Origin of the sequence: Microbulbifer magnicolonia (genome assembly GCF_035117725.1) — a bacterium.
In the GTDB taxonomy this organism is placed as follows: Bacteria; Pseudomonadota; Gammaproteobacteria; order Pseudomonadales; family Cellvibrionaceae; genus Microbulbifer; species Microbulbifer magnicolonia.
This window is the reverse complement of sequence record NZ_JAYEFD010000003.1, coordinates 230,687-288,357: the sequence shown is the minus strand read 5'-3', so window position 1 is coordinate 288,357 and position 57,671 is coordinate 230,687. Positions and strand designations below refer to the sequence as shown.

49 protein-coding genes (1 of these 49 cut by a window edge) are annotated in these 57,671 nt (G+C 61.2%); 20 read left to right on the top strand and 29 right to left on the bottom strand.

What is annotated here, in order from left to right:
* Positions 1-149 precede the first annotated feature (149 nt).
* The 4 genes from RRF64_RS16125 to RRF64_RS16110 all read left to right on the top strand — a co-directional run bounded on the left by RRF64_RS16125 (position 150) and on the right by RRF64_RS16110 (position 6,668).
* Positions 150-860, top strand: coding sequence for a cyclic nucleotide-binding domain-containing protein (locus RRF64_RS16125; protein WP_323846940.1), 711 nt, complete (start codon positions 150-152; stop codon positions 858-860).
* A 352-nt stretch (positions 861-1,212) separates the two neighbouring features.
* On the top strand, positions 1,213-2,415 hold the full coding sequence (locus RRF64_RS16120) for an efflux RND transporter periplasmic adaptor subunit (RefSeq protein ID WP_323846939.1): 1,203 nt from the start codon (positions 1,213-1,215) through the stop codon (positions 2,413-2,415).
* Positions 2,415-5,582 (top strand): efflux RND transporter permease subunit, encoded by a 3,168-nt coding sequence (locus RRF64_RS16115; RefSeq protein WP_323846938.1) that lies wholly within the window; start codon positions 2,415-2,417, stop codon positions 5,580-5,582. The genes RRF64_RS16120 and RRF64_RS16115 overlap by 1 nt, the downstream gene beginning before the upstream one ends.
* Positions 5,583-5,729: 147 nt before the next feature.
* The gene (locus tag RRF64_RS16110) at positions 5,730-6,668 is read left to right on the top strand and encodes a phosphoribulokinase (protein ID WP_323846937.1); all 939 of its coding nucleotides are present in this window, start codon (positions 5,730-5,732) and stop codon (positions 6,666-6,668) included.
* A gap of 247 nt (positions 6,669-6,915) precedes the next feature.
* Here the strand turns inward: RRF64_RS16110 and RRF64_RS16105 are convergent, their stop codons facing one another.
* Entirely contained in the window at positions 6,916-7,812 is an 897-nt protein-coding gene (locus RRF64_RS16105) for a hypothetical protein (RefSeq protein WP_323846936.1), read from the bottom strand.
* 205 nt (positions 7,813-8,017) lie between these two features.
* Between RRF64_RS16105 and RRF64_RS16100 the strand changes: the two genes are divergently transcribed.
* Entirely contained in the window at positions 8,018-8,845 is an 828-nt protein-coding gene (locus RRF64_RS16100) for a hypothetical protein (protein WP_323846935.1), read from the top strand.
* A 114-nt stretch (positions 8,846-8,959) separates the two neighbouring features.
* On the opposite strand, the gene RRF64_RS16095 is transcribed toward RRF64_RS16100, so the two are convergent.
* Positions 8,960-9,364: a hypothetical protein gene (locus tag RRF64_RS16095; protein ID WP_323846934.1), complete on the bottom strand. Its 405-nt coding sequence runs from the start codon at positions 9,362-9,364 to the stop codon at positions 8,960-8,962.
* A 215-nt stretch (positions 9,365-9,579) separates the two neighbouring features.
* Here RRF64_RS16095 and RRF64_RS16090 point away from each other — a divergent pair, with 215 nt between their 5' ends.
* Together RRF64_RS16090 and RRF64_RS16085 are read left to right on the top strand one after the other, a co-directional pair.
* Entirely contained in the window at positions 9,580-10,032 is a 453-nt protein-coding gene (locus tag RRF64_RS16090; protein ID WP_323846933.1) for a methylglyoxal synthase, read from the top strand.
* A 185-nt stretch (positions 10,033-10,217) separates the two neighbouring features.
* Entirely contained in the window at positions 10,218-10,640 is a 423-nt protein-coding gene (locus tag RRF64_RS16085) for an ExbD/TolR family protein (protein ID WP_323846932.1), read from the top strand.
* 142 nt (positions 10,641-10,782) lie between these two features.
* On the opposite strand, the gene RRF64_RS16080 is transcribed toward RRF64_RS16085, so the two are convergent.
* Positions 10,783-11,565 carry a tryptophan 2,3-dioxygenase gene (locus tag RRF64_RS16080; RefSeq protein ID WP_323846931.1) on the bottom strand — a complete coding sequence of 261 codons (783 nt, stop codon included), beginning with the start codon at positions 11,563-11,565 and terminating at the stop codon, positions 10,783-10,785.
* Between the two features lie 129 nt (positions 11,566-11,694).
* On the opposite strand from RRF64_RS16080, the gene RRF64_RS16075 reads away from it, so the two are divergent.
* The 4 genes from RRF64_RS16075 (at position 11,695) to RRF64_RS16060 (ending at position 16,990) form a co-directional block, all read left to right on the top strand.
* Complete coding sequence (locus RRF64_RS16075) at positions 11,695-12,942, top strand: Zn-dependent hydrolase (RefSeq protein WP_323846930.1); 1,248 nt, start codon at positions 11,695-11,697, stop codon at positions 12,940-12,942.
* Positions 12,943-13,020: 78 nt separating this feature from the next.
* On the top strand, positions 13,021-13,941 hold the full coding sequence (locus RRF64_RS16070) for a dimethylarginine dimethylaminohydrolase family protein (protein ID WP_323846929.1): 921 nt from the start codon (positions 13,021-13,023) through the stop codon (positions 13,939-13,941).
* Positions 13,942-14,101: 160 nt separating this feature from the next.
* Positions 14,102-14,881: an enoyl-CoA hydratase gene (locus RRF64_RS16065; RefSeq protein WP_323846928.1), complete on the top strand. Its 780-nt coding sequence runs from the start codon at positions 14,102-14,104 to the stop codon at positions 14,879-14,881.
* A gap of 252 nt (positions 14,882-15,133) precedes the next feature.
* The gene (locus RRF64_RS16060; RefSeq protein ID WP_323846927.1) at positions 15,134-16,990 is read left to right on the top strand and encodes a sensor domain-containing diguanylate cyclase; all 1,857 of its coding nucleotides are present in this window, start codon (positions 15,134-15,136) and stop codon (positions 16,988-16,990) included.
* 40 nt (positions 16,991-17,030) lie between these two features.
* On the opposite strand, the gene glpQ is transcribed toward RRF64_RS16060, so the two are convergent.
* The 14 genes from glpQ to RRF64_RS15990 all read right to left on the bottom strand — a co-directional run bounded on the left by glpQ (position 17,031) and on the right by RRF64_RS15990 (position 33,710).
* Positions 17,031-18,143, bottom strand: a complete 1,113-nt coding sequence (gene glpQ / locus RRF64_RS16055; RefSeq protein ID WP_323846926.1) for a glycerophosphodiester phosphodiesterase — start codon at positions 18,141-18,143, stop codon at positions 17,031-17,033.
* Between the two features lie 168 nt (positions 18,144-18,311).
* Complete coding sequence (locus RRF64_RS16050) at positions 18,312-19,943, bottom strand: long-chain-fatty-acid--CoA ligase (RefSeq protein WP_323846925.1); 1,632 nt, start codon at positions 19,941-19,943, stop codon at positions 18,312-18,314.
* A gap of 164 nt (positions 19,944-20,107) precedes the next feature.
* Positions 20,108-21,562 carry a M48 family metalloprotease gene (locus tag RRF64_RS16045; protein ID WP_323846924.1) on the bottom strand — a complete coding sequence of 485 codons (1,455 nt, stop codon included), beginning with the start codon at positions 21,560-21,562 and terminating at the stop codon, positions 20,108-20,110.
* Positions 21,563-21,601: 39 nt separating this feature from the next.
* A complete protein-coding gene (locus tag RRF64_RS16040) occupies positions 21,602-22,264 on the bottom strand; it encodes a hypothetical protein (RefSeq protein ID WP_323846923.1) in 663 nt (220 codons plus the stop codon).
* A gap of 12 nt (positions 22,265-22,276) precedes the next feature.
* A complete protein-coding gene (locus RRF64_RS16035; RefSeq protein WP_323846922.1) occupies positions 22,277-22,948 on the bottom strand; it encodes a hypothetical protein in 672 nt (223 codons plus the stop codon).
* Between the two features lie 39 nt (positions 22,949-22,987).
* The gene (locus RRF64_RS16030) at positions 22,988-23,992 is read right to left on the bottom strand and encodes a vWA domain-containing protein (RefSeq protein ID WP_422732636.1); all 1,005 of its coding nucleotides are present in this window, start codon (positions 23,990-23,992) and stop codon (positions 22,988-22,990) included.
* A 142-nt stretch (positions 23,993-24,134) separates the two neighbouring features.
* Positions 24,135-25,217 carry a vWA domain-containing protein gene (locus tag RRF64_RS16025; protein ID WP_323846920.1) on the bottom strand — a complete coding sequence of 361 codons (1,083 nt, stop codon included), beginning with the start codon at positions 25,215-25,217 and terminating at the stop codon, positions 24,135-24,137.
* Complete coding sequence (locus tag RRF64_RS16020; protein ID WP_323846919.1) at positions 25,207-26,511, bottom strand: hypothetical protein; 1,305 nt, start codon at positions 26,509-26,511, stop codon at positions 25,207-25,209. Before RRF64_RS16020 ends, RRF64_RS16025 begins: the two co-directional genes overlap by 11 nt.
* 69 nt (positions 26,512-26,580) lie before the next feature.
* Positions 26,581-27,375, bottom strand: coding sequence for a MotA/TolQ/ExbB proton channel family protein (locus tag RRF64_RS16015; RefSeq protein WP_323846918.1), 795 nt, complete (start codon positions 27,373-27,375; stop codon positions 26,581-26,583).
* Positions 27,376-27,402: 27 nt separating this feature from the next.
* A complete protein-coding gene (locus tag RRF64_RS16010) occupies positions 27,403-27,618 on the bottom strand; it encodes a hypothetical protein (protein WP_323846917.1) in 216 nt (71 codons plus the stop codon).
* Between the two features lie 10 nt (positions 27,619-27,628).
* Positions 27,629-29,719 (bottom strand): PEGA domain-containing protein, encoded by a 2,091-nt coding sequence (locus RRF64_RS16005; RefSeq protein ID WP_323846916.1) that lies wholly within the window; start codon positions 29,717-29,719, stop codon positions 27,629-27,631.
* A 285-nt stretch (positions 29,720-30,004) separates the two neighbouring features.
* Positions 30,005-31,561 (bottom strand): hypothetical protein, encoded by a 1,557-nt coding sequence (locus RRF64_RS16000; protein WP_323846915.1) that lies wholly within the window; start codon positions 31,559-31,561, stop codon positions 30,005-30,007.
* Between the two features lie 122 nt (positions 31,562-31,683).
* Positions 31,684-32,910: a hypothetical protein gene (locus RRF64_RS15995; RefSeq protein ID WP_323846914.1), complete on the bottom strand. Its 1,227-nt coding sequence runs from the start codon at positions 32,908-32,910 to the stop codon at positions 31,684-31,686.
* A 17-nt stretch (positions 32,911-32,927) separates the two neighbouring features.
* Positions 32,928-33,710, bottom strand: a complete 783-nt coding sequence (locus RRF64_RS15990; protein ID WP_323846913.1) for a hypothetical protein — start codon at positions 33,708-33,710, stop codon at positions 32,928-32,930.
* Between RRF64_RS15990 and RRF64_RS15985 the strand changes: the two genes are divergently transcribed.
* The gene (locus RRF64_RS15985) at positions 33,709-34,017 is read left to right on the top strand and encodes a hypothetical protein (RefSeq protein WP_323846912.1); all 309 of its coding nucleotides are present in this window, start codon (positions 33,709-33,711) and stop codon (positions 34,015-34,017) included. The genes RRF64_RS15990 and RRF64_RS15985 overlap by 2 nt on opposite strands.
* A 309-nt stretch (positions 34,018-34,326) precedes the next feature.
* On the opposite strand, the gene RRF64_RS15980 is transcribed toward RRF64_RS15985, so the two are convergent.
* Positions 34,327-35,628: an energy transducer TonB gene (locus RRF64_RS15980; RefSeq protein WP_323846911.1), complete on the bottom strand. Its 1,302-nt coding sequence runs from the start codon at positions 35,626-35,628 to the stop codon at positions 34,327-34,329.
* Between the two features lie 692 nt (positions 35,629-36,320).
* On the opposite strand from RRF64_RS15980, the gene RRF64_RS15975 reads away from it, so the two are divergent.
* Together RRF64_RS15975 and RRF64_RS15970 are read left to right on the top strand one after the other, a co-directional pair.
* Positions 36,321-37,391: a branched-chain amino acid aminotransferase gene (locus RRF64_RS15975; protein WP_323846910.1), complete on the top strand. Its 1,071-nt coding sequence runs from the start codon at positions 36,321-36,323 to the stop codon at positions 37,389-37,391.
* A gap of 523 nt (positions 37,392-37,914) precedes the next feature.
* Positions 37,915-38,511, top strand: a complete 597-nt coding sequence (locus RRF64_RS15970; RefSeq protein WP_323846909.1) for a Yip1 family protein — start codon at positions 37,915-37,917, stop codon at positions 38,509-38,511.
* Positions 38,512-38,582: 71 nt separating this feature from the next.
* Here RRF64_RS15970 and RRF64_RS15965 read toward each other — a convergent pair whose 3' ends face one another.
* Positions 38,583-39,065, bottom strand: a complete 483-nt coding sequence (locus RRF64_RS15965) for a hypothetical protein (RefSeq protein WP_323846908.1) — start codon at positions 39,063-39,065, stop codon at positions 38,583-38,585.
* 225 nt (positions 39,066-39,290) lie between these two features.
* Between RRF64_RS15965 and RRF64_RS15960 the strand changes: the two genes are divergently transcribed.
* Together RRF64_RS15960 and RRF64_RS15955 are read left to right on the top strand one after the other, a co-directional pair.
* Entirely contained in the window at positions 39,291-40,616 is a 1,326-nt protein-coding gene (locus tag RRF64_RS15960) for a parallel beta-helix domain-containing protein (protein WP_323846907.1), read from the top strand.
* Positions 40,609-41,751, top strand: coding sequence for an SO2930 family diheme c-type cytochrome (locus RRF64_RS15955; protein ID WP_323846906.1), 1,143 nt, complete (start codon positions 40,609-40,611; stop codon positions 41,749-41,751). Before RRF64_RS15960 ends, RRF64_RS15955 begins: the two co-directional genes overlap by 8 nt.
* Positions 41,752-41,798: 47 nt before the next feature.
* Here RRF64_RS15955 and RRF64_RS15950 read toward each other — a convergent pair whose 3' ends face one another.
* From RRF64_RS15950 to rsxA, 10 genes are all read right to left on the bottom strand, one after another.
* Positions 41,799-42,050 (bottom strand): hypothetical protein, encoded by a 252-nt coding sequence (locus RRF64_RS15950; protein ID WP_323846905.1) that lies wholly within the window; start codon positions 42,048-42,050, stop codon positions 41,799-41,801.
* An 8-nt stretch (positions 42,051-42,058) separates the two neighbouring features.
* Positions 42,059-42,319: a transglycosylase SLT domain-containing protein gene (locus RRF64_RS15945; RefSeq protein WP_323846904.1), complete on the bottom strand. Its 261-nt coding sequence runs from the start codon at positions 42,317-42,319 to the stop codon at positions 42,059-42,061.
* 51 nt (positions 42,320-42,370) lie between these two features.
* Positions 42,371-44,584 carry an MltF family protein gene (locus RRF64_RS15940; protein ID WP_323846903.1) on the bottom strand — a complete coding sequence of 738 codons (2,214 nt, stop codon included), beginning with the start codon at positions 44,582-44,584 and terminating at the stop codon, positions 42,371-42,373.
* A gap of 127 nt (positions 44,585-44,711) precedes the next feature.
* Complete coding sequence (locus RRF64_RS15935; RefSeq protein ID WP_323846902.1) at positions 44,712-45,419, bottom strand: TetR/AcrR family transcriptional regulator; 708 nt, start codon at positions 45,417-45,419, stop codon at positions 44,712-44,714.
* Between the two features lie 179 nt (positions 45,420-45,598).
* Positions 45,599-46,309, bottom strand: coding sequence for an electron transport complex subunit E (locus RRF64_RS15930; protein WP_323846901.1), 711 nt, complete (start codon positions 46,307-46,309; stop codon positions 45,599-45,601).
* Positions 46,309-47,079 (bottom strand): electron transport complex subunit RsxG, encoded by a 771-nt coding sequence (gene rsxG, locus RRF64_RS15925; protein WP_323846900.1) that lies wholly within the window; start codon positions 47,077-47,079, stop codon positions 46,309-46,311. The genes RRF64_RS15930 and rsxG overlap by 1 nt, the downstream gene beginning before the upstream one ends.
* Positions 47,079-48,137, bottom strand: coding sequence for an electron transport complex subunit RsxD (gene rsxD / locus RRF64_RS15920; RefSeq protein WP_323846899.1), 1,059 nt, complete (start codon positions 48,135-48,137; stop codon positions 47,079-47,081). Before rsxD ends, rsxG begins: the two co-directional genes overlap by 1 nt.
* A gap of 220 nt (positions 48,138-48,357) precedes the next feature.
* A complete protein-coding gene (gene rsxC / locus RRF64_RS15915; protein WP_479691301.1) occupies positions 48,358-50,418 on the bottom strand; it encodes an electron transport complex subunit RsxC in 2,061 nt (686 codons plus the stop codon).
* An 89-nt stretch (positions 50,419-50,507) separates the two neighbouring features.
* Positions 50,508-51,149: an electron transport complex subunit RsxB gene (gene rsxB, locus RRF64_RS15910; protein WP_323846977.1), complete on the bottom strand. Its 642-nt coding sequence runs from the start codon at positions 51,147-51,149 to the stop codon at positions 50,508-50,510.
* 9 nt (positions 51,150-51,158) lie between these two features.
* Entirely contained in the window at positions 51,159-51,734 is a 576-nt protein-coding gene (gene rsxA, locus RRF64_RS15905; protein ID WP_323846898.1) for an electron transport complex subunit RsxA, read from the bottom strand.
* A 403-nt stretch (positions 51,735-52,137) separates the two neighbouring features.
* Between rsxA and RRF64_RS15900 the strand changes: the two genes are divergently transcribed.
* From RRF64_RS15900 to cas8c, 4 genes are all read left to right on the top strand, one after another.
* A complete protein-coding gene (locus tag RRF64_RS15900; protein WP_323846897.1) occupies positions 52,138-52,974 on the top strand; it encodes a BrxR family helix-turn-helix transcriptional regulator in 837 nt (278 codons plus the stop codon).
* A gap of 125 nt (positions 52,975-53,099) precedes the next feature.
* Positions 53,100-55,337, top strand: coding sequence for a CRISPR-associated helicase Cas3' (gene cas3, locus RRF64_RS15895; protein WP_323846896.1), 2,238 nt, complete (start codon positions 53,100-53,102; stop codon positions 55,335-55,337).
* A gap of 46 nt (positions 55,338-55,383) precedes the next feature.
* Positions 55,384-56,058, top strand: a complete 675-nt coding sequence (cas5c, locus tag RRF64_RS15890; protein ID WP_323846895.1) for a type I-C CRISPR-associated protein Cas5c — start codon at positions 55,384-55,386, stop codon at positions 56,056-56,058.
* Positions 56,055-57,671: the 5' portion of a type I-C CRISPR-associated protein Cas8c/Csd1 gene (gene cas8c, locus RRF64_RS15885; protein WP_323846894.1), read on the top strand. It continues 171 nt past the right edge of the window; only the first 1,617 of its 1,788 coding nucleotides appear in the window; its start codon is at positions 56,055-56,057; the stop codon falls past the right edge of the window. The genes cas5c and cas8c overlap by 4 nt, the downstream gene beginning before the upstream one ends.

Here is a 57,671-nt window from a genome sequence, read left to right as displayed (position 1 = left end):
TCCAATTTCGCACTATCTCGGAGAAGACAGCGGTCACCCCGTCGATAGAATGCGGTAGATTGGTGTTGTTTAAATACCTTCTTTTTAAAATTGCTTCGGCAGCGGTTCCGCCCGAGGCAGAATAAATTTCACTAATTTTTAAGTAGCGAATGGATATCAAGCCACTCAGTGACTATCCGCGGGATGCCGTGGATCGCCTGCTCAACGTCATTCATCTGTTTCGTGACATTCGTGCCACCAGCGAGTGGCAGTACGATGTTTTGCTGAAGCGCTCCCGGCTGGTCGGCCTGCAGGCGGGTGAACAATTATTGCGCGCCGGGGATGTGGATCAGTGGGTCTATTTTCTGTTGCGCGGTGAATTGCATGTGCATGTCGGCGGCGTTGCCGGCGGAGGGTTGGCTGCCGATGAGCGGCCGCTGGCGGTGATCCGCCCGGGTGAGGTCTTTGGCGATCTCTCCATGCTGCTCGCCGAGCCGCGCAGCGCCACTATTGTAGCGGCGCCCACCAGTCGCGATACGCAGGTGCTGGGGCTGGACTGCACGTTGTTTGGCGACCTGGACGATTGCTCTCTGTTGCATTTGCCCACCAAGCTGGTCTTCTACCGCAACATGGTGCACTCGCTGCGCTGGAAACTGGAGGTTTACCGCTCCAAATATCCGGAGCACCAACTGGCCGACAGCCACCGTAAATTGAAGCTATATACGGGCCCGAAAAACTGCCGCGAGGAATTGCTGGCACTGGCGGACCAGGCCAGGGCACTGGCTCGCATCCTGCTCGACTGGAACGCGGAATTCGGCTCCGGTGAACTGATGGACGACGAGTCGGATATGTCCAGTTTTCTCGAGTCGATGCTCTCCTGACCTTTGTTCGGGACTCGCTGATAGCCGGCCGGGCAAACAGAAAGCGTTGCCCCGGTCCGGCGACATCCGCCCGGCACCCCGCCCCCTTGATCCTGCCCCCTTGATCCTGCCCCCGGGGCGGGTCGCAAGCTGTCAGTACGGCCCGACACGGGCTTTGCGGTTTTGTCGCCCGGTGGCGCTACGGCAGCGGACTGGCCAATCTTCGCTTGTGAATTTCAGATTCCGGTAGAAATCGCCACTGCGCGAGAATTGCACTGCGGCTACAATTTGCCCTCTGTCGGGATACGGAGGTTCCGGCAGTCGTTCGGCAATTTCCCCCTGGTTTAATCCCCTCCGCACAGGTTTTTCGGGTATGAATTTTCTCGCTTCCTTCTGGCACCAGCGCAACTACCGCGTGGCCACTGTCGTCGCTGTGCTGGCGCTGCTTTGGCTGCTGAGCGGGCTGCTTTCTTCCGGGGAATCGCAGCATCCGGGGCAGGGGGCGGCGGCGTCGACCGCGGCACACGCCGAGGCGCTGCGCGTGCAGGCGCGGCGTATCGAAGCGCAACCCTACGCCACCCGGGTGCAGGTCAACGGCCGCACAGAGGCAAACCGCAGTGTACGCCTGCGCGCCGAGCTGGACGGCGCTATCGTCGCATTGCCGGTAGCCGAGGGACGGGCGGTCAAAAAGGGCGAAGTGATCTGCGAAATAGCGCCGGAGGACCGCCTCGAACAGCTGGCTCGCGCCAGTGCCGCGCTGCGCAAGGCGCAACTGGATTTCGCCGGCGCCGAACGGCTGCAGAAAAAGGGGCTGCAGTCCGATACCGCCATGGCACAACAGCAGGTGTCGCTGGCCGAGGCCCGCGCCGAGTACCGGCGCGCGGAAGTGGCTGTGGACAACCTGCAGATCCGCGCACCTTTTGACGGGGTGGTCAACAGTCGCGCAGTGGAGCTGGGGGACTTTATCCGCCGCGGCGAGGAGTGCGCGACGCTGCTGGACCTGGACCCGATCCTGGTGGTCGGCGAGGTCTCGGAGTCCCAGGTCGGCAACCTGATCCCCGGTGGCCCCGCCAGTGCGCAATTGCAACAGGGGCAGCTGGTGCGGGGCAGCCTGCGCTATATCAGTCAGCAGGCCCACGAATTGACCCGTGCCTACCGGGTGGAAGTGGCGGTCGACAACGCGGGCGGTGCGCTGCGCGGTGGGCTGAGCGGTCGCCTGGCGCTGCCCACCGGCGAAATCATGGCGCACCGGATCAATTCTTCGCTGTTGACCCTCGACGATCGCGGTGACCTGGGAGTGCGCATTCTCGACGAGGAGAACCGCGTGCACTTTGCCGGCGTGACGCTGGTCGGCGACGGCGATGAGGGCATCTGGGTCAGCGGCCTGCCGCAGCGGGTAACGCTGATCACCGTCGGCCAGGAATATGTCACTGCCGGAGAAATTGTGCAGGTGGAATTCGAGCAACTAGAGAGCGACCTGCCCGCGCCCGGCGCGAACACCGGGGCGGCCGCTGTCGGGGCAGGGGTTGTACCGGTCGCGGACAAGCAAACCTCGCCGCGTGAGGGTGAGCAGTAATGAAGTTATTGAACAGCGCCATAGACCGCTACCGCAGTACCATCAGTCTGATGCTGCTGATCGTGTTGGTAGGTCTGGCGGCGCGGGCGGCGATGACGGTGGAGTCCAGCCCCGAGGTCAATCCGCCATTTGTGATAGTGCAGGTGACCCACGAGGGCATCTCCCCCGAGGACGGCGTGCGCCTGCTGGTGCGGCCGCTGGAGCAGGAGGTGCGCGCGCTCGAGGGTGTGAAAGAGGTCATCTCCACCGCACGCGAATCACTGGTCTACCTGGTCATTGAGTTCGATTCGGCCATCGAAGTGGACGAGGCCGTGGATGAGGTGCGCAATGCAGTGGACCGCGCCAAGGCGGAATTGCCGCGGGAAGCCGAGGAGCCGGTTGTCGAGGAGGCGTCGGCGCAGCCGTTCCCGGCCATCGTTGTCACGCTTGCCGGCGAGCAGGTGGGCGAGCGGGTACTGCTGCAGAGTGCCCAGCACCTGAAACGCAAGATCGAGAATATCGCCGAGGTGCTGAGTGCCGATCTGCGCGGCAACCGCGAGGAAGTGGTTGAGGCAACCATCGATCCGGTGCGGCTCGAACACTACCAGATTACCAGTGGCCAGTTGATCAACGCCGTGCTCGGCAACAACCTGCTGATTCCCGCGGGCGAGCTGGAGACCAACCGCGGGCGCTTTTCCGTGAAGGTGCCGGGGCTGATCGAGACGGCACAGGATGTCTACCAGATACCGCTGAAAAGTTCTGCCGACGGTGTGGTTACCCTGGGTGATGTGACCGATATCCGTCGGACTTTCAAGGACGCGTCCAGCTACACCAGTGTCAACGGCCGGCCGGGCCTCGCCATCAATGTGGAAAAGCGCAGCGCGGCGAGTTCGGTGGAAGTGGCGGACGCGGTGCGCGCGGTGGTGCGGGAGGAGCTGCAGTATCTGCCGCGCGGTGTCGAGGTCAATTTTGTCTTCGACCAGTCCCAGTTTGCGCGGGATATGGTCAGCGAGATGCAGGGCAATATTCTCACCGCGATGCTGCTGGTGATGATCATCGTCGTGGCCGCGCTGGGCTTCCGCTCCGGCATGCTGGTGGGGCTCGGCATTCCCTTCTCGCTGTTGTTCGGCTCCATCATTACCTGGTACCTGGGCTATTCGTTCAACTTTATGGTGATGTTCGGCATGCTGCTGGCGCTGGGTATGCTGATCGACGGCTCCATCGTGATCACCGAATATGCCGACCGCAAGATGGCCGAGGGCATGTCCGCGCGGGTTGCCTATGTACTGTCGGTCAGGCGCATGTTCTGGCCGGTGGTGGCGTCCACCGGCACCACACTGGCGGCCTTCCTGCCGATCATGTTCTGGCCCGGCGTGGTCGGCGAGTTCATGCGCTACCTGCCGGTGACCGTGTTTGCGGTGCTCGCCGGCTCGCTGGTCTACGCGCTGTTTTTCGCCCCGGTGATCGGCTCTCTGTTCGGCAAGAGCAACCTGGATCTGGACACGCAGCAGTATCTGAAGCAGCTGGAAGTGGGGCGTCCGACCGGCCTCGCGGGTATTACCGGCGTCTATGCGCGCCTGCTTGAGGCAGTAGTACGCCGGCCGCTGACTGCTTTCGCCACCACCATCGTGGTCCTGTGCGGAATCTTTGTGGCTTTCGGTCGCTTTGGCGCCGGAGTGGAATTCTTCACCGATACCGAGGAGCAGTACGGCAACGTGGAGATCCGCGCGCAGGGCAACCTTTCGGTAGAAGAGAAGAAAGTCCTGGTGGCGCAGGTGGAAAATGCCGTGCTGGCCGTGCCGGAGGTGCGCGTGGGCTACACGGCAATCGGCGACGGCGGGCTGTCTGGCAACAGCGATCGCGCCCCGGACCAGATCGCCAACATGCTGGTGGAATTGCTGCCGGCAGAGCAGCGCGAGCGCCGCAGTCGCGATGTGTTCGCCGATATACGCACGCGCACGGCCAACTTCCCCGGCATCAAGGTGACCGCCAATGTGTTCGAGGGCGGCCCGCCGGTCGGCAAGGATATCGTGCTGGAGCTGCGCGCCCAGGATTACGACACCCTGCTGGCGGAAACCTGGCGCCTGCACCGCGCACTGGAACATGAGTTCGAAGGACTGCGCGATATCGTCAACACCGCGCCGCTGCCGGGCATCCAGTGGGAGGTACAGGTGGACCGCGCCAAGGCGGCGCTTTACGGTGCCGATCTCACCGAAGTGGGCCGTGCGGTGCAGCTGGTGACCAACGGCGTGCGCATGGCGGAGTACCGCCCGGACGACAGCGACGAGGAGGTGGATATCCGCATCCGCTATCCGGAGAGCGCGCGCGGTATCGCCGCCCTGGATCAGCTCAAGGTCAACACCGCCCGCGGCACTGTGCCGGTCAGCAGCTTCGTGCACACGGAGGCCAGGCCCAAGGTGGACAAGATTGAGCGCATCGACGGTATTACGCGCATGCAGGTGAAAGCGGACGCGGAGGAGGGCGTGCTGCCGGATGACAAGGTGCGGGAAATCCGCGCGTGGCTGGAGGACAATCCCATTGCGCCGGGTGTGGAACTGCTGTTCCGCGGCGCGGACGAGGAGCAGAACGAATCGCTGACCTTCCTCGGCGTGGCTTTCCTGCTGTCGCTGTTCCTGATGTTTATCCTGCTGGTGACCCAGTTCAACAGCTTTTACCAGTCGCTGCTGATTCTGTCCTCGGTGGTGATGTCGACTCTCGGTGTTATGCTCGGGCTGCTGCTGACGCAGAGCACCTTCAGTGTGATCATGACCGGCGTCGGCATAGTGGCACTGGCCGGTATCGTCGTGAACAACAATATCGTACTGATCGACACCTACAATTACGTGCGCAACAGCGAGCCGGAACTGTCCCCTGCCGCGGCGGCCGTCAAGGCTTCCGCCCAGCGCCTGCGGCCGGTGTTCCTGACCACTGCGACCACCATTCTCGGCCTGTTGCCACTGGCGCTGGGGGTGAGCGTGGATATGGTGGGGCGCAATGTGGTGGTGGCCGGTGTCATCGCCTCTTTCTGGGTCAAGCTCGCCAGTGCCATTGTCTACGGTCTGACTTTTTCCACGCTGCTGACGCTGATCGTCACGCCGGTGATGCTGGTATTGCCCGGCCGCCTGCGCGAGCTGCTGCGCGGCCTGCTGCCGCCGCAGATTCGCGGTAACCAGTGGGGCGAGGGGTAGGGAGTAGGGATAAATACGGAATGCGGAATGCGGAATCATGACAAATTTGACTGGGCCGAAGGCGCCGGGAAAAACTGGAGCGGCTGGAGCCAAATTTGCACAGCCGCAGGCTGCCCGCGAAGCGGGTGAGGCACAGGGATGTGCCGCATGAATGCTGAGTATGGGGCTGCGGGTTGGCCGGAGGCGATAGCTGATCGGGCGGAGGCGTTGCGCGAGCAGCTGCGCCCGCAGGTCGACCAGTTTGTCCGTGACCAGCAGCTGCCCGACGCATTTCATCGGGTAATCGATCAATACTATTTGCCGCTGGCTGTGTGGCTGGCGGGGAAGCGGCGGCAGGACTGCACGCTGGTTGTGGGCATCTGCGGCGGCCAGGGATCTGGCAAGTCCACGCTGACAGATTTTTTGCAGCTTGTATGGCGGCAGATGGGGCTCGCCAGCTGTGGTTTCTCTCTGGACGATATCTATCTCACCAAGGCCGAACGCCGGCGGCTGGCGCGGGTCGTGCACCCATTGTTGCAGACCCGCGGCGTGCCCGGGACTCACGATGTGCAGTTAGGGCTGGATACCATAGATTCACTCTGTGCTGCGGATGCCTGCAGCGAAATACCGCTCCCGCTGTTCGACAAATCCGTTGACGACCGCGCGCCCCGCGCCGACTGGCCGATCCACCGGGGTTCAGCGGATATCGTGCTGTTCGAGGGCTGGTGCGTCGGCGCCAGGCCCTGGCAGGGTCCGGACGACCCCATCAACACATTGGAGCAGCGCGAGGACCCGCACGGAATCTGGCGCAATTATGTCAACGAGCAACTGACCGGGCCCTACCGGGCACTGTTTGCGCGGCTGGACCTGCTGCTGATGCTGAAGGTGCCGGACATGGAATGCGTGCTGGAGTGGCGCCGGTTGCAGGAGCGGAAGTTGCGCGCGCGCAGCGGCGGCGGCATGAGTGATGACGAGCTGGAGCGCTTCGTGCAGCACTATGAGCGGATTACCCGCAACCTGCTGTCGGAAATGCCGGCGCGCGCGGATTGCGTGTTCGAGCTCGGGCGCGACCACCAGATTGAGCGGCTGCGCCTGAATCGCACCTAACAGGTGGTCAGGCGGTCAGACGGTGGAAAGGCGCTCGATGGCCTTTGTCAGTCCGGGTTTGCCGCGCAAATCTGCAAACCCTCCAGACAGATCTAGCATTTAGGTCGATCTGCGGCCCGAACCTCCGTTTTGGGAGCAGCGCGCTGTCGAAAAGTACTCTTTTGATAGCCTGCTAAAAAACAAACCCCGGCAATTGCCGGGGTTTGTGTCTGGGCGAGGTAGATCTCCCAGAAATGAAGCGGCCGTGTTACTTGGCCTTCGGCGGACGACCGCGGCGGCCCGGGGTCTTCGCAGTGGCAGCCTTCTTCGGGCGACCCGGAGACTTCTTGGCAGCAGTCTTCTTGGGGCGGCCCGCAGCCTTCTTGGCCGCGGCTTTCTTCGGGCGACCCGGGGCTTTCTTGGTAGTGGCCTTTTTCGGGCGACCGGCCTTTTTCTTGGCGGCAGTCTTGGCTTTGGTAGCGGCTTTCTTCGCAGCAGTCTTGGCCTTGGCAGCGGCCTTCTTCGCTGCAGCAGCGGCTTTCTTCTTCGCGGCGGCGGCTTTTTTCTTCTCAGCAGCGGCTTTCTTTTTCGCGGCGGCAGCGGCTTTCTTCTTCGCGGCGGCAGCTTTTTTCTTGTCGGCAGCGGCTTTCTTCTTCGCTGCAGCAGCGGCCTTCTTCTTCTCGGCAGCCGCTTTTTTCTTGGCGGCGGCCGCGGCCTTCTTGGCCTCAGCAGCAGCTTGCTTCTTGGCAGCAGCGGTCAGTTTCTTGGCTACGGCAGCTTCTTCCTTGGCTACGGCCTTGGCGATCTGGTCGGCGAGCTTGTTTGCCGCAGCCAGAGAGGCCAGCTGTGCCTTGGCTTCGGAGGCGGCGGCCTTGGCGTTGTCTGCGGCTTTCTTGGCGGTGGCTGCCGCGGCCTGGGCGGCCTTCAGTTGCTTCTGCTGAGCGGCAGACTTCTTCTTCGCACGGGCAGCTTTTACCTTGTCCTGGGCTGTCTTGGCCTTGGCGGCAGCCTTGGCGGCGTCCTTGGACAGTTTGTCCGCGGTGGAAGCCGCGTCTTTTTCCTGCTTGGCGCGGGCCTCTGCCAGTTTGGACTTCAGAGAGCTCAGCTCCGCCTCCATTTTGGCGACAGCGCTTACCGTTGTCTGACTTTTTTTACGTGCAGCCATAAAATATCCCTGTAGTAAGTATTGTTGTAGATGAAGGGGCACCTCTATCAATTATTCTCAGTTTTCACCGCGCCGATTCGCACTGCGCTTTATGAAGTTATTTTGCTGAAAACAATTGACAGAGAGGCCCCTCGAAATCATCGCGCTAATTGCAGCTTATTTGTATGCTTGAATGCAAGTGTTTTAAGGGCATTTTTACTCTGTAATGAATAAATTTAAGGTTTTTTTTACCGCAATCGCTTTTTTCTGGCTCTGGGGCTGCGGCTTCTGGGCCGCCTTCCACTATTTTTCGACCGGTGATATCGCCTGGTTGGGGCTGCTAATAAACGCCTGGGCGCTGCCGGTGTGGATGCTGTTGCGTTATCGATGGCCGTTAAAATATCGCGGTGATCTGCGCGAACCCGTTGCCTTTGCGGCAGTATTGGCAGGGTTGGCCATTGCGCTGCTCAGCGACAGTGAAAAGGGGCAGCCGGTTTACCTGGCAATCTACAACCTGTTTATCCTGCTGATTTACCTGTTCCATCTCAGTGCATTTCGTCATCCGGATATGCCGGCGGTCGATGCGAGCTTTCCGGCTCTGGTAACCGCGGCTGGGAATAGCTGGAATGCGGCGGAATATGCACGTCTGAGTGATTTCGCGGGTCTGGTCCTTGTTTTCCTGCGCGGTAGCTTCTGCGCGGATAGTCGCGCGCAGCTGGCGCAGCTGCCCGAACTGCTACCGGCACTTAAAAAGAGAGGCGTCGGGCTGGTAATTATCACTGGCGAGGATCCCGCCCGCTGTTCGAGCCGTTTGCCGAAGCCACCTGAGTTTGAATTGCTGCAACTCAGTGCCGAGGCACCGGCGAACCAGCCTTTTATTGCCAGCGGTGGGGTGCCGATGCGTTTGTCTTCGCGGTTGTCAGCGGCCATTCGTCCCAGCCAGTGGTTGCTGGATAGCGAGGGGTTTGTGCTTTGGCGACACCTGCCCGCTAATTACCGCATCCCCGGCGATGTCGAGCAGTTGCGGGGGCAGCTGTTTCGGCTGGAGGATTGAGTGGTTGCTGGTTGCTGGTTGCTGGTTGCTGGTTGCTGGTTGCTGGTCGGTGGTCGGTGATCAGAGGGGACTGAGTTTCCCGCCATTAACCACTGACCACCCATCATTAACCCATCAAAGCGGTCCGTAGGGGAGGAAGCGGTTGTCGGAGTTCTGCTTGATCCACAGCAGTTGCTCCCGGTTGAGCGATGCCTGGCGCCGTCGCAGGGCTTTCGCCAGTGGTATTACCGGTGAGTCCGGGCCCGCGTCCCAGCCGGGCAGCTGCATTTCCGCCAGGGTGAAGAAGCGAATCAGTTGCCACAGCTGCTCGCTGTCCCAGTGTTGACTCTCTTCCAGCCAGCGCTCAGCCGGCAGCCGCATCAGACTGGACGCCAGTCGATCCTCCTCCTGCAGCGATTGCTGCAGCGGCGATGGCGACCGGGCGGCGGCGATAAACCGCTGTAACAGTTCCCGATTGAACTCCTCACTGTCACCATCTGATTGCGGGTTCTCTTTCGGTTCCCAGGCTCCGACACTCATTGTTTGATGTCCTTAATACGTATAGGTGCGAATAGCCGCGCATTATACCGGCCAGCACTTTTCTCTGTCCCGGGGGATCTCTATTCCAGGGGGGAGGCGAGGGGTTGCGGGCGCGGGTAGAATAGCTGTCACCCTCATATCGGGGCTCGGGAGGCCGGTTTGACTCCCTGCGCCGTGGGGATAATAAAGAAGCAAGACACAGCATCGAGGATCGGATGGAATTCATTACTCAGCCGCTGCCGGCGACCAAACGTGTGGCGCTGGTCGCCCACGACAACCGCAAGGGCGCCCTGATCGAGTGGTGCAGTCGCCACCGGGAACTGCTACAGCGGCACCAATTGCTGGGCACCGGCACTACCGGCAGCAAGATAGAGGCGGCCACCGGTTTGCAGGTGGAGAAGCTGTTCAGCGGCCCCATGGGCGGTGACCAGCAGCTGGGAGCGAAGATATGCCAGGGGGAGATAGACGTGTTGATCTTTTTCTGGGACCCCTTCGAGCCGATGCCCCACGACCCGGATGTCAAGGCCCTGTTGCGCATCGCCGCCGTGTGGAATATCCCCGTGGCCTGCAACTCCAGCAGTGCGGATATGATGGTGCAATCGGCGCTGATGGAGAGGGCATTCGAGCGCGAAGTGCCGGACTATCAGGGCTATCTGGCCGGAAGGTAGTCGGTCGGCCTGCTCAAAAAACGATCTTCGCTGGCGGGGATGGTTTGCAACTAATTGATTTTTAAGGATTTTATTCGCGTGGCGCAGGTTGGGCTTGCAATGCTGGCAATTTCGCGGCAATCTTGCCCACCTGATTAGACCGGTCAATCCGGCGCCATTCGCAATAGATAACTGTACGGTGTTTTATGAGTAGACGACGCGGTAAGGCCGTAGAAGAAGACAAAGCCGATATTGACCTGACGCCCATGCTGGACGTTGTGTTCATCATGCTGATCTTCTTCATCGTGACGGCGTCCTTTGTGAAAGAAAAAGCGTTGGACGTGAACGTGCCTGATCCGGATCAGCAGGTTGAGACTCCGCCGGATCCCGACAAGCAGAACATTCTGCTGACCGTGAATGCCAACGACGAGATCTGGATGGGTACCAGTCGCATCGACACTCGCGCTGTCCGCGCCCGCATCGCCCAGCTCTACGCGGAAAACCCGCAGGCGATCGTGATCGTGCGCGCGCACAACAAGTCCAGTGCCGACACCTATGTGCAGATCGCCGATGCGGCCAAGGAAGTGAGCCCGGGTATCCAGGTGTCTCTGGTGCCCTACGAGAAGTAAGACACTTCGTCGCTTCCCCAACAAAAAAGCCAGCAAATGCTGGCTTTTTTTGTGTCTCCAAAATGGCGCCTGTTGGCTATAGGGGGTTGGGCGCAGGGCCTCCCCCCGGAAAGCCCGTCAGCGGACCGGGGCCCGTCTCGGCTCAAAACTCCGAGCGGATCGCCCACAGGTCCGGAAACACCGGCCGGAACAGCGTGCTCTGCAGGTAGCCCACACCGCTGGAGCCACCGGTACCCATCTTGCTGCCGATGGTGCGCTCCACCATCTTCACGTGCCGGTAGCGCCACTGCTGCAGCGAGGTGTCGATATCCACCAGCGCTTCACATATTTCGCTGACCAGCGGATCGTTGCGGTAAACGTCGATCAGAATTTTCTGCACGGCGGCCGACGGCTCGGCCACCCGGCTGAAGTCCCGCTGTAGCTCGCTCTTGGGAATCTGGTGCCCTTCGTGGGCCAGGAACTTCAGGAAGGCATCCCACAGGGTCGGTGCCTGCAGGCGCTTCTGCAGCCGCAGGTAGTGATCTGAGCCAGGCTCATAGTTTTCCAGTTTCTTCGCGTCCTTGGCGCCATAGAGGAACTCCAGTTCGCGGAACTGGAACGACTGGAAGCCGCTGGCGGTGGAGAGGCGATCGCGGAAAGACATGAATTCCAGCGGCGTCAGTGTCTCCAGTATGTCGACCTGCTGGATCAGGGTGCGATAGATGGCATCCACGCGCTTCAGGGTATGCAGCGACCGGTTGCGGTCGCCGGCGTTGAACAGGCGCACCAGGTAATCCAGTTCGTGCAGCAGTTGCTTGAACCACAGCTCGTAGCTCTGGTGGATGACAATGAACAACAGCTCGTCGTGTTCCGGCCCGTCGGACAGCGGTCTCTGGCACTGCAGCAGGTCGTCTACTTTTAGGTAGGAGCTATAGGTAACGGTCATAGAAAGCTAACACCTGATTGCGTTTTGATCAGTTGCGAAATAAAGCTCTCTTTATGCGCCGACGATCAAAACTAAAATTGCGGAAAAGACATTAATATTGGTGCCATTATAAGGTCCGGAGCCCCCCGAATGGAAAATACTGCGCATGATCTGCGAATAGACGGCGCCCGCCTGTGGGACAGCCTGATGGAGATGGCCAGGATAGGCGCCACCCCCGCCGGCGGCTGCAATCGCCAGGCACTGACCGACGAGGACAGGCAGGGCCGCGATCTCTTCCTGCGCTGGTGCCGGGATCTCGGTTGCGAAATCCGCATCGACCGCATGGGCAATATCTTCGCCCGCCGCGCCGGCGCCGACCCGGATATGCCCCCGGTGATCACCGGTTCCCACCTGGATACCCAGCCCACCGGCGGCAAGTTCGACGGCGTCTACGGCGTGCTCGCAGGCCTGGAAGTGCTGCGCACGCTGCAGGACAAGGGGATTGAGACCAGGGCGCCACTGGAAGTGGTGGTCTGGACCAACGAGGAGGGCGCGCGCTTTTCCCCGGCGATGATCGGCTCCGGTGTCTGGGCCGGGGAGTTCAGTCTCGAATACGGTCACAGCCGTGCCGACAAGTCCGGGGCTACCATTGGCGCAGAACTCGAGCGCATCGGCTATCTGGGCGATGCGCCGGTGGAGCCCATGCCGATCACCGCCGCCTTCGAAACCCATATCGAACAGGGCCCGATCCTGGAAAAGCAGGACCAGGTCATCGGTGTGGTCACCGGTGTGCAGGGCATCCGCTGGTACGACGTCACCTTTTACGGCACCCCGTGCCACGCGGGTCCCACGCCCATGGCCGACCGGCGCGACCCGGTACAGGCCCTGGCATGGTTGTGCGAGCGACTCTACAGCGAAGTGAAGGCTTACTCAGACGATGCCCGCATGACCTGCGGTGACCTGCGCGCGGAACCCGGCAGCCGCAACACGGTGCCGGAGAAGGTCGTGCTGGCGCTCGACCTGCGCCACCCGAAACCCGAGGGGCTGGAGCATCTGCACCGCACTCTCTACCGGCTGGCGGAGCAGGTCGAGGAGGCGACCGGGGCCACTATCGATGTGCGCGAGGAGTGGCACTCGCCGCCGGTGGCGTTCGACGAGGCCTGTATCGAGGCGGTCACCGAGGCGGTGGAAGGCCTGGGCTACAGCCACCGCGAGATGGTCTCCGGTGCCGGCCACGACTCGGTGTACGTCTCCCGTGTGGCACCCGTGTCGATGATTTTTGTGCCCTGTGCCGGCGGCCTGTCCCACAACGAGGCCGAAGCGGCCGAGCCCGCGCACCTGGAAGCGGGCTGCAATGTGCTGCTGCACGCAATGCTCTCGAGGGCCGGCGTAGCCTGATGGCAGCCGAATGTTTTCCACAGTGAGCGCTCACCGAGGGCGCGCACGGACGTTAATTGAGAATCTGGAACGGAACTGATGACTGAATTCACCCTGAAACACCGCCGGGATAATGGCGGTACCCAGCCCCTGGAAAGCTGGGGCATGGACTCCGAGTACGGCCTGCTGCGCGACGTGCTTATCGGGCCGGTGGACAATTTCAGCTGGCGCACCGGCAACGCCAGCGCGCGCCGCGCCGAGCGCCTCGGCATGAAGTTCGATCACAAGGTGGCAGCCGCCCAGCATGCGGAGATGCTCGATGCCTACCGCCACGCGGGTGTGAATACCCACATCATCCCGCCCGACAGCAGCATGCCGTACCAGATTTACGGCCGCGACTCGTCGGTGATGACGCCCTGGGGGCCGATCGTCACCCAGATGTACAGCCCCTGGCGGCGCGGCGAGTGGGTGCCCATCGTGAAGAAATACACGGAACTGGATATCCCCATTTACGACGTGATCACCGCCGGTTCCCTCGAAGGCGGCGACTTTATGGTGCTGGAGCCCGGCGTCATCCTGTGTGGCTATTCCGGGGAGCGCACCAGCAAGGAAGGCTTCGAGCAGATGAAGGGCTGGGTGGAAAAGGAGGGCTGGGAAGTAAAGGGCTATCCGTTCGACCCCTTCTTCCTGCATATCGATGTGCTGGTGGCGATGCTTGCGGAAAAGCTCGCCGCCATCTGCGTGGATGCGGTGGAGCCGGAACTGGTGCAGTGGTTCAAGAGCCGCAATATCGAAATTATCGATATCCCCTTTCCGCAGGTGCTGGAGCTGGGAGTCAATGTGGTCGCGCTCGGCAACGACCGTGTCATGCTGCCGCAGGCCAACAAGGGACTCGCGGAAAAGTGCCGCGCCCACGGTCTCGAGGTTATCGACCCGGATATCTCCATGATCACGCCCGGAGGTGGCGGTGTGCACTGCATGTGCCAGCCGCTGCGCCGGGATTCCGTGGCCAGGAAATAGCGCCGCCACTGCGGCGGGCGGCCGTTGGCGTCAACCAATGTGGTCGATTCTGAACTCGCCCGCGCGCCGGGAGCGGCTAAGATGAGTGCTCCTGAATAAACGGCTTGCCGTTTAGGGGGCGGACCTCTGCCCCTGAAGAATTCGCTATCCGGAGATCACCATGCAAAGTTCGTGTGCAGAAATCCAGGCTCGGGTCAGCGACCGCGTGCTGGAAATCACCATCAATCGCCCCGAGCGCAAAAACGCCCTGACCATGGCCATGTACAGTGCCATGGCAGAGCTCCTCGACAATGCCGCGAAAGACGCCGCGATCCGGGTCGCCATCATTGCCGGTGCCGAGGGTGTCTTTACCAGTGGCAACGATCTGATGGATTTCCTCGGCGGATCCGCATCCGGGGCCGACTCTCCGGTGTGGCAGTTCATGGCCGCGCTCTACAATTTCCCGAAGCCGGTGGTGGCCGCCGTCAATGGCCCTGCGGTCGGCATTGGCACGACGATGCTGCTGCACTGCGATATGGCTTTCGCTGGCCGCGACGCCATGTTCCAGATGCCGTTCGTGAACCTGGGGCTGTGCCCGGAATATGCCTCCAGCTTCTTCCTGCCCCGTCTCGCCGGCCATGCGAAGGCGTCAGAGCTGTTGCTGCTCGGCAAGAAGTTCGGCGCGGAAGAGGCGGTGGAGCTGGGCATCTGCAACGCCGCCGTCGCCGCCGAGGAAGCCCTGGTTCGCGCCCGCGAAACCGCTGCCGAACTGGCGACAAAGGCACCGGAAGCGGTGCGCCTGACCAAACAGTTGCTGCGCCAGGGTATCCAGCAGCGGGGCCTGGAGTGCATGCGGGAGGAGGGCAGTCATTTCCAGCAGCGCCTGTCCTCGGCGGAATTCAGGGAGGCCGCCACCGCCTTCATGGAGAAGCGTCCCGCCGATTTCTCCAGCTTTGAGTAGGCGAGAAGGCCGCTCATTGAGCGGCCTTTCCAATCCCTTTGCCATTCCTGCCTTATCTGTATTTTGCGCGGCCTCGACGGCGTAAAAGTACCACTCTGTCACCTTATTCAAATTACTTGCGCGAAAGATCTATAGTAATCTTGCCCACTGCTGACCTCTCGATGTACCCGATTACGCAGCTGCGCCGCCGCTTCAATTCGGTACCGCAGTGTCGGTCGAAATCGAATCGCGACCCCTATAACGATGATAAGAATGCACTTCAAACAGGGATTTTCCTCGCGCTGGAAAGCGCTGCCGTGCAATGCGCTGGCCGGGATATTTTTGTTGCTGCTGGCTATGCCGCTCAGCGCTGCCGGCAGCGAGCCTGTCGAAGTCAATGGTCGGGAAAATGGCGGCACGTTGACCGGGCGACAGGAAATCTGGCACGACCCGGAAAGCCGCCAAGGCCTGGCCGCCGTGGTAAGGGCCTACGAGCAGGGCGAGTTCGCCCCCCTTCCGAGCGCAGGCTCCACCGGCTTGAAAAAGGGCGCTTTCTGGTCCCACTTCGCGCTGCGAAACATCAACGACAGCACCGTCACGCTGAACATCGAATATGTAGATCACCAGCTGATCGACCTCGATGTGTTCCACAAGACGCTGACTGGCGATACCGGTTACGAACACTTGTACAACCTGTCGATGAACCGGCCGTTCGCCCATCGCCCTGTTCCGCACAACCGCTTTGTGTTTCCCGTCGAGCTCGCGCCCGGTGAAACGCGGGAATTCCTGGTCAAGTTCAGTTCCAATGAAGCGGGTTTTGTGTTCCCGAGCATGCGCATCTGGAACCCGGACCGGCTCCGGAGTAGCCACACCATCGAGACCGCAGCTATCGCATTTCTGTTCGGCGGTTTCTTTCTGATGTCGGTGCTGTCGCTGGTCGGTGGTGTCGCCACCGGCAGCAGGACTTACTATGCCTATTCGATCTATGCCCTGTCGAAAATTACCGGCTGGGCCACGATTCTGGGTTATACACACCAGTATTTACTGCCGGAACATTTTGAATGGCGGTATATGTCTATCAGTGGCGCGGTCACTATTCTGTGCGGGCTGATTTTTGCGCGTATTTTCCTCCAGACCAGAAGGTTTACGCCAAAGCTGGACTACGTCGTTCTGCTGATGATGGCCAATGCGTGTTTGCTGCTTATAGGTGCGCTGCTGGCGATAAAGCCGCTGGCCCTGATAACGATCACCATCGCCCTGCTGTTTTACCCGGTATTGCCCATCGTCGGCATAGTGCGCTGGCGCCAGGGATCCCAGGAGGCCATTGTGTTCGCGCTGGCCTGGAGTCTGCTGATGGTGGGCCTGGTGGTGCAGGCGTTCCGCGATATAGGGTATGTGGAACACAATTTCATCAATTATTACTGGCCGCCATTTGCTTCCTTCACGGAAATGCTGACGATCATGGCCGCGATAGGCATCAAGGTGCGGCGTCTGCGCCAGGAAAAACAGGTCGCGGAACGCCAGTATCGCCGGCATCTGGAGCAATCGAAGGCCGAACTGCAGGAGCTGGTGTGGGCGCGCACCCGCGAACTTGAGTCGGCCAAGCGCCGGGCGGAAATGGAGGCGCGCACCGACCCTCTGACCGGGGTCCGCAATCGCCGCAGCTTTCTGGCGGATTCCGATCTGCATCTGAAGCTGGCGCGGCGCAAGGGGCAGCCGATATGCCTGTTGATGTTTGACATAGACCATTTCAAGTCCATCAATGATACCCATGGCCACAGTATCGGTGACGAGGCGCTGCGCTGCTTTAGTCAGACAATTCAGGGGCAGATTCGGGAATCGGATATTTTCGGCCGCCTGGGTGGCGAGGAGTTTGGCCTGCTGATTGCGGAGGATAAAAACAACGCCCTGCATACCGCCGAGCGGCTGCGGGACTATATCGCCAGGATCACGCTGGAAACTGCCGACGGAGCGCTACAGTTCACGTCGAGCATCGGCATCGCCTGTGGCGCGCCGGGGGCCACGATAGATTCGCTGCTGAAACACGCGGACAGGGCCCTGTACCAGGCCAAGAAACGCGGCCGCAATACCGTGGTCGAGTATGCCGGCCCCGCGGAGGTTGCCCGCTAGCGGGCAGTCGCTGCCGCTGTGGATCGTGGCGGTGCCGGGTCTAGCGCGGTTGCGATTCGGCCGACTGCGCAAGGTAGGCTGCCACCTTGTCGGGATGATCGGTGAACAGGCCGTCCACATGGAGACCGGCTATCGCGAAATGGAGTAGCCGGTCAAAGCTTTCCACTGCTTCCGGCAGCTGGTCCGGATCGGCGCGAAAGGTATAGGGGTGCACCTGGAGGTTATGTTCGCGTGCCCTCTGTGCCAGGCCGGTGGCTTGCAGCTGTCCGCGATCGACCTGCGCCAGCATCGGCAGCCAGGGCCCGATGCCGTCGGCATAGCCGGCGATCCTCTCGAGTCCGCCTGGCTTGAGCATCCAGTCGAAGTCGTAGTTGCCTTGGATTCCATCAGTTTCGACCCGCTTCTCGCCCCACTCGGTGGCGGCGATCAATTGAATCAGCGGCAGGTCCATGCCCAGGCGCGGCATCAGCGTGTGTCTGATGCGCTGCAGCTCCTCGGCATCGAAGCACTGCAGGTAAATTTTCCGATCTCTACCGCTGTATCCGTACTGCTTCAGTTTGGCGAGTGTTAATGCGGCAATATCCTTGCCTTCCCGGTGGTGGAAGTAAGGTTTCTTGATTTCCGGATAAATGCCGACATCGTAGCCCAGCGAGCGGTTCAGCCCCTGAATCAGCTCGATCTCCTCATCCAGTGTGGATAGCTGGAAACTCGATTGCCAGAGCGGGAAGCGATGCGGATATTTGGCGGTTTGACCTTTTTCGGTATTGATGAAGCTCTCGGTCACACGCAGTGTCTTCAGCTCCGCGAGCGTGAAGTCGATGGTGTAGTAGTGCCCGTCTTCGCGCGCACGGCCGGGGAAGATCGCTGCCACATCGGTGGTGTTATCCAGGTGGATATCGTGCATCACGATCAGGTGACTGTCTTTGCTGAGCACCAGATCCTGCTCGATATAATCCGGTCGCATGGCATAGGCGAGTGCCTTGGCTTCCAGTGTGTGCTCCGGGAGATAGCCGGAGGCACCGCGATGGGCAATGACTAGCGGTCTGCGGGTGTCGGCATTGGGGTTGTCTTCGGCGTTGGCGGCAGCGACATCGGCCGCATTGGCTGCGGCCGCCGCGCCGGCTAACAGGGCAAAAAGGGCATTCTTAAGCATGGCTTTCCAGTGCGTCCCAGGCAGTCAGTCGCTGTTTTTATCAATAAAATGTGACAGTGGCATATCAGGGAGGGGCGCTGCGAGCAAAAAGTCAGGCTCGGGGAAAGAATCGCCGCTACGGTTTGGCCATAAACCGCAGCGGCATCGCGAGAATGCCGCAGAGTCGAATTATGCCGTTGCCTCCTCCGGCCAGCGATATTCGGCGAACTGCACCCGCAGATCCTTCTTGCTGATCTTTCCGGTAGCGGTATGGGGCAGTTCGTCGACCACCACGCAGTCGTCCGGAATCCACCACTTAGCCACATTGCCGTGGAAGGCCGCCAGCACTGCCTTTGGATCCAGTTCCGCCCCGGGGGCGGCGACCAGGATCAACAGCGGGCGCTCGGCCCATTTGTCGTGGGGGACGCCGATTACCGCGGCCTCGGCCACGCCGGTCAGGGTCATGGCAAAGTTTTCCAGCTCGATGGAGGAGATCCACTCGCCGCCGGACTTGATCACGTCCTTGGTGCGGTCGGTAATGCCCAGGTAGCCGCGCGGATCGATGGTGGCCACATCGCCGGTATCGAACCAGCCGTCAGCGGTCAGGGCGGATTCTTCTGCCTTGAAGTAACGTTCACAGACCCAGGGACCGCGCACCTGCAGAGCGCCGAAGGCGACGCCGTCGTGGGGCAGCGGTAGTCCGCGCTCATCGACGATGCGCATCTCGACGCCGTAGGCGGCGCGGCCCTGTTTCAGGCGCAGGGCCCTGGCCTCTTCTGCGGGCACCGTCTCCGCGATGCGGGCGTTGTAGGTGCCGAGTGGGCTCATTTCCGTCATGCCCCACGCGTGGTGAGTGTAAACGCCGTGCTGCTGTTCGAATTCCTGCATGACGCTCCAGGGGCAGGCGGAGCCGCCCACCACCACCCGGTTGAGGCTGGGGATGGTCTCGCCGCTGTCGCGCAAGTGCTTGAGCAGTGCCAGCCACACCGTGGGGACCCCGGCGGCAATGGTGACGCCTTCCCGCTGCATCAGTTTGCTCAGGGTCTCGCCACAGCCCATTTTCGGACCGGGAAATACCAGCTTGGCGCCGACCGCCGGCACCGCATAGGGAATGGACCAGGCGTTGACGTGGAACATTGGCACCACCGGCAAAACAGCTTCGTCGCCCTGCAGAGCAAACACATCGGGCAGGAGCACACCGTAGGTGTGCAGGACCATGGCGCGGTGGGAATAGAGTACACCTTTTGGGTTGCCGGTAGTGCCAGAGGTATAGCAGAGCGCTGCCGCACTATTTTCGTCCAATTGCGGCCAGTCGAATTCGGCCGGCTCGAGAGCCAGCAACTCCTCGTAACAGTGTGCGTTGGGCAGACTGGTGTCGGGCATATGGGCGCTGTCGGTGAGCATCACATAGCCCTTGACCGTGGACAGTTGCCCGGACAGCGCCTCCAGCAGCGGCACGAACATCGGGTCGATAAACAGCCAGCGGTCCTCGGCGTGCTCGATGATATAGGCGATCTGCTCCGGAAACAGGCGCGGGTTGATCGTGTGGCAGACGAGACCGCTGCAGGAGGTGGCGTAGTAGAGTTCAAAGTGACGATAGTCATTCCAGGCCAGCGTGCCGATGCGATCGCCCGGCTGAGCCCCGAGTTTCTGCAGGGCATTGGCCAGCTGCGCGGCGCGGTCGAAAGCTTCGCGGTAGCTGTAGCGATGGTGAGGATTGTCCGCGGTGACGGAGACAATTTCGCTGCCGGGGAAATTGCTCCGCGCGTGGCGCATGATACCAGTCAGGGTGAGTTGGGATTGCATCATCAGGCCGAACATAGCGTGCTCCTTATTGTTATCGGTACTGCTATTGGGATTCTGCTTCTTGTCGTTATCCGTTAGTCATCTCGCTGCTACAGGGGTGTGCGACTTTTCAGGTTTTTCAGCGCCGGATTCTGCTCCCCCCGGGGGCAGCTGGTGCCCCGGGGCGGCTTCGAAAACAATCACTGCACTATCTTGATCCACTCTCCCGGCTTGGGTTCGCCACGTGGGTAATAGCCGTTCAGCAGGCGCAGCTGCTCCTCTGCGTATTCACCGATCTCCATATGTCTGGCCAGCGATGCGAAGGTGGTCTTCTCGTTGGCCTGCACATAGCGAACACGCTTGATATCCGGTTTGATAATGTCAGTCTTTCGCAAGGGGCGAAAGCTGCGAATACTCGTTAGGAAAAGATTGTCATACTCATTGACAGATTCTGCATTCCGGGCGGCGCCGTCGGTGATTTTGCCCTCGAGGATATACTGGCGGCTGCCGTAGTAGATGACGGCAACCCGATCGGGATCCTCCGGCTCGGCGGCCGGCAGCTTGCCGGTGTGACCCTCAAGCCGATACTGGTTCAGCTTTTCATCCTGCTCCAGCTTTCGCACATCGTAGACCTCCCGCAGCGCCATGTCCGCGGGCTGGTTATCCTTGCGCTGCGCCACCTTGATGGTGATCGCCGCCTTACCATCGGGCGCCGTACCGACAATGGCGGCGCGCTGATTCTCTACCTTCCATCCCTCCGGGAATAAGAGGGAAAAGCCGAGCCGCTGGTGGTTGTAGCGGTTTTTTTCCGATTGCTGCGCGTTCTGGCCGTACACCAGCCCATCGGTCTTTTCGCGGTAGTATTCGACCTTGGTAATCTTCTTGTCCTCCGGAAGATCACCGGCCGCTTTCACCACTTCCTGCAGGCGGATATCGTTACGGGGGTGCGTGGAAAAGACGCCGTGGTACGTCTGCTGCTTTTTGCCCTCGACTCTGGCGCGACGCCGGGAGAAAGTCTCCTGGTCCTTTAGCAGGCCGATGACGTTGATCATGGCCTGGGGATCGTAGCCGGCATTGTACATATACTGCGCGCCAAAGCGGTCGGCCTCGAGTTCCATGTCGCGGCCGTAACCCTTCACGGCAGCGGTGCTCCACAGATTTGCCACATCGCCGACGACGCCGCTGCCGGTTACCAGCACCGACAGTACCGAAGCGACTCCGGCGCCGGTCGCGGCGGTTTTCTGTCGCACGGCGTGGCGGGCGGTTATATGGCCGATTTCGTGGGCCAGTACTGCCGCCATTTCCGCTTCAGAATGCAAATAGGTAAGCAGGCCGCGATTGATATAGACATAGCCGCCCGGTAAGGCGAAGGCATTGATATCTTGACTGTCGATGATCGTGAAGTGGTACTTGATGTCAGGCCTGTCGCTGGCCGCGGCCACTTTCTGGCCGACGTGTTCGACATAGGCATTCAGTACGGGGTCATTGTAAATCGGCGTGCTCTCCACCAGCTTCTGATGCATCTCCGCGCCGATTTCGATTTCTTTCTCTTCCGACATCAGCACCAGATCCGGCCGGTTGGTGGCGGGGTTGAAGGCGCAGCCGGCAGATGCTGCGATCAGGGTGCAAATGAGTATCTTATTAAAATATTTCATCGCTCGTTCTCTCCCTCTTTCCTGTGCGGTACTGGGCCCCTAAGAACTGGTAGCCTGTGAAGGCAGCAGGAACTGCTGCAGTTGTGCGGCCATGCCCTTGCAGGCATTGTTCTGGACGCGAGCGATCAGCGGGATCGGTATGACTATGGCCGGCATGTAGGAGGTGCCCTTGGCGTCGGCACTGAGCTTGCCCGATAGCTCCTGATCGCGAAAATCCCACACGGATGCTTCGTAATCGGACTCCTTATCCCAGGTGCCGAAGCCGAAGCAGCCCGCACCACCGGTTCCGATGGAGCAGCCGATGGAGCCGGCGCTGGCGGTCGTTTCCGTGGAGCCATCGATCCACACGATATATTTTACGCCATAGGCTTCCATGCGCTCGCGCACATTCGGATTTTCCATCAGACGGTCCAGTGAGCGCACATGCATGGGTGCGGTGCGGGGTTCGAACCAGGGGTACATGGCGTCCACAAACTGCTTTTCCGCAATGACATTGACGCCGCGATCCGGATCGTGCAGCTGCTTGCCGACACAGTCGATCAGGTCCGGCTCTGTCTCGTATTCGCTGGAGTGGCGCCGGCCGAGAATTACCACGGAGTCTCCCTCCGCCAGTTCGCCATCGCTGCGGCGGTATTCGTCGATGACCACGGTGGTGCAGCCACTGATCAGTGCCAGGCTAAATAGAAAAATTGGTTTGAACACGACAACCTCCGGCTATTCCACAGTATCAGCTTGCGTTGTATTGGTTTCCTGCAGGGACAGGGCGCGCTGCTTGCTGGCAAGCAGTGCCTGTAACTCGGGAACCTTTGCGAAACCCATGTACAGGGTCGCACCTGCATCCCGCAGTGCCACATTGATGGCCTGGGCGAGCGCATCCTCCTGCGATTTCAGAAAAGCCGTCGGAGTCTTGCCATAGGCGGTAATGACCCAGTTCGCAACCGATTCGCCCTGCGGGTTGTAGGCGTGCATGTCGTACTTGATCCAGACTTCAAAAATGTTGACGCGGGTCTCGCGCGGCATGGTGAACTGCAGCTCGCGAATCTCGGGTACGATCACGAGTTCGACGTTACCCGGCAGCTGTTGTGGGTACTGGGAAAGGGCAATGGTTTCGGTAAACATGGAGCCGAGTACCGTTTCGAAGAGATTTTTCTGGGCCCGCCCGGTGTTGATATTCCACTCATCGCGGTCTTCACTGTCTTCGCGATAAGTGAAGTTGCGAAAATCATCGCTGAGATAAATGCCTACCGTTAGCGGATGCTGTTGTCCCACCGGTTTTGGGTAGCTGCCATCCACATGTACCGTGTGGGAACAGGCGGTTGCCAGCAGCGCAGATACCAGCAAGGTGATTTTCACCAGTGTCGAAAATCCTTTTCCTGGGTACTTCATGTCTGTCTCCTCGATTTCTCTCTACCGGATTCTTGCCGGCTATCGAAAATCATTTAACCCAACAAAGGTGCCGCCGTTGCGGTAGGTCAGCTCGCGCATCAGGGCGGCGAATCTCAGCCCGGTGGTCTGCAAATGCGGCGGACGCGAGAACTGAATCGGAAAGCCGATGGCATGGATGCGAATATTGCGTTTGTCCTCGCCATACTGGGCGTTCACCCTGTCCACCGCGAGCATGACATTGCGGATGGACTTGCCGGTGAATTCGTCGCCAAGCACGTAGATGCTGATCTTCTTGCTGGGATCGTAAAAGCTCCGCACCGCCTTCTGGATGCCCTCGACCGGACTGGAATTACTGAACGGATTCCAGGATCTGAGACGTTCCAGAATCGCCTGGCGCCGGCCCGGCGTGTCGGGTATCCACTTATTGCGGTAGTTGGAGAACATGTAGTCCCCCATGTCGTTCATTACCTGGATGCCTTTGACATTGGGGTACAGGTCGAGGGTGTTGACCATTTCGCTCATCATCCTGTCCCAGCCGTAATTGAACATACTGCCGGAGGTATCGATGATGAACAGAATGTACTCGCTGTCCACCGGTATGCCGCCAATCACGTTGTTCTTGCGCTGGTAGTTCTCGCCGAGCAGGCGGCGCATTTCGTCGGTGATGCTCTGCAGCGCCACCGTCAGTTCACCCTTGAGCTTGCCCTCTTCACTCTGCCCTTCTGTCTTGCTCGCATAGAGGGCCTGGAGTGTGTCCAGTTCACCACGCAGATTCGCGATGCGGCTGCGCTCTATGTCCAGCTGCTCGCGCTTGGCATTCAGGTCGCGGTTGAGGACCGTGGTCTCGCCGCGAATTTCTGCCAGTTGATGTTGCAGCTCCTTTACCTGGCCATCCAGGTCCACCTCGGCTTCTTCAAGCACGATCGGTTCCGCCGTCTTGGCGATCATCAGCAGCAGCACAATGGCACCGAAGCCGCAGCAGATCACATCGAGGAAGGAGATGCTGAACTCGTCCTGGCCCCGTTTGTTGCGGTTACGTCTCACGGGCACCTCCATAAATCTACTGCGCGCGCGCCTGGCGGCGTCCGGCGGTGCTCGGAATGCTCATGTACTAAAGTACACTCCGCTTCCTGCGCTCCGGCGGCCACCTCCAGCCACTCGCTCGTGACGATTTCTAGATGTGCCCTCACGGCCAGTCCCTCGAAGGTGCAAGGAAGGAGCCCTGGGTTTCCATGGCGAGCTTCCAGAACTCGCTGGCCGCGAAGGGATCACCCTCCATCGGGGCGAGAATCACGTTGATGGGTACATTCTTCGGCAGGACTTTCACCGCGCGCTGGAACAGTTCGCGCCTATCCCTGCCGGAGATGGTGGTACCGCGGGGCTTTTTCATGCCCTGGGTGGGCAGGCCATCGGTGATCAGGATGATATTGTCCGGCAGCGGTGACATGGCATTGATGGCATTGAATACCCGCTCCAGGCTGGTGCCGTTTTCCGGCACGATCTTGTCCAGCTCTTTGATCGCCTGGTCCAGTTGATCGCGGTCGTCGACATTCAGCCAGCGATCCTCGGTGCCGGCGATGGCGGCGCGAAAACTGGTGTTGAAGGTATAGATCTGGTACTGGCTGTCCTGCGGAAACTGTGCGGTCAACCAGGAAACCGTATTGACTGCGCGGCGCCATTTTTCCGTTTCCCGCTTGACCCGCGATGACATATTGCGGGTGCGGATCACCTTGATCAGCTCGTCGCCCAGCATGCTGGCGGAAGCGTCGAGCAGTATCAGAATGCGTTCGCCACCCAGGCGCAGGCCGGTCAGGTACTGGCGATCGCCGTCGCCGACGAACTTGCGCACATTGTTGCCGAGTTTCTTGTTTTCCTCCTCCAGCTCCTTCTTGGCCTGCTCGAGCTTCTTCAGCTTGTCCTGCAGGCGCTGGATATCTTCCTCCTCGTCGCTGCTGTCGATTTCGGCAATATTGCCCTTGATCGCATCTATCTGCTCAATGATGCGGCGCGCCAGGCCCTGGGCTTCGGCCAGTTCATCACTGGTGACGTCCAGGGTATTGCGGGCCAATACCAGGTGTTCACGGCCGAATTCCACCTCCTCCTGGAGCAGGTTGACTTCCGCCGCCAGATCCTGGGTCTCGGTTTCAATCTCGTGATCAGAGCCGTGCTTGATGATCAGAAAGATCAGCGCCACGGCGCCGAAACCGCAGGACATAATGTCGAGAAACGACAGGCTGAAAGTGGAAAACCGACGTTTCTTACGCGCCATACTGCTCCACGCTGATTGCGGTAATGACTTCGTCGAAATCCGCAATTCCAATCCTGTCACCGGCGCTGAGGTTGACCGGTGCGGCAATCTCCTCGCCGTTCAGCATAAAGCGGGTGCCGGCGTCCACGCGCAGGGCCAGCCTGCCGGCGTGGCTGGTTATCGTTGCCGCGGGGTGTTCCGGCGGTGTCGGTGTAATGCTGAACTTGCCTGCCTGCCAGAAGACGAACAGCGGTTGCTGCGCCGCCAGGGCCCGGTGGCCGAACAACAGATGGGTTGCCGCGGCTTCGGTGGCGCTGTGCACCTGGATGGCCACTTCATTGGCCGGAGCTGCACTCAGGGCGTTGACCAGGCGCAGCGCCGAGGTCTCGCTGTGAATTTCCGACCAGCGCTTGGCCACTGCCAGGGCGACGCAGTTGTGCGGCAGCAGATGGATGCGCTCGGCCAGCTGGGCGCCGCCCGGAATCTCAGCCCAGCGGTGGGAGACGAAAACCACACTGCCGGTACCGGCGAGGTTATCCAGCATGGCGCGGACCCGCGACAGTATGGGCGCGCTGGCATCCTGCAGCTGGCGGAGGCTGACTTTCGCTGTGCGGTCCTCCAGTTCTGCCAGGACTTCGCCCTGGCGCATGGCGCGGTTGACCCACTGTGGCATCAGGTCATAGAGCTGCTGCTCCGCCTCGGCGGAGTGCAGCGGGTCGAAGCGGCACTGCATGATAAAGGCGTCGGTGAATACCCGGGCCCAGGCATCCTGGAAATTCTGCAGCCCGGCGTCGTTCACCGTTTCCGCAAGATCCAGGGTGGCGTGTTCGTGGACTGCTACGCGGCTGACCAGGGTCTGCTGTAGCTGAAGTTCGACATGCAGGTGAACGCCGCGGGGAGCCAGGTTGCTGATGCAGGCGGTGGCCGCGTCCACTAGTCCCACGGCTTGGATAGGGCTCTCGTTGATGATGCCGAGTAAGAGCGCCAGCTGTTCGCGGGTGAAATTGCCCGGAACCGCCAGCATGACTTCACCGGGCAGGTCGCAGTGTTCAGAGATTTCCTGCAGGTGGCAGTAAGCCAGGTCGGCGTGGTGGCGGCAGCGGTTGTTCTCGGACTTCAGCGACTCGAGACTCAGCCGGCGCCAGAACTGGTTGTTCACGCGGGTGGGGTGGCTGCGGGCTCGCATCAGTGCCGCGGTGCCGACCAGTATCTGTTGCGGTTCAATCACGGCGACGCCGGGGCTTTCCAGTACCTCATCCGTACCGACGAATACCCGCAGACCGCAATCATTGATTTCCAGGACGCCTTGTCCCATTTGTTCTTTCCTCTTGTGCAAATGACCGCAAGCGGTGATCTTTTCCCACGGGCTGCTAGTGAGGCGGCCCTAACTTACCTTCAGGAATCTCAGCAGATTCGTGTCACAGTAGTTTTGCGTATCCAGAACCAGGCGCTCCTGCATCAACTGCAACTGGTGGGTGAAAAACATGATGACGATACTGATTACCAGCGCGATAAAGGTGGAGTTGAAGGCCACGCCGAGGCTCACCGTGACTCCGGCGATGTCGCCTTCCACCGCGCGGTGCGCCTGCGACAATGCCTCGCCGATGCCGCGCACCGTGCCGATAAATCCGATCGATGGTATGGCCCAGGTGATGTAGCGCACCATGGCCAGCTCACTGTCTAAACGGTCGCCCTCGGTATCGCACACCTCCTTGACGGAGTTGGATACGGCGGCGACGTTTCTCGTCGAGCCGAATCGTTGCAATGCGGTCAGCAGTGCCCGCGGCAGCAGGAAATTGCGCTCTTCTTCCGGCAGCGCCTGTATCGGCCGCGACAGATCGCGGGCGTCTTCCGGCAATATCGGTGTGCCCTCGCTGACATTCAGCAGCGCCTTGTCCAGCAAGTGGCGCTCGCGCATGCTGCGGCGCGCCTTCAGACCCATGATGGCCATGGCCCAGAGCATCAGGACGAAGCAGGCCTCCTGTTCATAGTCGCGCATGACGATGTAGAGCGACCGCTGCTGGATATAGGTTTCCCCAGCGGCTTCCCGGGCCAGCTGTTCTTCGATCAGTGCATCCGCGTTTGGGCGGATAATGGCCACGTAAATGGCGTGCACCAGGATGATCGCACCGAGCAGCGCGAACAGCTGGAAGACAAAGTCGGAAGATTTGAATTTCATGATGGTGCTCTTGTTGATCTTCGCTGCCTAGATATCGACGGGATAGGACACCGACAGGTCCTCGGAGATTTCCTCCGAGGCCTTGTAGTCGTCGGCGTCAGATGTACCGGCCTGCGGATTGGGCTTGGCCTGCGCGACCTCTACCGGCTTTTCCTCGTGCTCCTGCGCCTCTTCGGCCTTTTCCTCGGCGGCAAGTGGCGTGGAGAAAAGTAAGAGTGCGAGAGTCAATACGGGCCATTGCATACGCTGCCTCCTAGTTCACCCAGCGCGCGACGCGGAAGCCGACATCGTTGCGCGGCTCGGCGCCGTAGTCGCGATAGGACAACCGCAGTTCCGTCAGGCCGGCGTGGCGCCAACTGGAACCGCGGATTACGTGATAGTCGCCATCCTGGGGGCCGACCGGGTTTTCCTCCCGGCGCATCGAGAGGCCGGTGCCGATGGTGTACAGGTCGTGTATCCACTCGGATACGTTGCCGCCGAGATCGAAGATGCCGAGGCCGTTGGCACTGTAGCTGGCCACCGGTGCGGTGGCAGCGTAGCGGTCGCTGTAGGTGCGCAGTACTGCCGGTACCAGCTGGGCGGCGTGGTTGTCGGCGTAGTTACCGGAGTTGCTTCTGACCGGAAGATCGTTGCCCCAGGGAAACTTGCGCATGGAGCCCTGATCGAAGCGCGCGGCCCAGGCCCATTCGGCTTCGGTGGGCAGCCGGTAGCCGTTGGCGCCGGCGTCGAAGCCGATAACGCGGTCCCGCTCGGTCAGGTAGACGGGATTCAGGCCATCCCGTTCACTCAGCCAGTTGCAGAACAGCGCGGCGTCGGCCCAGCTGACGTTGACTACCGGCAGGTCGTCGTTGTCCAGGCTGACGCCATTGACGTGGCTCGAACTGTGCGCCCGCTGGTAGCGGCGGTACTCGCGGTTGGTGACTTCGGTGGTTCCCAGGTAGAAGGCGCGGGTCAGGGAGATCTGCCGCAGCACTTCGTTGGCCCGGCGGCCCTGCTCGCGGCGCGATGAACCCATGGTGAATTGCGCATTGGGTCGCATCAGTTTCATGTTGCCACCAGCGGGGTGGCTGATTTCGGCGGGTATATTGCTCCAGCGCGCCTGCTCGGCAGTGAGCAGCACGGCGCGGATGGTCTGCTCCAGTTTGGCGCTGGGCACCACGCTGGTTTCGTAATCTTCAAAGCCCTGTTTGCGGACGAGGATGCTGTGGCTGCGCGCGGGCAGATTGAACGTCTCGCCGGTGGAGCCCGCCAGCCGGCCGTCGATATAAACCTGGGCGTCATCTGGGCTGCTGGTTATGCGCACCCGGCCGTAAACCGCGTTCAAGTTGATATTCAAGTCCCGCTCAACACCTGCGCCGATATCGACGGTGCGCTCTACCGACGCGTAGCCGTCTTTGAAGAAGCGCAGCCGATGTTCGCCGCCAGGGGACAGTTCCAGTTCCAGCGGGGTATGGCCGCGAAATTCACCGTCTACGGTCACACCGGCGCCCTCGGGTGTACTCACAACGCGCAGCAAGCCGTCGGCAGCGCTGAGGTCTACCGGGGCCAGCGACTGGTCCACGCCGGCGGTAACGGCCACGGGAATTTCGACCGTCTTGTGTTGCGGCAGCGACAGGCTGACGACCCTGTCGCCCTGGATCAGCTCGGCATTCAGGGGCGTAGTCCCCAGTATTTCGCCTTCGACGGTGACAGTTGCCCCGGGCGGATTGCTGCTGATGCGCACGTTGGCCCAGGCGGGTCTGAGAGAGGCCTGCAGGCGCTGGGTATTGTCGAGGCCTTCAATCTCGATTTCTCTCGTAAAGGGCAGGTAGCGCTCGGTCACCACGGTGATGCGTTTCTGTCCGGCGGGAATATTTTTTGCCAGGCCATTGGCACTCGCCACTTCATTGCCGTTGACCAGGATGCGCACCGGCACCGGCGGGTCGCTGATGACTTGCAGATGACCCGGCAACTTTTCCAGGGTGACGGCATGGCGGCTGTGGCCGTCGGCGGTGACTTCCACCTCGCCGCTTTTCGGCAGGTAGCCGGTGGCGCTGATGGTGTAACTGTAGTGGCCGGGCAGGACCAGATGGCCGTCGCCGAGGCGCAGCGCGAGGCCGCTGACGCTGATATCGGCGTCGGCGGGCTTGGTTTCGAAAATCAGCGAGCGGGCGATCAGCAGATAGACCAGCGCGAACATTCCCAGGAGCAGGAATCCGGCAATGGTCAGCGCGCGCGGCGACAGCAAAAGCTTCCTACCGCCGGATTCTACCTGTACTGGTGTGAAGCCGACGGGCTCAATGATGGAGAAGTCATCGTCTGCGCGATCATTACCGCGAACAGGTACCGCTTCCTTCGCTGTCATTTATGATTTCCTGATTACTGCGCACTTATCGATTTATCACAATTATAGTGGCGCCATTACCCTGGCGCTGCGCTGGACGAGCCGCCGCTGCCGATGCAGGCGCGGAAGCCTTCCACTGTGCACTACAGCTTAGCTTGCTGGCGTGATCCACATGGGTTTTGCGGAGTCGTTTGGCGCGAAAGTCTTCCTTTCGCGCTTACCACGGTGGCGTTTCTGTCCAGCTTTTACGCGTTTGCGAAAAACCGTACAGTGTTTGATCAACGCGCAGTTTCAAGGTTCGGGGGGCTAACTGTTATTGGCGCCGTTTATTTTTTCGGCGCACTGAATCACCACAGTCGGTGGTTCCTCGCCGGGCACGACGGTGAATTCACGTCTGACGTCGCGATATCCCTCGCGCGTACCGACGGCGGTATAGCGGCCGGGTTTGAGGGTGATTTCCCGCTGGTCGAAGTTGCCGAGCCGCCCCACGTGGTAGATGGTGACACTGGTACTGCGGTCAGACCGGAAGCGAACGGGCAGTGGTATCAGAGCCTTGGTGAGCGCATTCTCCAGGTCTTCGATCTGCTGCACCAGGCGCGGAGTATCTTCATTGAGCCCGCGGGCGTCGGCGAGTACCTGGCGGGCAAACTGGTTGCGCTTGCCGTTACCGAGCGTCAGCGGATCCTCCAGCAATCCCTTCAGCTGATCATCCAGTTGTGCCCTGGCTTCGCTGCGCGCCTTGCCGGTGATGGCGGCAACCAGGCTGCCGTCCTTTTCGACCAGCGCGCTGTAGCTCTTCAGAGCGCCGTGCCAGTCCTCCGCCTGTTCCTGGTGACGGGCGCGTGTGAACAGCTGGTCGATGTGAAGCTGCTCGGCGCCGTTACTGGCCTGCTGCAGACCTATGCCGGGCTCCTCGGCGCCGGGCTTGAGTTTGCGGGCGCGTGCGAAGGCTTCTTTTGCCGCGTTAAAGTCGCTCTCGGCGATGGCGGCGTAGCCCGCGGACATGGCTTCGCTGTAATCCCGCTCGGTAATCGCGTTCAGTACCTTGGGCAGCAGCTCGATGGCGGGGCGGGTTTCCGGGTCTGCGGCCAGGGACTGCTGTAGTTCCTCGCGTGCGGTGTTGAGGTCACCCTCGGCGAATGCCTCTTTGCCATTGGTGAAGTGCTGCCAGGCCTCCGGCAATTTTTCCGACCGCGCCTTGCCCTTGACGCCTCTGGGGTGATCTTCGGAAATCGTGAGCACCATGTCGAAGGCTTCGTGCGCCGCCGCGGCGTCGCCGATATCCAGGGCGTGATGGCCTTCCGTCAGGTGTTTTTCAATGCGGGCCAGAATGCCGTCGCGCAACTGCTGGAGTGTGGTGAGGGACTCCCGGTATTTTTCCAGGGCCTGCGTGAAGCGCCGTTGCCGGTATATGCCATCGGCTTCCTCCGCCAGTGCCTGAGCGGCGGAAAAGGCTTCATTGGCCCAGGTTTCGATTTTGCGCTCCTGCAGTTCCTCCTTCAGCACGAGGATTTCCTGCAGGGTTTTCTGCACGTTGCGGCGCTGTTGGGCGATTTCCGCATCGCTGTATGGGGAAGCCTGGATCTGGGGCGTCACCGCATCCTCAGCGCCTGTGCCAGCGGTGCCCGGCAGGCGCGGCTGCGGCTTCTCCACCACCTGTGGCAATAGCCAGAAAACCCCGATAACGCCGAGCAGCAGCAGCGATCCGATGGCCGCCGCCTGGTATTTGGAATTTCCCGAACTTTTTGGCTTCGCTGACGGCGCGGCCTGCGATTTTTGTTGTTGCGTCCTCTCACCACCGAAACTGAAATCGGCGGGTTGAATCGGCGTAATGTCTTCCGGTGATTGGTCGCGGTGTTGCATGGTGACTCCGCTGGGGTGTGTTATTTTCAACAGTGTCTGAACAGAGGGCGCTGCGCCGGAGCAAATTGGAGCGGGCACCGGGATCCTGTCCGGTGTCCTCCATGCGCAGGTTCCCGCCGCGGTCAGATACTAGTTTCCAGAGCGCCGGTTTCCGCTTCGTAGATTTCCTTCAATATTTCGCGCCACTGACGGTACTGGTTTTCCACGGTGCCACTCAGGGTTACTGTGCGGTCTTCGAGCTCGACAATCTGCGGTTCTACCTCCGCCTCCATGGAGTCACCCAGTTCCTGCAGCGCTTCTATGTGCATTTTCGCTTCGCTGCGTCGATCAAAGCCGCTCTTGATCAGGTAGCCGCCGCCGGCTATGCCTACCTGTCCCGCCGCGCGGGCGCTGCCGGCACCGGCGCCGGCAGCAGCGATGCCGCCGATGATAGCCGCGGCCCCCATAATGGTGTGATTGCGCGCTTTGCGTTTCAGTTCGCGCATCTGTTTCACCTCGTCGTAACTCATGGCGCGCCACTCCTGATAGGGGGATTCCATGGACTTGACGAAGGTGCCGTAGTAGCCCTGCAATGTATCCACAAAGAGATAGTCGCGTTCGCGGATGCGGCGCACGCGCTGCAGCATCGGGTCGCCCTCCGCCGGCAGTGCGCTCAAGTAGTAGATGCCGTCTTCATTCTGGTTTAGATAGCGGCTGAAGGCGTCGGGGGAGAAGCTGCGGGCAAAGCGCATTTCCGAGATGGTGCGCAGTTCGGCGATCTGCCGGTCAGACAGTTTTTGCCGGTAGATGAGCATGTCATTGGCAATGCTGTTGTAGATGCCCTGGAAAGCATCGCCTTCGGTCGGGTGCTTGCGATCGTAGGCGTAATGGGAAGCCTGTTCCGAATACTGCTTGGTAAACCAGCGCTGGCCGCGGGAATCGGTGACAGTGACATCGACTGTCAGGGTTTCGCCATCGGACTGCACGATGCGGCCGGTCACGGTGATATCGATGTTGGTGCGCTCGGACGGAATCACCCGCACCGCCCCCCAGCCCTGACTGGACTGAAGGGAATTTGCCAGGGTTACGGCAATGTAACGGGATTCGGCCTGGCGCAGTTCCGGGAACACCAGTTCATCCTCATCGACCTCCGCAGTGTCTAGGCCCGGGTCGAATTGCACTATGCCCACGTCGAGCAGTCGCTCTTCCGGAATGTTGGCGTCCTCAACCGTGAGCGGAGTAAACGCGGTGGTGCGGACTTCGGTAGTAGTACAGGCGCCGATCGCCAGGAACAACAGCAGCAGCAGGCCGCGTCTGAAAAGACCTTGGCCAACCCGGTGGTTGCAATGAAATCTGCTGGAACAAAACATACGGACTTCCTCTGCTGTCATTTCTGTGCGTTTTTATATTTCCGATATTCTTCCCACAGCTTCTCCCGCAACTCGGGATCCGATTCCCGTGTGGCGGCCTCGCGGATCTGCCGTGCAACCACGTCGTCGTCGTTGCCATTGGGAATATCGGCGGGAACGACGGCTGCGGAGTTGGTGTGATCATACTCACCCTTGCGTCCAGCAGTCGGCAGTCCCGGGCCCGTAGCCTGGCCACTGGAATTGTTCTGCTCCGGGCCGCTGCCGCCCTCGGCACCGCCCCCGGGAGGCGGTGGAATTTCCGCTTCGGCGGATTCGATCAGATCCTCCAGGGATTCGCCGGGAGGCGCTTCGTCCATGGCCTCTTCGCCGTCCTCGCCTGCAGAGCTGGGGCGGTTGCGGACATAGTCCCGCTCGCGCAGGATCATGCCGTCGTAGCTGGCCATGGTGGAGTCGAACTGTCCTTCGAGGTCCGCCACCCGCTCGGCGGTCGTGGCGGGAGCCTCATTGGGCGCGCTGCCCCCACGGGAGGGACTGCCGGCACTGTTGCCGGATTGTGCCGCGGCCGATTTATTGGCCGCCGAGGCGCTGCTCGAAGACGAGCTGCTCGAAGATGAGCTGCTCGACGAAGTACTGCTGGAGGAGGCGGATTGCTCTTCCTCCGAAAAATCGACCTCATCCGGCGGTTCGCCCTGACTGTCGGTGGACGGATCCGGCGGCATGCGGCTGTCTTCCGGGCGCCGGTCGGATTCGCTGTACACCGGCGTCGGCGGATTGCGGCTGCGCGCACTAGGGTCGGGCATGCTGTCGCTGGCAGAGCTGCTGCGCTGCGAGGATTCTTCGCCGCTGGAGGAAGAACTGGCAGTGCTACTGGACCGGGGCCCGGATTCTATGCTCGGCATGTCCATGCTCGGACGGCTGCTGGTGCTGCCGGGCATGCCCTGGCTCGGCTGTCTGGACGAGCTGCTGGACGGCATGCCGCTGCTCGCGGTCTGCGGCTGGCTGCGGCTCGAGGAGCTGCTGCTCGATGATGAACTCGATTGCGATTGGGATGGCGAGCTGGACGAGGATTGCGACGGCTGGGCCGGCGGCTGCGACTGGGTCTGCTGACTCTTGCAACCGACCATGGCGGCGCTCAATACAGTGGCCGAGACCAGTGTGCGCCAGCCGATACCCTGGCGTATCTCTGTGAGTACCGCTTTCCGTAGTGTCATTGTGTCTCTCCTGAGGCGCCCCGCGGGCGCTGTCGGGCATTTGGGGTTGCGGTGAAAGCCGAGTGGGCACCCGGCCCGCTCGGCTGTATTACGCGGCTGCGAAGGTTTGCCTTCCAGCAGCCTGTTTAACGATTCGACAGCGACTGTTATCCGGGGTTTGTTGTCGCTGTTCTCAGAAGCGCCAGAATCGCCCATTCCGTGCGTTTCAGTCGAAAACGAATCTCTGCACTACACCTACCGTCTCGACCGGTTCGCCATTCTCGAAGCGCGGGCGAAACTTGGCGCGCTTCAGGATATTGCGCACCCGTGATCGAATGCTGACCCTATCCTCAGGGTAGGCGTTCAGTATCTGGATATTGCGCGCCTTGCCAAACGCGGTGACATCGTAAGAAACGGTGACTTGGGATTCTGCCAGAGCTTCGCGATCCTCCTCCAGCATCGGCAGTGCCGGCAGCGCGGCGGGGCGCCCGAAGATATCGTCGATCTCCTGATTGGTCGCACCGTTGTCCCACAGCGCCTGGTAGGCCTCGCCGTAGGTTTCGCGCGCCGAGTGCCACTTGTTGAACATCATGTACCAGTCACCCAGTTCCACCTTGGCCTTGGCGGATGCCGCCGGCGGCGAGTGGGGATTCTTCTGGTAGACGTCGACGATGCGGGCGATGGCGTTTTTTCCGGAACTGAAGCTGTTCATGCGGTAGTGGTCCAGCTTGGTGCGCTGTGCCGCTTCCATGTTTCCGCCGCCACCGAAACTGGTATTGACGACCACCGGCTGCTGGGGCTCGCCATCATAGGTGAGGAGGTAGTAATTGGTGACCTTGAGACCGCGCAGGGCATCGACAAGGCGCAGATCATTGGCGCCGAAATTCTGCGTGATGATGTCCACCGCAAGTTTGTACAGGTCCGTAGCGCTGATCAGGTGCTCGAACAGTGTGCCACCTTTCTCCTCCACATAGGCCTGCAGGTGCCAGCGGCTCAGATTGTCGATGACCGGCAGCATGCGCGGGTCTTTCTCACCGTAGTTGCGCTCGTACAGCCAGTAGAGGTACTGCTGATTGTCGTTGGCATCCTCCCACTGGTTGAGCGCAATCTGGCTTTCGATCATGCGCTCGATCATGGGGATCTGGTTCAGCGAGTAGAGGCCCTCATTGACCCGGTTGATCAACATGGCCCGCCGGAATTCGCTGATAGCCTCTTCGTGGGAACCGGTACGTTGCAGGGCATTGGCCAAGCCGAGCAGCTGTTCGTCCATGCCGGCACCGTAGGCGCCGTGCTGGGCTTCCATATCTTCAATACGTTCGCGATAGTCGTCCACGACCTCGGACGGGCGCAGTTGTCGCTTGGTGGTTTGCAGGGGTTTTGAGGCCGCCTCAATAAAGGCTTCGGGTGGAGTGCTGGAATCTTCGACGACGGAGGCGCCAACTTCCGCGTAGGCGCTGCCACACAGCAGAGCTGTGGCTGTAAACATCAAGCCGATAGCAATGGAGTTGCTGATATCTGTCTGTGTCACGATTGAACCACTTCCGTTCCGTGTTTTGCTTCACCCGATTTCAGCAACTGCGCACTGGGCCAGCGTGCTTGAAAAGGCGGGCACTCTGTCCGCTTCGGTCGCGTGGCCGAGGGGACTGTCTCTCCTTGAAGTGTGGTTCTGTCACAATCCCTGACGGTGCCCGGGTGTGTTACTTCCGGCGACAGGTTGCTGGCCGTTGGTTTAGTTCCGCGTCACCAGCTGTGAAAACGCGCCTGGAGACTGTTGACCGGCTCCTTGGGTGCGTACCAGTGAGTATAGCTATCGCAATTCGCCTCCTGATGGCGATGGCGTGAATTTCGACGGTCGGATATCGGATTTGTGAACAGGTGCTGCACCACCAATTCGGTTTAGCAGCCTGGCGGCAATGGGAGACTGCTCCGACATAGATATAGGGCAAGCAGATGCCAAAAGTTTAGCGGCCGGTGTAAACAGGTGACGGCGGAGCAAAAACTGGTCGCAATTGAAACAGGGTGCAATGGTCGCCCCGTCAGTGGCTGTCGGCAAAATTGCGTGGCTGCGGCGCCAGGTCGGCAAAATGCGAAAGATTCATCCTAGCGATGTGGTTCTGAAGGCCATTGAGTTGCGCATAAGTCGCGCCGGGCGGGCGCTATATTTGGATTGCGGTGCGGCAAGCGCCATAATCAGCGCATTGGAATGAGAGGAGAATGCCGGTGAGCATCTACATAGATCCAGCCGTGGCGACCAGTCTGCGCGGATTTGAAATGCCCGAGAAACTGGGCTTTGGCGCTGTGATGGCGCCGGTAATGTTTCGCGCCGTTTGCCAGGACGGCTGCTGGAGCAGAGGTGAGCTGATCCCCTATGCCCCGCTGTCGCTGGACCCGGCAGCCAAGGTGCTGCACTACGCCCAGTCCTGCTTTGAAGGGATGAAGGCCTATCGGACTGCCGGTGGCGGCATCAGCCTGTTTCGCCCGGAGCGGAATGCGGCGCGCATGGCGCATTCCGCCGAGCGGCTCTGTATGCCACCGGTACCGGAAGCGCTGTTTATGGACGGCGTGCGCGCGGTGACCGCCTACTGTGCCAATCTGGTTCCGGCCACGAGTGGCGAGTCTCTTTACCTGCGCCCCTTCCTGATTGGCACCCAGGCAGATCTGACCGTATCTGCCAGCACCTCTTACGAGTTCTATGTGATCGCCAGTCCGTCCGAAGCCTATCACGCGGGCAATATGCGGCTGTGGGTGGAGCGCGAAGACTCGCGCGCCGCGGTGGGGGGGACCGGCGATGCGAAAGTGGGCGGCAACTACGCGGCTTCCCTGCTCAGTATCGCGCGGCTCAAGAAGCGCGGTTATGACCAGTCCCTGTGGCTGAGCCCGAGTGATCGCAAGGCGGTGGAAGAGCTGTCCGGCATGAACTTCTTTGCGGTTATCGGCGGAGAGTTGCACACGCCGGCGCTGACCGGTTCCATCCTCGAGGGTGTTACCCGCGATTCGCTGATCGACCTGGCCCGTGACCTCGGCTACACAGTAAACGAGCGCGCAATCGATATCGACGAGCTGCTGCGGCAGGTCGCGGAAGGCGCTTGCGAGGAAGCTTTCGCCTGCGGCACGGCGGCGATCGTCAGCCCGATCAGCGTTATCGGGGACGGCGGTGAGAATTATCAGCTGGCCCGGGCGCCGGGCCCGGTGGCAGAGCGTTTGAGGCAGGCGCTGCTGGATATCCAGGAAGGGCGTGGCGAAGACCGCTTCGGCTGGATGCATCCGGTAGAGCCGGTCAGCGTCGACTGATCTTGCGTTTATAGGTAGGAGTGGCCCATGGCCGCGATCGGACTTCCGGCAACTCCCGGATATCGATCGCGGCCATGGGCGGATGGCCGCCCCGCCGCTCCTACAAGGCGATTACTCTGTCCGTCGGGTTGATCGGTATCAATCTTTTTCCGGTAAATGTTTCTAGCAGAAACGCCACTGTCATCTTTTCCGCCAAGTTACTGACTTCCGTTGACTTGCACGACGGAAGTGCCTACAACTGACTCGTCACAAAAAGAAATGAACTGGAACTTAGGGAATGGCCTTTTAGCGGTATTCCTCATTTTGACAAGCAGTTACCAGATCAATTTGAGCAAGTTAGGAACCCCTGAAAAATGTAGCGAGCGGGTGGCTGGCGGCGGCCGCCGGAGCGCAGCAACCGGAACGTACTTCAGTACGTGAGGACTGCGAGCACCGCCGGACGTCGTCAGGCGCACGCGCAGTAGTTTTTCAGTGGTTCCGTAGGTCTCGCCCAAGGTTCCTCGCAGCGAGTGAGGAGAACGGGATGTTGATCCATATGTTCGGGCTGATGGTACAGCCGCGCCGGCAGTGGCAGCTCATCGGAAGCCTGTCGGAGAAGAACCTCCGCCGGCAAATCCCCTACGTTATTGTTTTGGCTCTGCTGCCGGCCCTGGCCTGGTATTTCGGCACCACCCGAGTGGGCTGGAGTGTCGGTGGCGGGGCGCCGGTGCGCATCACCAGTGACAGCGCCCTCGAGCTGGTGGCGGTGTTCTACTGCACCATGGTGCTGGCCGTGGTGGCTATCGGCTACTTTATCCACTGGATGGCCAAGACCTACGGCGCCAAGACCTATCCGATGAAGGGCATGGTGATCGCAGGCTTTACGGCTACGCCGATCTTTATCGCCGGGGTCGCGGGTTTCTATCCGCTGCTGTGGCTGGATATCCTGCTCGCCACTTTGGCGGTCGCCTACGCGGTTTATCTGCTGTATCTCGGCATTCCCATTGTGATGGGGGTGTCGGAGGAGCGCGGCTTCCTGTTTGCCAGTGCGATAGTGACCGTGTCCATGGTGGTAGCGGTCCTGGTGATGGTGGGGACTGTGCTGTTCTGGAGCTATGTCTCCGCGCCGGTATTCCACTGATCGGACCAGGGTCCTGATTCTTCTGCGGAGCGGCCGCTGGTCGCTTCCGCATTCCCTGTCGCAGGCGCCGGTCACGGCGTATAGCGATATTCCAGTTGATAGCCATTGGCCAGCTGCAATTGCTGCGCTGCGGCGCTGCCCCTGACCAGCTCGACTTCAAACAGCGCTTTGATGACCTGCCGCGGCTCGGTATCGATGCAGTGCACGCTCATCGCTGCGATGGCCTGATCCTCGCTGATTACCGAATGCTCCACTATCTGCAGCAGCAGGCTGTCGCCCTGCGCGATAAGCAGGTAGCCGGGCCCGCTGGCGAGGGGCAGGCGGTATTTCAGCGCGCCCCAGGGGCCGTTGCAGCGGATCGCCAGATACTCCTGCGGGGGCGTCTCGCCCGCTATAGTGCCGGACTCGAAGGATTCGAAGGCATCGCCGAGCTGCTGCTGCGCCTGGTAGCGGTGGCCGGCTGGAGTGACTATTTCGAGCGCAAGGGTTTCCAGTGCCTGGACGCCGGCACTCAGGCTGGCGGTGAGGGCTAGGAGCGGGATGCGGGGATTCATGGCAGCGCAGCTTGTCCTTGGCTACTACTTGCCCCCGACACTACAGGGCGTGGCGGCATCGGGCAAGCGTGGGTCCCAAAAGAGCCTTGATGCGCCCTGACCGATTGGCTAACATCGGTGTCGCTTGCAGCCAGGCATTTTTTGCGCGATTAAATTGGTACAATCGTACTTATTAGGGCTGCGACGCGCTGTTACGGGTCATAACTCGAATAAAAAGGAAACAACATGAAGACTGCAGCCCATAAGATCGGGATAGCGGGCGTGGCACTGGCTGCTGTACTGGCCGCGGCCTGTTCATCGGACAAGAAAGAGAGTCAGGCCGATCAGGGCCAGGCCGCCGCTTCCGCGGATTTCCAGAAGCAGCTGTTGAAGCAGCTGATCACGGCAAAGCCCGGCGATGTCATCGAACTGCCGGCCGGAAAGTTCCAGCTCAACCGCAGCCTGTCCCTGAACGTGGACGGCGTGACCATTCGCGGTGCCGGCATGGACAAGACCATCCTGTCCTTCAAAGACCAGATTCAGGGCGCCGAGGGCCTGCTGGTGAATGCGAGCAATTTCACCATCGAGGACCTGGCCATCGAGGACACCATCGGTGACGCCCTCAAGGTCAACGAGGGCGAGAACATCATCATCCGCAATATCCGCGTGGAGTGGACCAACGGCCCGGCCACCGAAAACGGCGCCTACGGCATCTACCCCGTGCAGACCAAAAATACGCTGGTGGAAGGTACCGTGGCGATCGGTGCGTCCGACGCGGGTATCTATGTGGGCCAGTCCCGGAATGTGATCGTGCGTAACAACCGCGCCGAGTACAACGTCGCCGGTATCGAGATCGAGAACACCATCGGTGCCGACGTGTACAACAACATTGCCACCAACAACACCGGCGGCATCCTCGTATTCAATATGCCCAACCTGCCGCAGCCGGGGCACAGCACGCGCGTGCACAACAACAGGATAATCGGCAACAACACGGAAAACTTCGGCCATGAGGGCACGCCGGTGGCCGCCGTTCCTGCCGGTTCCGGTGTCGTGATCAACTCCAACGACAACGTGGAAATCTTCAATAACGATATTGCCGATAACGACACCGCCAACGTGATCGTCAGCAGCTACTATATGGCCGGCTACTACAGCGACAAGTCGACCCAGGAAGCCTTCGATCCGTATCCGGAGGGCATCTACGTCTACGACAACCGTTTCAGTGGCGGCGGCAGCTCCCCCGACCACCTGGAACTGAAGGCGCTGAAACTGGCCAAGTTCGGCCTCAGTGGCAGCCTGCCGGACATCCTGTGGGACGGCGTCGTCGATGCGAAGAAAATGGTCGACGGCCAGGTGCCGGATGCGCTGAAGCTGTGTATCGATAACGGCGATGCCGGCATCATCAACGTCGATGCGTCCAACGACTACAAGAATATCTCCACCGATATCACACCGCACAAGTGCAGTCTGAAAAAGCTGCCGCAAATCGTGCTGGACTTTGACCAGCAAGAGGACCAGCCGGTGGACGGCGGGAGTGAAGTAGCAACAGTCGAGGCTGCCGATGCGTAAAATGATTTGGGGCGCGGTGCTGGCCCCAATTTTCGCGGCCGCGCTCAGCGGCTGCGACGCACCGCGGCAGCAGGTCACCGTTTACGAGCGCGACGCTGTGCCGGAGCGCCTGAGTGACTGGCATATCGTGGAAGTGATCGACGGCGAACTGACGCCAAACAGCGGCGTAACGCCGTACGATCTGAACACCGCACTCTTCACCGACTATGCGCACAAGCTGCGCACCGTGTGGATGCCGGCCGGCACTTCCGCAAAGTACGGTGACGAGCGCTTCGACTATCCCGTTGGCACGGTGCTGAGCAAGACTTTCTACTATCCGAAAGACGCGAGCGGCGCTGTGCTGCGCACCGACGACTACCGCAACGACTATGTCGAGGGCAGGGCGGGTGAGGCGCTGGACCTGGACAATGTGCGCCTGATGGAAACCCGCCTGCTGGTCAAGCGCGCGGACGGCTGGCAGGCGCTGCCCTATGTGTGGAACGCCGAGCAGACCGAGGCCACGCTGGAAATCGCCGGCGATGCCAGCCGTTTGCAGCTGGTAAGTGCCGCTGGTGATAGCTCCGCTTTTACTTATGTAGTGCCGGATGCGAACCAGTGCGCCGGCTGCCACGCCGACAACCACACGGAAAAATCCATCAAACCGCTCGGTCCGCGCGCGCGCCATCTGAACAAGGACTACGCCTACGCCAGCGGTGTGCAGAACCAGCTGCTGCACTGGCAGCAGATCGGCTACCTGAGTGATATGCCGGAGTTTGCCGCGATTCCGCGCAATGCCGATTACGCGGATACCGGCCTGCCGCTGGAGGAGCGCGCCCGCGCCTACCTGGACATCAACTGCGGCCACTGCCACAACCCGTCCGGGGCTGCGGACACTTCCGGGCTGATGCTGGCGCACAACGAAGAGGACCGTCGCCGCCTGGGGCTGTGCAAGCCGCCGGTAGCGGCCGGAACCGGCAGTGGCAACCGCCTGTTCGCGATAGTACCCGGCGAACCGGACAAGTCGATCCTGAATTTCCGTGTGGAATCCACCGATCCCGGTGCGATGATGCCGGAGCTGGGGCGCAGCCTGGTACACGAAGAGGGCACCGCATTGCTGCGCGAGTGGATCGCTTCCATGCCCGGCAGCTGTTCCTAAGCGAGCGCTCATTCATTACTGTAATGAGCGAAGGCCGGCCCACGTGTTTACTGCGGGCCGGCCTGCTGCGCCCCGCCTGAACCCGCCAAGTGCTCCGGAAATCGGCAGCGTGCTGAATCGTCGAGCAACCATTCCGGTGCGTAAGCGCAATTCAACCATCTGACGGCTTCCTGCTGCTTGCGGAAGGTATCCAGTAGCGCGGCGTAGGCGCGATAGCGCGACTCAATCTTGCGAACATAATCGTAGGACCCGCGCCCGCGCCCGCGCGCGTAGCCGTAGCGCGCCTTCTTGTAATACATGCGCTGCGCTAGCAGCAGTATCGCCTTGTCCACGTTGCCGAACTGGACCTTGCGGTCCCAGCCTTTTCCTCGGCCAGATCCTTGGCGTCGTAGACATGGCCGAGCCCGGCATTGTAGGAGGCGAGGGTAAACCCCATCATATTTTCCGGGCTGATACCCTTTTTCTCGCATTTCCGGTGCTGCCACTCCAGATGCTTCATCCCCGCGGGCACGCTGGTCTCCGGATCGAACAGGTTCGCCTCCCCGGCCTGCTTGCCGATGTCTGGCATTACTTGCATCAGCCCGCGGGCTTGAAAATCGACCTTCCTCCCCCGCAGCGATCAGTGAGCTGCGGCCGCGAGCGGGGCCTCACCGGATCTCAGAACGTTCTGTTGCCGCTGTTCGCGCGCGTCGAGCAGATTGACATAGTGGCGGAAGCGGCTCTCGATCTTGCGCACATAATCGAATGGCTCATGGCCGCGCGCGTAGCCGTAGCGGGCGCGCTTGTAGTACTTCGGGTCTGAGAGCAACAGCATGGCGTTCTCCACGCTGTCGAACCAGGCGTTGCGGTCCCAGCCCTTCTGCTCGGCCAGATCCTGGGCGTCGAATACGTGGCCGAGGCCGGCGTTGTAGGCGGCGAGGGTAAACCACATGCTGTTTTCCGGCGTCAAACCGCGATCGACAAATTTGCCGTGCAGCCAGTCGAGATATTTGATGCCGGCTCTGATACTGGTGCGCGGATCGAACAGGTCCACTTCGCCGACCTGCTTGCCGGTGTTCGGCATCACCTGCATCAGCCCCTGGGCGCCGGCCCAAGACTCGGCCTTGGGGTCGAAGCTGCTTTCCTGAAACATCTGCGCGACGACCAGGCGCCAGTCGAACCCGAACTGCTCCGCGTAGTTGCGCACCAGGTCATCGAAAGGCGAGATGTTGCCCTTCTTGTCCAGCTGGGTAATTTCCTTGCGCGTGCGCCTGGGCCGATCGAAATAGCGGGCATAGAGCGTCGGCAGCGCATCGTTGACACCGCGCTTGCCGAGGAAATCATTGACCGACGCGAGCAGCTGCGGGTTGCCCTCGCGCAGCATCCAGGCGTAGCGGTTGTCCTCCTGTGGCAAGTCCAGGGCGAAGGCGATGTCGTCGCGCCAGGCGCGCTCGATCTTGTAGGAGACCTCGTCGGCGATGGTTAGGTCGAACTCCTTGTCGGCGACCTTGTCGATGATCTGCTGCATATTCAGTTCTTCCGGCGCCAGCTGGATCTGCAGTTCCGGCACCTGCTGCTGCAGGCGCAGGGCGGTATCGTAGTGGCTGCCGGATTTGCGCACATAGACGGTGCGCCCGCGCAGATCGTCGACCGATTTAATGGTGTCGCCGCTGCGCGACACTATGCCAGTGGGCGTCTCGATATAGGGCTCCGAGAACGCCATGCCCTTCTGCCGGCGGCGCTCGGTGTCGGCCAGCAGGCTGGCGGCGATATCGGCATCGCCGTTTTGCAGCATGCGTACGAAGTCATCGTGGCGCTCCGCGACGATGATCTCGAGCCGCAGGTCGTGTTGGTTGGCAAACTTTTCCAGCAGACTGAATTCGAAGCCGAGTATCTGTCCCTTCCACATGAAATAGGTGCCGGGGTGGTTGCGGGTCACGGCGCGCAGCACACCGCGCTGTTTGATCGCGTCCAGGTCGCCGGTGGAGCGCCGGGTGGGACTGGTCAGGCGGATGTGGCGTACGCTGTCGTTGATGGCCTCGAGGAGCTGCGGGGAATTCCGCCGGATCGCCCAGGCCAGCGCGTACTTGTCGGGAAATACGCTGTTGGGTTTTAGGTCGTCGCGAAACTGCTGCGCCAGTTCCAGCAACAGCTCGTCGACGATGGTGAAGTCGGTTTTGCCATTGGCGACGTCCACCAGGATATCCATGTAATTTTTGTCGCTGGTCTCGAGCTTGAGCCCCGGATGTTGCGCGGCAAATGCGCGGGCGCGCTCGACAAATTCGGTGCCGGCGGTCACGGTCAGTGTTTTGCCGGCGAGCGTGTCGCCATCGCCCACCGCGGGTGTTTCCGCCGCCGAAACCAGTACCAGCTGGACCTCCGCACTGGCGGTGGAGAAATCTACCTGCTGGCGGCGCGCGTCGGTGATGATCAGGTTATTGGCGATCAGGTCGCCCTTGCCGGCGTTGAGTTGCGGAATCAGGTCGCCGAAATTTTTCACCTGCAGCACGGTCAGCTCTAACCCGAGTTTCCGCGCCATCAGCCGCGCCTGGGCAATTTCGATATCCTGCTGTGTCGCCGCGCGCCTGAGCATGCTGGAGCGGCTCGGATCCACCAGCAGTCGCAGTTGGCCGCGTTTGCGGATTGCATCCAGGTCGCCGGTTTCCGTGTAGTTATCGAACAGCTCGATCGGGTACTCGCCCATGATCTCCGGCGCCCAGGCGAGTTTATCGCCGTCGGCGCCGGAGGATTTGGTGGCTTCGACCGCGTCGCGCGGGGCCCGCTCGCAGCCCGCGGCGAGACACAGGGGTACAAGCAGGAGAAAGCGGGCGATGTGGCGCAGAGAAGTTGACATGCGGTGGCGACGGCGATTCGTTACGGATTCTCGTTTAAGACTAGCCCGTGCCGTATCGCCGTTCGGAGGCGAGGTGTAAATCGGATGGATAAAGCCGGCACAGGTGGAACCCGGCGCCGGCCGGCGCTCAGAACTGGGGTGCCAGCTCTTCGGCGCCGATAGTGGCGGGGATCAGGCCCTTGATCATCAGGGTTACGGTGCGCTCCAGCAGCGGCGAGTCCAGCGCAATGGCGCCGCTCAGTATCTGGTACTCCAGGTTGAGAATGGTGCCGTGCACTATCTGCGCCGCGGCCGGGGCATCGGCCAGCTCCAGCAGCTGGAAGAACTCCTGGATCAGCGCTTCGGTGGCCTGGTTGGCCATGCGCATCGCGCGGGTGAGCTGCTCGTTGCGCAGCGCCTCGTTGCGGAAGGCCAGCTCGATCAGACGGCGATCCCGGTCGCCGGCCTGGGCGCGCACGTGGCTGAGGATGAAGCGGGTCAGTTGCTGGATCAGCAGCTTGCGCCCCTCGCCGGAGGCGCGCTCTTCCGCCGGCAGGCTGCGCGCGGCGGCCACGCTGTCCTGCTGCAGCTGGCGCGTGTGGTCCAGGCCCTGTTCGACGAAATAGGTAAAGGAGTCGCTGATCAGGTCGTTCAGGTCTTTGAAATAGTAGGTGGTGGCGGCCAGCGGCACGCTGGCCTCGCGCGCTACGGCGCGGTGGCGGATGCCGCGGATGCCCTCTTTGACGATCAGGCGCAGGGTGGCCTCGAGAATGGCCTTGCGGCGCTGGCGGCTGTCGGCGCGCTGCGCGCGGCGCCCGTGATAGACCAGCTCAGACTTTCCATTGTCCACAGTCATAGGTAGTTCCTTGGTTCTTATTGTTCGTTGTCACCGATCGCCAAAACGGATCGGGCGTCTCATTTTAGCGGAACACCCGCAAATGGCTACCGCGGCGGTGTGGAACCGGGTGCCAAATCCATTACGGCAAATTACGGCGAAAGTGGCCCATTACAGGCACGCAACAGGTGAATAGCGGGTCAGGAAATCTTGCCGGTCACCCGCACCCGTTTGGCCCCCGGCACTATCCGCACCTGCTGGCTGCGGCGGCGCTCGATGCCCGCGTCTATTGCGTTCTTGGCCGCGATCAGCAGGCCGGCCACCAGGAAGGCGCCCGGCGGCAGCACCGCGACCAGAAAGCCCGGGTAGTCGGCGCCCAGCACCGGAATGGCCCAGTCCGCCGCCGCCGGGCCCAGCAGCAGGTCCATATCGGCGAACAGGGTGCCCTGGCCGAGAATCTCGCGCACCGCGCCAATCGCGACCAGCACCGCGGTGAAGCCGAGGCCCATCATAAAGCCGTCCACCAGCGACGGCAGTACCGGGTTCTTGCTGGCGAAGGCGTCGGCGCGGCCGAGGATGGTGCAGTTGGTGACGATCAGCGGGATAAAGATGCCCAGCACCAGGTACAGCTCGTAGGTGAAGGCCTTCATCAGCAGCTCGGCGCAGGTCACGAAGGTGGCGATGATCATCACCGAGGCCGGCAGGCGCACCGTGTCCGGCATCTGCCGGCGCACCAGGGACACCGCCAGATTGGAGCAGGTGAGCACGCCGATGGTGGCCAGCCCGAGGCCGATGGCGTTGACCACCGAGCCCGTCACCGCCAGCAGCGGGCACAGGCCCAGCAGCTGCACCAGCGCCGGGTTGTTGTTCCAGAGGCCGTTGCGGGAGATCTCCCCGTAGGGTGCCGCCATCACTGTTTCTCCTGTTCTGGCTGCTGCTGTTTGGGCTCCTCGCGCTGTGGCTCTTTACCCTCCTCGCGCTGTGGCTCCTTACCATCCTCGCGCTGTGGCTCTTTACCCTCCTCGCGCTGTGGCACCTCCACCGCGCGCTTGGATACCGGCGCGCTGAAGATCTCGTCGCGGTGCTCCGCGACGAACTGGAGCACCTGGCGCACCTCGTTCACCACCGCGCGCGGGGTGATCGTCGCCCCGGTAAACTGGTCGAAGGCGCCGCCGTCCTTCTGCACTTTCCACTGGTCCGGCGACGGGTCCCGCAGCGACAGGCCGTTGAACTGCAGCACCCAGTCGCTCTTCTTCAGGTCCACCTTGTCGCCGAGGCCGGGGGTCTCGCTGTGGCTGGTGACGCGCACGCCGGCCACTGTGCCGTCGCGATTCACGCCCACCAGCAGCTTGATCGGACCCGAGTAGCCGTCGGGCGCCACCGCCGGGATGATCACCGCGGAGATACGGCCGTCGTCCTCCCGCGCCAGGTTGATATCGCCGCCCTGGGTCAGGCCGAGCAGGTTCCAGTAGACCTTGGGGATCGGGTAGGTATCCACCAGTATGTCGTTGCTGTGGCGGTCCAGCGGGATAATCTCCAGCAGCGCCTTGGCGGACGCCTCGCGGATGGCGCGCTCGATCGGCTCGCGCGTGGTGATCTGGGTGACCGCCAGGGTGCCGGCGGTGACCAGCGCGAACAGGGTCAGTATCACCGCGTTACTGGCCATACTTTTCTGCAGCATCAGCGCTCCTCCACATCGGTGGCGCGGCGCGGGCGCTTGTGGCCGTAGGTGCGCGGCAGCGTGTAGTTGTCGATGGTGGGGGCGGCGAAGTTCATCAGCAGCACCGCGAAGGCCACCGCGTCCGGATAGGTACCCCAGGCGCGGATCACGTAGGTGAGCAGGCCCACGCCGGCGCCGAAGATCAGGCGGCCCTTGTTGCTGGTGGCACCGCTGATGGGGTCGGTAATGATAAAGAAGGCCCCGAGCATGGTGGCGCCGGAGAAGAGGTGCAGCGCCGGCGAGCCCTCGGACAGGGAACTGCCGCTGTCGTAGAACAGCAGCGACATCAGCGTCAGGGTCACCAGCATGGCCACCGGCGCGTGCCAGGTGATGATGCGCCGGAACAGCAGGAAGAGGCCGCCGACCAGGAAGCCGAAACTGGCGGTCTCCCAGCCGAACCCGGCAATGGTGCCCCGGTTGAAGACCGGTTCCATCTCGTACAGCTGCGACAGCAGCACCGATTCGTTCAGGCGCACTATCTCCAGCGGCGTGGCGCGGGTGAAGCCGTCCACGTTGAAGCCGCCGAAACCGAACACCAGCCCGAAGGCCTCGGCGAGGCCGGGCGCGCCGTGAATGATCTCCGCCGGTCCCACCCAGCGGGTCATGTCCACCGGGAAGCTGATCAGCAGCACCACGTAGCCGACCATGGCCGGGTTAAAGGGGTTGTAACCCATGCCGCCGTAGAGGTGCTTGGCCAGCACGATCGCGACGGCGCTGCCGATCACCGGCAGCCACCAGGCGCAGTAGGGCGGCAGCGCTATGCCGAGCAGCAGTGCGGTGATGAAGGCGCTGTAGTCCTTCAGGTAGAAACCGATCGGCCGCTCCCGCAGTTTCATCACCGCCGCCTCGCAGGCGAGCGCGGTCGCGGTACAGAGCGCAATGTTGATCAGTACGCCGATGCCGAAATAGAGCACCAGCGCCAGTACGCCGGGAATGGTGGCGGCCGCCACCTGCAGCATGACCTTGGCGGTCTTGTCGCCGGAGCGGGCGTGGGGGGAAGTGGCGCGCATCAGTGCCATAAGCGGGACTCGGCGGCGGCCACCAGACCTGTGGGAGCCAGCTCTGCTCGCGAACTGTGCGGGCAACAAGATTCCGGTTGCCATCCATGGGGAGACGAAGGCACGTTCGATCGGACCCCAGCCCCGCCATCCTTGGCGGGTCGCCAAGCCGCGAACAAAGCTGCGCTTTGTAAAGCTCGCGGCTTGGCCCTGCAGGGCAGGCTCCCACGACTTATACAGATCATTCTTTTTCTCCGTTGCCCTTCTGCTCCCGAACCTTGTCTTCCAGTTTCAGCTGCAGGTTCTTCAGCGCTGTCTCGAAGGCCTCTATATTGGGATCGCCGGCCGAGCAGGCTTTTTCCAAACGCACCTGCGCCTTTTCCACCCGCGCCTTGAGCGCGGCGATCTCCGCCGCCAGCTTGTCCGCGGGGCTCATGCTGGCGCGGGCCGCGGCGGCGGCCTTGGCTCTCTCTATCGCGCTCGCCGCCGCGCGCTTCTCCGGTGTTTCCCTGGCAGACGCGGCGGGCCCGGTTTTCTGCTGGGCCTGGGCCAGTTTCTGCCGCGCCTCCTGCAGCTTGAGCTCCGCCGCCTTCAGCTGTGCCGCCAGCTGGTCGCGCTGGCCGCCCTCGGCCTCCGCCAGTTTTTGCTGCAGCCGCTCGACGCGGCTCTCGGCGCTGGCCAGGGAGCGCTGGGCGCGCGCCAGCAGCTGTTGCGGATCCTCCTGGCGGGCCTTAACCCGCGCCAGCGCGGCGGCAACCATATCGGCCTCCTTGCGCTCCGCCTGCGCCTCGGGTGAGGCGGGGCCCTGCTCCCGCTGGTGGCGCGCCAGTTCGGCGGCCTGGCGCCGCGCTTCGCGCTTGGCCTCCTTTTCCTTCTCCGCCTTTTCCAGGCGCAGTTTGCGGAACTCGAAGCGGTCGCGGGCGCGGTCGGATTTTTCCTTCTCCGCCTCGGCAATGCGGATATCGCCCTTGGCGGCGCGGTAGTACTGCACCAGCGGGATGGTGCTGGGGCACACATAGGAACAGCAGCCGCATTCGATACAGTCGAACAGGTTGTAGGCCTGCAGCTTCTCGCGGTCGTCCGCGCGCGCGTACCAGTAGAGCTGCTGCGGCAGCAGCGACGCGGGGCAGACCTCGGCGCAGAAGCCGCAGCGGATACAGGCCTGCGCCGGCGGCGCCGGCGGCAGCTCTTTGACGGTGGGCACCAGCAGGCAGTTGGTGGTCTTGATCACGGGCGCGCTTTCGTCGTCGATCGTATAGCCCATCATCGGCCCGCCGATCACGACTTTCTGCATCAGCCCGCGGTGGGCGCCGTGGTGCTTGAGAATGTGTTTGATCGGTGTGCCGATGGGCACCTCGATATTGCGCTGCCGCTCCAGCGCCTCGCCGACGACGGTGGTCACGCGGCTGATCAGCGGCTCGCCGAAACGGATCGCGCGGTAGACGGCGCGCGTGGTGCCGACGTTCTGGCACACGATACCGATATTGGCGGGCAACCCTTTGTTGGGCACCTCGCGCCCGGTCAGTATCTGGATCAGCTGCTTCTCGCCGCCGGACGGGTATTTGGTCGGAAAGACGACGATATCGAAGCGGGTGCCCTTGGCCGCCTCGCGCATTGCCGCGATCGCCTCCGGCTTGTTGTCCTCGATGCCGATCAGCACCCGCTCGGGCTCGTCGAGGATATAGGCGAGTATCTCCACGCCGGCGATGATCTCCGCCGCGCGCTCGCGCATCAGCATGTCATCGGCGGTGATATAGGGCTCGCACTCGGTGCCGTTGATGATCAGCGTGTCTATCTCGGCGCCGCCGTGGGGATCCAGCTTGACCGCGGTCGGGAAGCCGGCGCCGCCCATGCCGGCGATGCCACAATTGCGGATTATCTCCAGCAGGTCCACCGGCTCGAGCTGGCGGAAATCCTCGCAGGGCTCGAGTTCGCACCAGCGCTCCTCGCCGTCGGTGCGGATTACGATGCAGTCCTCCGGCAGGCCGGACGGATGCGGCACGGCGCAGGGCTCTATGGCCATCACCTTGCCGGAGCTGGGCGCGTGCACCGGGCAGCTGATCAGGCCGTCCGCCTCGGCGATCTTCTGGCCCTTCATCACGTAGTCGCCCAGGCTGACCAGCGGCAGCGCCGTGGCGCCGCTGTGCTGCAGCAGCGGCACGATCAGGTCTTGCGCCAGCGGGATGGTACCGATGGGCTCACCGGTGGACTGGCGCTTGTTCTCCGGCGGATGGACGCCGCCGGGAAAATCATTGGGGCGCAGCTCGCGCGCCTTTTCACGGGCCCGATCACTGGCAATCAGCTGCGCCTCGCGCGCGGCGCGGCGCTCCTCGACCGACTGGCGCTCGCCCTGTCCTTCCTGTGCGCGGCTCAACTTATCCTCTTGCGGGCTCAAGCGGCGTCCCTCTTATTGTCATCGCCGCCGGTGCTGTTACTGATGCCGGTGCCGCGCTGGGCCCTGTCGCTGGCGATCAGCTGCACGCCTTCGACCGGCTTGTCCGGGTGCCAGTCCTGCAGCGAGCTCTCGAGCGGCACCATGTCGATACAGTCCACCGGGCAGGGTTCGACACACAGGTCGCAGCCGGTGCATTCGTCGACGATCACCGTGTGCATGTATTTGGCCGCGCCGGCGATGGCGTCCACCGGACAGGCCTGGATGCACTTGGTGCAGCCGATGCACTCCGCCTCGCGGATGAAGGCCACCTTCTTTACGCCCTCGACGCCGTGCTCGGCATCCAGCGGCATCGGCTCCATGTCGAGCAGGTTGGCCAGCTCGTTGATGGTGGCCTGGCCGCCGGGCGGGCACTTGTTGATGGCGTCACCGTGCACTATCGCCTCGGCGTAGGGGCGGCAGCCAGGGTAGCCGCACTGGCCGCACTGGGTCTGTGGCAGCAGCGCGTCCACCTGTTCCACCAGCGGATCGCCCTCCACCTTGAAGCGCACCGCGGCGAAACCGAGCAGGGCGCCGAAGGCGAGCGCCATGCCGCCGAGGATCAGCAGGGGCGTGGAAATTTCAGAGACCCAGTCCAGCATCATTCCGCCCTATACCAGACCGCTGAAGCCCATAAACGCCAGCGACATCAGCCCGGCGGTGATCATGCCGATTGCGGCGCCCTTGAAGGGCACCGGCACGTCCGCCGCGAACAGCCGCTCGCGCATCGAGGAAAACAGGATCAGCACCAGGGAAAAGCCGACCGCCGCGCCGAAACCGTAGAGCGCGGATTGCACAAAGGTGTGGGATTTCATCGTGTTCTGCAGCGCTACACCCAGCACCGCGCAGTTAGTGGTGATCAGCGGCAGGAAGACTCCCAGCACCTTGTACATCAGCGGGCTGGTCTTCTCGATAAACATGCGCGCGAACTGCACCACCACCGCGATCACCAATATAAAGGAGATGGTGCGCAGGTATTCGAGACCGAAGGGCTCCAGCAAATAGGTGTTCACCAGGTAGGAGCAGATGGACGCCAGCGTCAGCACGAAGGTGGTCGCCCCCGCCATGCCCACCGCGGTCTCCAGCTTGTTGGAGACGCCCATAAACGGACACAGGCCGAGAAACTGCACCAACACATAGTTGTTGACCAGGATGGTACTGAGCAGGATGACGGCGAATTCGGTCATAAGCGGTCCGGGTTGAAACTTGCGGCGGAGGTGTCGCGCGCCGTGATCGGAAAGCTTGCCGGTGCCTAATCAGCCTAGCACCGGGCCTCCACACGCCGTGGAATGCCGCGCAGGGGCGGTATTATGGGGGAGTGCCAGAGTGCCTTCAACACGGCCTGAGTGCCCGTCGACGCAAACCCGGAATCGAGTGCCGGATTTGCAGTTTAAGCGGCGGCCAAGGGCCTGAATTTGGATCGTGTGCAGATAAACGGGTTGCCGGTAACTCCAGAAGCCTGCCTGTCGTCCACGGTCGATGATTCAGCCATGGTTGACCCACGGCAGTCTGTGGCGTAAAAACGTTGCAATTGTAACAAAAATAACAAAAGCAGCTCACGTTTCGATGTGACCTGCTCCGGTGCCACACATGGAAGAGATCCAGCAGCGCCGTTTTTGGCTGGTAGAGCTAATTGCTTACTGGGAGGGGCGGCTCGCCACCACCCACTTGCGGGCATTCTTTGGCATTAGCCGACAACATGCCAGTAATGAGATCAACCGCTACCGCGAAACCCACCCCGGCAATCTGCTCGACTACCGGCCCAGCGACAGGGCTCATCTGGCCAGCCCGTACTTCGAGCGTCACTATATCAGTGCCGATGTGGCCGAATATCTTAACTGGATGGCCGGCCTCGGCGCCCACACAAGCCCTGAGCACAAAGGCTGCCAGCTGCCCAATGTAGTGCTCAGGCACCCGGCCCGCAATGTTATCCCGCAAGTGATGCGCCCGCTGGTGAAAGCCATCCGCGAACAGCGGCGGGTGGAAGTGGACTATGGCTCCATCGCCAATCCCGACCGTGAAGGCCGCATCATAGTCCCCCACACCTTCGTTAACACCGGCCTGCGCTGGCACCTGCGCGCCTGGTGTGAAAAGAACCAGGACTACCGCGATTTCGTGCTGAGCCGCTTCCACGGCCAGCCTGAAGTACTCGATAAATCCCCCCACAGCGCTGCCGGCGATACCGCCTGGAACACTGAAATCACACTTATCCTGCAGCCGGATATGCGCCTCTCAGCTGAGCAGAAGGCTGTGCTCGAATACGACTACAGCATGGAGGGCGGCCAGCTCTACCTCAAAACTCGCGCCGTGCTGGCCAGCTACCTGCTCAAGGAGATGCAGGTAAACACCAAGATGCTGGACGGGCGGCCGGAGGCGCAGCAGCTGGTACTTGTCAACTTTGATGACGTTAAGGAGTGGCTTTTCTAGGCGACAGCCGGGTGGGCTGGGGGCGGAAGCGTCAAGTGGGGTTACCTGGAGATTTGTGCAGTATTGGTGGTTCGCGGAACGGCGGTTAGGGTTGCGGGAGCCTAAAGCGAAGGGAAGGAAATCGGATGTCGAAACCACAGCGGACAGATTTTTACGCGCACTCCACGGACCGGGACGATAAGGTGGACTGGCAGTCTCTGGTAGACCACCTTTCGGCTGTGGGAGAACTGGCCGCACTGAAAGCGGCCGTATTTGGAGGTGCGAGTCTCGCCCAAGTGGAAGGGCTGTTGCACGATTTGGGCAAGTATACCGAGGAATTCCAGCAGCGCCTGGAAGGCAGTCCGGTGCGAGTGGATCACGCCACCCACGGCGCAGTGATGGCGGTAGAGCGCTATGGCCCAATTGGACGATTGCTCGCTTATGCCATTGCCGGCCACCATGCCGGTCTCGCCAACGGTAGGGACAGTGGTGAGCGTACGAGCCTAAAAGATCGCTTAAGAAAGGAGCTGCCGGAACTCCTGTCACACTGGCAAGACGAAATTGATTTGCCTGAGCCTAAATCTCTAGCGTTGCCGGAGGGGCTGAAAGGGATTAAGGAACGCGGTAGTTTTCAGCTCTCTTTTCTTGGGCGCATGCTCTTTTCCTGCTTGGTGGATGCGGACTATCTCGACACAGAAGCCTTCTATCTAGGCAAAGATAAGGGAGTGGATGGCCGAGCCCAGGAATTTCCCGACCTGTCTGCGCTGCGCGAGCGCTTGGACCAGTATCTCGGCCGCTTCAAGGCAAACTCCGATGTGAACCGCATTCGGGCCGGGATACTTGAACATGTACGCGGCAAGGCCGCCCTGGAGCCCGGGCTCTTCTCCCTCAACGTACCCACCGGCGGTGGCAAGACTCTGGCGTCACTGGCTTTTGCCTTAGATCACGCCATTGCCCACGGCCTCCGACGGGTCATCTTCGTGATTCCCTTTACCAGTATCGTCGAGCAGAACGCCGCAGTATTTCGTGAAGCGTTGGGTGATCTGGGCGAAGTGGCAGTGCTGGAGCACCACAGCGCGTTCATTGACGACGGCAAGAACAGCAGAGACCCTCAGGCCAGTGACAAGCTGCGCTTGGCAATGGAGAACTGGGAGGCACCGATAGTGGTGACGACCTCGGTGCAGCTCTTCGAGAGCCTGTACGCCAACCGTAGCTCACGTTGTCGCAAACTACATAATATCGCCGGCAGTGTGGTCATTCTGGATGAGGCGCAGACATTACCGCTCAAGTTGTTGATGCCCTGTGTCACCGCCATGGACGAACTGGCACTGAACTACCGTACCAGCTTGGTTCTATGCACCGCCACCCAGCCGGCGCTTAAAAAAGAGGAGGGCTTTACCAATGGATTGGATAATGTGCGCGAACTCGCTCCAGAGCCGGAAGACTTGCAGCGGCAACTGGAGCGGGTGCAAGTGCATTACAGGGGGCCACTTACCGACGAAGAACTGGTGGGCGAGTTGGCTGCCCACGAGCAAGTGCTGTGCATCGTCAACAGCCGACGCCACGCCCGCAGCCTTTACCAGTCCATCGCCCACCTCCCGGGCGCACGCCATCTCACCACCCTGATGTGTGCCAAACACCGCAGCCAAGCTTTGAAGGAGATTCGCCAACAGTTAAAAGACGACGAGCCCTGTCGGCTGATTGCGACTTCCTTGATAGAGGCGGGAGTAGACGTAGATTTTCCCGTCGTTTTTCGCGCCGAGGCCGGCCTGGATTCCATAGCCCAGGCCGCCGGTCGCTGCAACCGTGAGGGCAAGCGACCTCTGGAACAGAGCAACGTTTATGTATTTGCCGTTGCCAGCGACTGGCCCACGCCGCCGGATGTGGAACAATTCGCCGGGGCGGCAAGGTCTGTATTTCGCCGACATGAAAAGCCCTTGTTGCTGGCCGCGATCCGCGACTATTTCCGAGAACTCTATTGGGTGAAGGGCAAGGAGCAGTTGGGTGCGGGCATGCTGAAAATGATCGAGGACGGCCGGCTTGAGGGCATCCCCTATGAGACCCTGGCCAAGGATTTTCGCATGATCGACAGTCACATGCTGCCCGTGATCGTGCCCTACGACGAAGATGCGAGAAAGGCACTGCGCGACCTTCAGTGGGCGGAATCCTGTGGCGGCATAGCGCGGAGGTTGCAGCCCTACCTGGTGCAGCTGCCCGAGCGGGCCTTGCGCGCACTGAGGGACACGGGAGCCGTTCAGCCGGTTGAAGCGGAGCGGTTCGGGGAGCAGTTTATGGAACTGGTCAATGGGGATCTCTACCACGAGAAATACGGGTTTGATTGGGATGACCCTTCCTTCATCCGTGCGGAAAAATCGGTAATGTAGATGGGTCGCCGCTTGGCGGCGAGGATAGAATCAGGGGAGAAAACGAATGGCATATGGAATAAGACTGATGGTCTGGGGAGAGCGCGCCTGCTTTACCCGGCCGGAAATGAAAGTAGAGAGGGTGAGCTACGACGTAATCACTCCCTCCGCGGCGCGCGGAATACTGGAGGCCATTCACTGGAAACCGGCTATCCGCTGGGTGATCGACCGGATACAGGTCCTCAAGCCTATCCGTTTCGAGTCCATCCGCCGCAACGAGGTGGGCAGCAAGATCAGTGCCCGCAACGTGAATTCTGCCATGAATGTCGGCAGCACGGCTGGGCTGGTCAACTATGTGGATCAGGACCGGCAGCAACGCGCAGCCACAGTGTTGCGCGACGTAGCCTATGTGATTGAAGCCCATTTTGAACTCACCGATAAAGCCGGCACAGACGACAGTGAGGGCAAGCACCTGGACATCTTCAACCGCCGCGCGCGCAAGGGCCAATACTTTCACGCCCCTTGCCTGGGAGTGCGTGAGTTTCCGGCCGACTTCCGCCTCGTGGAGGAAGGTGAGCCGGAACCAAATCCCGACGTATCTCTGGTCGGTGAGCGCGATCTGGGCTGGATGCTGCACGATTTCGACTTTAAGAACGACTGCGAGCCGCGATTCTTTCGCGCCCTTATGCGCGATGGCTTGATTGAGGTGCCACATTTTTCCAGTGAGGAGGTCAAGGCATGATCCTCTCTGCACTCAACAACTACTACCACCGGCTGGTTGAAAGCGGGGAAGATGGGATAGCGCTCTTTGGCTTCAGTCAGGAAAAGATCAGCTATGCGTTGATCTTGACCGAGAATGGCAGTCTGGTGGATGTACGGGATATTCGTGATACCAGTGGCAAGAAGCCGGTACCTGCAATATTGACCGTGCCTCAACCACCCAAGCGCTCCGTCAATATTGCGCCCTGCTTCTTGTGGGATAAGTCTTCTTACGTACTGGGAGTCAACTCCTCGGAGGATACGAAATCGCGGAAACGGGCGGTCGAGACACACCAAGCATTTAAAGATATGCACCGGGAGTTGCTGAAAAATTGCGATAGCCCGGCGCTCAAGGCATTGTTGGCATTTTTTGACTGGTGGAGACCGGAGGTATTTGATGAGTCGTCCTTGTTCTCCGAGTCCATGCGGGACGCCAACTTTGTATTCCGGTTGGATGGAGAGATGGAATATCTCCATGAATGCCGCGAGGCGCAGCTGGTGCGCCGGAGTATGTTGCAGCAGTCTGAGAGCCCCAGTGAGTTTTGTTTGGTTACTGGGGATCGCACGCCGGTTGCCCTTCTTCACCCCTCTATTAAAGGAGTCTACGGCGCCCAGACAGCCGGCGCCTCCATAGTCTCTTTCAATCTGGATGCTTTCACATCCTACGGAAAATCCCAAGGGCAAAATGCCCCGATATCAGAGCAGGCTACCTTCGCCTACACTACGGTACTGAACCACCTGCTTCGTAAGGGCAGCCGCCAACGGCTGCAACTGGGGGATACCTCAGTGGTCTTCTGGGCCGAGACCTGCTCCATGACACAGGCCCAGGCGGCGGAGGGACTGTTTGCCAAGTTGCTCAATCCGCCGGCAACGGATGCCTCCGAAACCGACAAGCTGCGACCAGCGCTGGAGGCCGTTGCCAAGGGCAGACCCTTGAGGGACCTCGATCCGGAGTTGGAAGACGATACAAAACTGCACGTGCTCGGTCTTGCTCCCAATGCTTCCCGCCTGTCGGTACGCTTCTGGGAGACCGGATCTCTGCACAGTTTTGCCGAGCGCTTGGCGCAACATTACAGGGATTTGGAGTTGCAGCCGATGCCCTGGAGGACGGAGCCTTCCATCTGGCGGTTGCTGTTGCAAACAGTGCCTCATCGGGAGGGCAGTCAGCCAAAATCCGACGACATTCCGCCGCAGCTCGCTGGCGAAATGACCCGGGCCATACTCACCGGCCGCCGTTATCCTGGTAGCCTGCTTTCCAACCTGATTATGCGTATGCGCGCTGACGGTGATGTATCGCCGTTACGCGTGGCTCTGTGCAAAGCCGTATTGGCCAGAGATGCGCGTATTGCCAATAAACTCAAAGAAAAGGAGATCCCCATGAGTCTCGATATTGATAATGCCGAGCCCGGCTACTTGCTGGGGCGGCTATTTGCCGCCTTGGAAAATATCCAGCAGTCGGCACTGGGGCGCGATATCAACGCCACTATCCGAGATCGTTATTACGGTGCCGCATCCGCTACTCCGGCCAGCATTTTCCCCGTGCTGGTGCGCAATGCTCAGCACCACCTCAGCCGCTTGCGTAAAGACAAGCCCGGA

Coding starts and splice junctions, on each gene's coding strand:
- RRF64_RS16065 (WP_323846928.1), top strand. CDS start 14,102: ATGCAAAGTTCGTGTGCAGAAATCCAGGCTCGGGTCAGCGACCGCGTG.
- RRF64_RS15940 (WP_323846903.1), bottom strand. CDS start 44,584: ATGTCAACTTCTCTGCGCCACATCGCCCGCTTTCTCCTGCTTGTACCC.
- RRF64_RS16010 (WP_323846917.1), bottom strand. CDS start 27,618: ATGCAATGGCCCGTATTGACTCTCGCACTCTTACTTTTCTCCACGCCA.
- RRF64_RS15985 (WP_323846912.1), top strand. CDS start 33,709: ATGCTGTCGCTGGCAGAGCTGCTGCGCTGCGAGGATTCTTCGCCGCTG.
- cas5c (WP_323846895.1), top strand. CDS start 55,384: ATGGCATATGGAATAAGACTGATGGTCTGGGGAGAGCGCGCCTGCTTT.
- RRF64_RS16070 (WP_323846929.1), top strand. CDS start 13,021: ATGACTGAATTCACCCTGAAACACCGCCGGGATAATGGCGGTACCCAG.
- RRF64_RS15965 (WP_323846908.1), bottom strand. CDS start 39,065: ATGAATCCCCGCATCCCGCTCCTAGCCCTCACCGCCAGCCTGAGTGCC.
- RRF64_RS15935 (WP_323846902.1), bottom strand. CDS start 45,419: ATGACTGTGGACAATGGAAAGTCTGAGCTGGTCTATCACGGGCGCCGC.
- RRF64_RS16090 (WP_323846933.1), top strand. CDS start 9,580: ATGGAATTCATTACTCAGCCGCTGCCGGCGACCAAACGTGTGGCGCTG.
- RRF64_RS16080 (WP_323846931.1), bottom strand. CDS start 11,565: ATGACCGTTACCTATAGCTCCTACCTAAAAGTAGACGACCTGCTGCAG.
- RRF64_RS16000 (WP_323846915.1), bottom strand. CDS start 31,561: ATGCAACACCGCGACCAATCACCGGAAGACATTACGCCGATTCAACCC.
- RRF64_RS16060 (WP_323846927.1), top strand. CDS start 15,134: ATGCACTTCAAACAGGGATTTTCCTCGCGCTGGAAAGCGCTGCCGTGC.
- RRF64_RS16100 (WP_323846935.1), top strand. CDS start 8,018: ATGAATAAATTTAAGGTTTTTTTTACCGCAATCGCTTTTTTCTGGCTC.
- RRF64_RS16025 (WP_323846920.1), bottom strand. CDS start 25,217: ATGGCGCGTAAGAAACGTCGGTTTTCCACTTTCAGCCTGTCGTTTCTC.
- RRF64_RS15995 (WP_323846914.1), bottom strand. CDS start 32,910: ATGTTTTGTTCCAGCAGATTTCATTGCAACCACCGGGTTGGCCAAGGT.
- RRF64_RS16075 (WP_323846930.1), top strand. CDS start 11,695: ATGGAAAATACTGCGCATGATCTGCGAATAGACGGCGCCCGCCTGTGG.
- rsxG (WP_323846900.1), bottom strand. CDS start 47,079: ATGCTGCAGAAAAGTATGGCCAGTAACGCGGTGATACTGACCCTGTTC.
- RRF64_RS16050 (WP_323846925.1), bottom strand. CDS start 19,943: ATGTTCGGCCTGATGATGCAATCCCAACTCACCCTGACTGGTATCATG.
- RRF64_RS16085 (WP_323846932.1), top strand. CDS start 10,218: ATGAGTAGACGACGCGGTAAGGCCGTAGAAGAAGACAAAGCCGATATT.
- RRF64_RS15955 (WP_323846906.1), top strand. CDS start 40,609: ATGCGTAAAATGATTTGGGGCGCGGTGCTGGCCCCAATTTTCGCGGCC.
- cas3 (WP_323846896.1), top strand. CDS start 53,100: ATGTCGAAACCACAGCGGACAGATTTTTACGCGCACTCCACGGACCGG.
- rsxB (WP_323846977.1), bottom strand. CDS start 51,149: ATGCTGGACTGGGTCTCTGAAATTTCCACGCCCCTGCTGATCCTCGGC.
- RRF64_RS16115 (WP_323846938.1), top strand. CDS start 2,415: ATGAAGTTATTGAACAGCGCCATAGACCGCTACCGCAGTACCATCAGT.
- RRF64_RS15970 (WP_323846909.1), top strand. CDS start 37,915: ATGTTGATCCATATGTTCGGGCTGATGGTACAGCCGCGCCGGCAGTGG.
- glpQ (WP_323846926.1), bottom strand. CDS start 18,143: ATGCTTAAGAATGCCCTTTTTGCCCTGTTAGCCGGCGCGGCGGCCGCA.
- RRF64_RS16015 (WP_323846918.1), bottom strand. CDS start 27,375: ATGAAATTCAAATCTTCCGACTTTGTCTTCCAGCTGTTCGCGCTGCTC.
- RRF64_RS15990 (WP_323846913.1), bottom strand. CDS start 33,710: ATGCCCGACCCTAGTGCGCGCAGCCGCAATCCGCCGACGCCGGTGTAC.
- RRF64_RS16110 (WP_323846937.1), top strand. CDS start 5,730: ATGAATGCTGAGTATGGGGCTGCGGGTTGGCCGGAGGCGATAGCTGAT.
- RRF64_RS15950 (WP_323846905.1), bottom strand. CDS start 42,050: ATGTATTACAAGAAGGCGCGCTACGGCTACGCGCGCGGGCGCGGGCGC.
- rsxA (WP_323846898.1), bottom strand. CDS start 51,734: ATGACCGAATTCGCCGTCATCCTGCTCAGTACCATCCTGGTCAACAAC.
- RRF64_RS16005 (WP_323846916.1), bottom strand. CDS start 29,719: ATGACAGCGAAGGAAGCGGTACCTGTTCGCGGTAATGATCGCGCAGAC.
- RRF64_RS16045 (WP_323846924.1), bottom strand. CDS start 21,562: ATGAAATATTTTAATAAGATACTCATTTGCACCCTGATCGCAGCATCT.
- RRF64_RS16035 (WP_323846922.1), bottom strand. CDS start 22,948: ATGAAGTACCCAGGAAAAGGATTTTCGACACTGGTGAAAATCACCTTG.
- RRF64_RS15960 (WP_323846907.1), top strand. CDS start 39,291: ATGAAGACTGCAGCCCATAAGATCGGGATAGCGGGCGTGGCACTGGCT.
- RRF64_RS16020 (WP_323846919.1), bottom strand. CDS start 26,511: ATGGGACAAGGCGTCCTGGAAATCAATGATTGCGGTCTGCGGGTATTC.
- RRF64_RS16125 (WP_323846940.1), top strand. CDS start 150: ATGGATATCAAGCCACTCAGTGACTATCCGCGGGATGCCGTGGATCGC.
- rsxD (WP_323846899.1), bottom strand. CDS start 48,137: ATGGCACTGATGCGCGCCACTTCCCCCCACGCCCGCTCCGGCGACAAG.
- RRF64_RS16095 (WP_323846934.1), bottom strand. CDS start 9,364: ATGAGTGTCGGAGCCTGGGAACCGAAAGAGAACCCGCAATCAGATGGT.
- RRF64_RS15945 (WP_323846904.1), bottom strand. CDS start 42,319: ATGCCAGACATCGGCAAGCAGGCCGGGGAGGCGAACCTGTTCGATCCG.
- RRF64_RS15930 (WP_323846901.1), bottom strand. CDS start 46,309: ATGGCGGCACCCTACGGGGAGATCTCCCGCAACGGCCTCTGGAACAAC.
- RRF64_RS16120 (WP_323846939.1), top strand. CDS start 1,213: ATGAATTTTCTCGCTTCCTTCTGGCACCAGCGCAACTACCGCGTGGCC.
- RRF64_RS15900 (WP_323846897.1), top strand. CDS start 52,138: ATGGAAGAGATCCAGCAGCGCCGTTTTTGGCTGGTAGAGCTAATTGCT.
- RRF64_RS16105 (WP_323846936.1), bottom strand. CDS start 7,812: ATGGCTGCACGTAAAAAAAGTCAGACAACGGTAAGCGCTGTCGCCAAA.